At 71.5% G+C, this 55,133-nt stretch carries 52 protein-coding genes, 3 tRNA genes and 1 riboswitch (1 of these 56 cut by a window edge); of the genes, 30 read left to right on the top strand and 25 right to left on the bottom strand.

Annotated features, from left to right (window positions below):
* Positions 1-1,213, top strand: the 3' portion of a protein-coding gene (locus ABZ478_RS00775) for a bifunctional diguanylate cyclase/phosphodiesterase (protein WP_359544353.1). The gene continues 602 nt to the left of window position 1, outside the view; 1,213 of the gene's 1,815 nt are visible here — the last part of the coding sequence; its start codon lies off the left edge, out of view; it ends in the stop codon at positions 1,211-1,213.
* Here ABZ478_RS00775 and ABZ478_RS00770 read toward each other — a convergent pair.
* The 3 genes from ABZ478_RS00770 to ABZ478_RS00760 form a co-directional block, all read right to left on the bottom strand.
* Positions 1,192-2,280 (bottom strand): LLM class flavin-dependent oxidoreductase, encoded by a 1,089-nt coding sequence (locus ABZ478_RS00770; protein WP_359544352.1) that lies wholly within the window; start codon positions 2,278-2,280, stop codon positions 1,192-1,194. The genes ABZ478_RS00775 and ABZ478_RS00770 overlap by 22 nt on opposite strands.
* A gap of 118 nt (positions 2,281-2,398) precedes the next feature.
* Positions 2,399-3,130 carry a decarboxylase gene (locus tag ABZ478_RS00765; protein WP_359544350.1) on the bottom strand — a complete coding sequence of 244 codons (732 nt, stop codon included), beginning with the start codon at positions 3,128-3,130 and terminating at the stop codon, positions 2,399-2,401.
* Positions 3,127-3,921, bottom strand: coding sequence for a decarboxylase (locus tag ABZ478_RS00760; RefSeq protein ID WP_359544349.1), 795 nt, complete (start codon positions 3,919-3,921; stop codon positions 3,127-3,129). Before ABZ478_RS00760 ends, ABZ478_RS00765 begins: the two co-directional genes overlap by 4 nt.
* Before the next feature lie 123 nt (positions 3,922-4,044).
* On the opposite strand from ABZ478_RS00760, the gene ABZ478_RS00755 reads away from it, so the two are divergent.
* Positions 4,045-4,998: a D-2-hydroxyacid dehydrogenase gene (locus ABZ478_RS00755; RefSeq protein WP_359544348.1), complete on the top strand. Its 954-nt coding sequence runs from the start codon at positions 4,045-4,047 to the stop codon at positions 4,996-4,998.
* 16 nt (positions 4,999-5,014) lie between these two features.
* A complete protein-coding gene (locus ABZ478_RS00750; RefSeq protein WP_359544347.1) occupies positions 5,015-6,397 on the top strand; it encodes an amidase in 1,383 nt (460 codons plus the stop codon).
* Here the strand turns inward: ABZ478_RS00750 and ABZ478_RS00745 are convergent.
* Complete coding sequence (locus ABZ478_RS00745) at positions 6,384-6,878, bottom strand: DUF3830 family protein (RefSeq protein ID WP_359544346.1); 495 nt, start codon at positions 6,876-6,878, stop codon at positions 6,384-6,386. The genes ABZ478_RS00750 and ABZ478_RS00745 overlap by 14 nt on opposite strands.
* Positions 6,879-6,924: 46 nt before the next feature.
* On the opposite strand from ABZ478_RS00745, the gene ehuB reads away from it, so the two are divergent.
* From ehuB to ABZ478_RS00715, 6 genes are all read left to right on the top strand, one after another.
* The gene (gene ehuB / locus ABZ478_RS00740; RefSeq protein ID WP_359544345.1) at positions 6,925-7,851 is read left to right on the top strand and encodes an ectoine/hydroxyectoine ABC transporter substrate-binding protein EhuB; all 927 of its coding nucleotides are present in this window, start codon (positions 6,925-6,927) and stop codon (positions 7,849-7,851) included.
* Positions 7,848-8,567, top strand: coding sequence for an ectoine/hydroxyectoine ABC transporter permease subunit EhuC (gene ehuC, locus ABZ478_RS00735; protein WP_358930552.1), 720 nt, complete (start codon positions 7,848-7,850; stop codon positions 8,565-8,567). Before ehuB ends, ehuC begins: the two co-directional genes overlap by 4 nt.
* Entirely contained in the window at positions 8,564-9,214 is a 651-nt protein-coding gene (gene ehuD, locus ABZ478_RS00730) for an ectoine/hydroxyectoine ABC transporter permease subunit EhuD (RefSeq protein ID WP_359544344.1), read from the top strand. The genes ehuC and ehuD overlap by 4 nt, the downstream gene beginning before the upstream one ends.
* 10 nt (positions 9,215-9,224) lie before the next feature.
* A complete protein-coding gene (gene ehuA, locus ABZ478_RS00725; RefSeq protein WP_359544343.1) occupies positions 9,225-10,001 on the top strand; it encodes an ectoine/hydroxyectoine ABC transporter ATP-binding protein EhuA in 777 nt (258 codons plus the stop codon).
* 206 nt (positions 10,002-10,207) lie between these two features.
* The gene (locus tag ABZ478_RS00720) at positions 10,208-10,966 is read left to right on the top strand and encodes an IclR family transcriptional regulator C-terminal domain-containing protein (protein ID WP_359544342.1); all 759 of its coding nucleotides are present in this window, start codon (positions 10,208-10,210) and stop codon (positions 10,964-10,966) included.
* An 87-nt stretch (positions 10,967-11,053) separates the two neighbouring features.
* Positions 11,054-11,127: transfer RNA gene (locus ABZ478_RS00715), tRNA-Lys, on the top strand.
* 82 nt (positions 11,128-11,209) lie between these two features.
* Here the strand turns inward: ABZ478_RS00715 and ABZ478_RS00710 are convergent.
* The 4 genes from ABZ478_RS00710 to ABZ478_RS00695 all read right to left on the bottom strand — a co-directional run bounded on the left by ABZ478_RS00710 (position 11,210) and on the right by ABZ478_RS00695 (position 14,846).
* Positions 11,210-11,674 carry a DUF3592 domain-containing protein gene (locus ABZ478_RS00710; protein WP_358930589.1) on the bottom strand — a complete coding sequence of 155 codons (465 nt, stop codon included), beginning with the start codon at positions 11,672-11,674 and terminating at the stop codon, positions 11,210-11,212.
* A gap of 122 nt (positions 11,675-11,796) precedes the next feature.
* Positions 11,797-12,402 (bottom strand): lytic polysaccharide monooxygenase, encoded by a 606-nt coding sequence (locus ABZ478_RS00705; RefSeq protein ID WP_359544341.1) that lies wholly within the window; start codon positions 12,400-12,402, stop codon positions 11,797-11,799.
* A gap of 122 nt (positions 12,403-12,524) precedes the next feature.
* Positions 12,525-13,667: an SPFH domain-containing protein gene (locus ABZ478_RS00700; protein WP_359544340.1), complete on the bottom strand. Its 1,143-nt coding sequence runs from the start codon at positions 13,665-13,667 to the stop codon at positions 12,525-12,527.
* Positions 13,668-13,778: 111 nt separating this feature from the next.
* Entirely contained in the window at positions 13,779-14,846 is a 1,068-nt protein-coding gene (locus tag ABZ478_RS00695) for a peptidoglycan-binding protein (RefSeq protein WP_359544339.1), read from the bottom strand.
* Positions 14,847-15,030: 184 nt separating this feature from the next.
* Between ABZ478_RS00695 and ABZ478_RS00690 the strand changes: the two genes are divergently transcribed.
* The 4 genes from ABZ478_RS00690 to ABZ478_RS00675 all read left to right on the top strand — a co-directional run bounded on the left by ABZ478_RS00690 (position 15,031) and on the right by ABZ478_RS00675 (position 20,234).
* Positions 15,031-15,104: transfer RNA gene (locus tag ABZ478_RS00690), tRNA-Lys, on the top strand.
* A 174-nt stretch (positions 15,105-15,278) separates the two neighbouring features.
* Complete coding sequence (locus tag ABZ478_RS00685) at positions 15,279-16,001, top strand: FadR/GntR family transcriptional regulator (RefSeq protein WP_359544338.1); 723 nt, start codon at positions 15,279-15,281, stop codon at positions 15,999-16,001.
* Positions 16,002-16,314: 313 nt separating this feature from the next.
* Positions 16,315-18,300, top strand: coding sequence for a glycosyltransferase family 2 protein (locus tag ABZ478_RS00680; protein WP_359544337.1), 1,986 nt, complete (start codon positions 16,315-16,317; stop codon positions 18,298-18,300).
* Positions 18,297-20,234, top strand: a complete 1,938-nt coding sequence (locus tag ABZ478_RS00675; RefSeq protein WP_359544336.1) for a kelch motif-containing protein — start codon at positions 18,297-18,299, stop codon at positions 20,232-20,234. Before ABZ478_RS00680 ends, ABZ478_RS00675 begins: the two co-directional genes overlap by 4 nt.
* Positions 20,235-20,323: 89 nt before the next feature.
* On the opposite strand, the gene ABZ478_RS00670 is transcribed toward ABZ478_RS00675, so the two are convergent.
* The 6 genes from ABZ478_RS00670 to ABZ478_RS00645 all read right to left on the bottom strand — a co-directional run bounded on the left by ABZ478_RS00670 (position 20,324) and on the right by ABZ478_RS00645 (position 26,421).
* Positions 20,324-21,355 (bottom strand): glycoside hydrolase family 6 protein, encoded by a 1,032-nt coding sequence (locus ABZ478_RS00670; protein WP_359544335.1) that lies wholly within the window; start codon positions 21,353-21,355, stop codon positions 20,324-20,326.
* 125 nt (positions 21,356-21,480) lie between these two features.
* Positions 21,481-22,149 carry a class F sortase gene (locus ABZ478_RS00665; protein ID WP_359544334.1) on the bottom strand — a complete coding sequence of 223 codons (669 nt, stop codon included), beginning with the start codon at positions 22,147-22,149 and terminating at the stop codon, positions 21,481-21,483.
* Positions 22,150-22,164: 15 nt separating this feature from the next.
* Complete coding sequence (locus ABZ478_RS00660; protein WP_359544333.1) at positions 22,165-22,803, bottom strand: hypothetical protein; 639 nt, start codon at positions 22,801-22,803, stop codon at positions 22,165-22,167.
* Between the two features lie 99 nt (positions 22,804-22,902).
* Positions 22,903-23,682 (bottom strand): HAD-IIA family hydrolase, encoded by a 780-nt coding sequence (locus ABZ478_RS00655; RefSeq protein ID WP_359544332.1) that lies wholly within the window; start codon positions 23,680-23,682, stop codon positions 22,903-22,905.
* A 143-nt stretch (positions 23,683-23,825) separates the two neighbouring features.
* On the bottom strand, positions 23,826-24,788 hold the full coding sequence (locus ABZ478_RS00650) for a hypothetical protein (protein WP_359544331.1): 963 nt from the start codon (positions 24,786-24,788) through the stop codon (positions 23,826-23,828).
* A 442-nt stretch (positions 24,789-25,230) separates the two neighbouring features.
* The gene (locus ABZ478_RS00645; protein WP_359544330.1) at positions 25,231-26,421 is read right to left on the bottom strand and encodes an ROK family transcriptional regulator; all 1,191 of its coding nucleotides are present in this window, start codon (positions 26,419-26,421) and stop codon (positions 25,231-25,233) included.
* 56 nt (positions 26,422-26,477) lie between these two features.
* Here ABZ478_RS00645 and ABZ478_RS00640 point away from each other — a divergent pair, with 56 nt between their 5' ends.
* The 3 genes from ABZ478_RS00640 to ABZ478_RS00630 all read left to right on the top strand — a co-directional run bounded on the left by ABZ478_RS00640 (position 26,478) and on the right by ABZ478_RS00630 (position 29,028).
* Positions 26,478-27,551 (top strand): Gfo/Idh/MocA family oxidoreductase, encoded by a 1,074-nt coding sequence (locus ABZ478_RS00640; RefSeq protein ID WP_359544329.1) that lies wholly within the window; start codon positions 26,478-26,480, stop codon positions 27,549-27,551.
* Entirely contained in the window at positions 27,551-28,051 is a 501-nt protein-coding gene (locus tag ABZ478_RS00635) for a heme-degrading domain-containing protein (protein WP_359544328.1), read from the top strand. The genes ABZ478_RS00640 and ABZ478_RS00635 overlap by 1 nt, the downstream gene beginning before the upstream one ends.
* A gap of 92 nt (positions 28,052-28,143) precedes the next feature.
* Positions 28,144-29,028: an LLM class F420-dependent oxidoreductase gene (locus tag ABZ478_RS00630; RefSeq protein ID WP_359544327.1), complete on the top strand. Its 885-nt coding sequence runs from the start codon at positions 28,144-28,146 to the stop codon at positions 29,026-29,028.
* 132 nt (positions 29,029-29,160) lie between these two features.
* Here ABZ478_RS00630 and ABZ478_RS00625 read toward each other — a convergent pair whose 3' ends face one another.
* The 3 genes from ABZ478_RS00625 to ABZ478_RS00615 form a co-directional block, all read right to left on the bottom strand.
* Positions 29,161-30,018: a fumarylacetoacetate hydrolase family protein gene (locus tag ABZ478_RS00625; protein ID WP_359544326.1), complete on the bottom strand. Its 858-nt coding sequence runs from the start codon at positions 30,016-30,018 to the stop codon at positions 29,161-29,163.
* A 142-nt stretch (positions 30,019-30,160) separates the two neighbouring features.
* Positions 30,161-30,877 carry a YidC/Oxa1 family membrane protein insertase gene (locus ABZ478_RS00620; protein ID WP_359544325.1) on the bottom strand — a complete coding sequence of 239 codons (717 nt, stop codon included), beginning with the start codon at positions 30,875-30,877 and terminating at the stop codon, positions 30,161-30,163.
* 125 nt (positions 30,878-31,002) lie between these two features.
* Positions 31,003-31,341, bottom strand: a complete 339-nt coding sequence (locus tag ABZ478_RS00615; RefSeq protein ID WP_359544324.1) for a DUF6412 domain-containing protein — start codon at positions 31,339-31,341, stop codon at positions 31,003-31,005.
* A gap of 248 nt (positions 31,342-31,589) precedes the next feature.
* On the opposite strand from ABZ478_RS00615, the gene ABZ478_RS00610 reads away from it, so the two are divergent.
* The 5 genes from ABZ478_RS00610 to ABZ478_RS00590 all read left to right on the top strand — a co-directional run bounded on the left by ABZ478_RS00610 (position 31,590) and on the right by ABZ478_RS00590 (position 37,768).
* Positions 31,590-32,204: a DUF1326 domain-containing protein gene (locus ABZ478_RS00610; protein WP_359544323.1), complete on the top strand. Its 615-nt coding sequence runs from the start codon at positions 31,590-31,592 to the stop codon at positions 32,202-32,204.
* Positions 32,201-32,959, top strand: coding sequence for a DUF2182 domain-containing protein (locus ABZ478_RS00605; RefSeq protein ID WP_359544322.1), 759 nt, complete (start codon positions 32,201-32,203; stop codon positions 32,957-32,959). Before ABZ478_RS00610 ends, ABZ478_RS00605 begins: the two co-directional genes overlap by 4 nt.
* Positions 32,960-33,027: 68 nt before the next feature.
* Positions 33,028-34,059 carry an SEC-C domain-containing protein gene (locus tag ABZ478_RS00600; RefSeq protein WP_359544321.1) on the top strand — a complete coding sequence of 344 codons (1,032 nt, stop codon included), beginning with the start codon at positions 33,028-33,030 and terminating at the stop codon, positions 34,057-34,059.
* Between the two features lie 52 nt (positions 34,060-34,111).
* Complete coding sequence (locus ABZ478_RS00595; RefSeq protein WP_359544320.1) at positions 34,112-34,555, top strand: DUF3592 domain-containing protein; 444 nt, start codon at positions 34,112-34,114, stop codon at positions 34,553-34,555.
* Positions 34,556-34,621: 66 nt separating this feature from the next.
* On the top strand, positions 34,622-37,768 hold the full coding sequence (locus ABZ478_RS00590; protein WP_359544319.1) for a DUF3427 domain-containing protein: 3,147 nt from the start codon (positions 34,622-34,624) through the stop codon (positions 37,766-37,768).
* Between the two features lie 148 nt (positions 37,769-37,916).
* Here ABZ478_RS00590 and ABZ478_RS00585 read toward each other — a convergent pair whose 3' ends face one another.
* Positions 37,917-38,663, bottom strand: a complete 747-nt coding sequence (locus ABZ478_RS00585) for a class I SAM-dependent methyltransferase (RefSeq protein WP_359544317.1) — start codon at positions 38,661-38,663, stop codon at positions 37,917-37,919.
* Positions 38,664-38,885: 222 nt separating this feature from the next.
* Positions 38,886-40,259: a protein kinase gene (locus ABZ478_RS00580; protein ID WP_359544316.1), complete on the bottom strand. Its 1,374-nt coding sequence runs from the start codon at positions 40,257-40,259 to the stop codon at positions 38,886-38,888.
* Positions 40,260-40,615: 356 nt separating this feature from the next.
* On the opposite strand from ABZ478_RS00580, the gene ABZ478_RS00575 reads away from it, so the two are divergent.
* A complete protein-coding gene (locus tag ABZ478_RS00575; RefSeq protein ID WP_359544315.1) occupies positions 40,616-41,158 on the top strand; it encodes an MOSC domain-containing protein in 543 nt (180 codons plus the stop codon).
* 197 nt (positions 41,159-41,355) lie between these two features.
* On the opposite strand, the gene ABZ478_RS00570 is transcribed toward ABZ478_RS00575, so the two are convergent.
* Positions 41,356-41,856 carry a DUF2267 domain-containing protein gene (locus tag ABZ478_RS00570; protein WP_359544314.1) on the bottom strand — a complete coding sequence of 167 codons (501 nt, stop codon included), beginning with the start codon at positions 41,854-41,856 and terminating at the stop codon, positions 41,356-41,358.
* 373 nt (positions 41,857-42,229) lie between these two features.
* Between ABZ478_RS00570 and ABZ478_RS00565 the strand changes: the two genes are divergently transcribed.
* Positions 42,230-42,532 carry a hypothetical protein gene (locus tag ABZ478_RS00565; protein ID WP_358930487.1) on the top strand — a complete coding sequence of 101 codons (303 nt, stop codon included), beginning with the start codon at positions 42,230-42,232 and terminating at the stop codon, positions 42,530-42,532.
* 112 nt (positions 42,533-42,644) lie between these two features.
* Here ABZ478_RS00565 and ABZ478_RS00560 read toward each other — a convergent pair whose 3' ends face one another.
* Positions 42,645-43,700, bottom strand: a complete 1,056-nt coding sequence (locus ABZ478_RS00560) for a helix-turn-helix domain-containing protein (protein ID WP_359544313.1) — start codon at positions 43,698-43,700, stop codon at positions 42,645-42,647.
* 151 nt (positions 43,701-43,851) lie between these two features.
* On the opposite strand from ABZ478_RS00560, the gene ABZ478_RS00555 reads away from it, so the two are divergent.
* The gene (locus ABZ478_RS00555; protein WP_359544312.1) at positions 43,852-44,301 is read left to right on the top strand and encodes a hypothetical protein; all 450 of its coding nucleotides are present in this window, start codon (positions 43,852-43,854) and stop codon (positions 44,299-44,301) included.
* Positions 44,302-44,359: 58 nt separating this feature from the next.
* On the opposite strand, the gene ABZ478_RS00550 is transcribed toward ABZ478_RS00555, so the two are convergent.
* Positions 44,360-45,694 (bottom strand): SGNH/GDSL hydrolase family protein, encoded by a 1,335-nt coding sequence (locus ABZ478_RS00550; protein WP_359544311.1) that lies wholly within the window; start codon positions 45,692-45,694, stop codon positions 44,360-44,362.
* A gap of 207 nt (positions 45,695-45,901) precedes the next feature.
* On the opposite strand from ABZ478_RS00550, the gene ABZ478_RS00545 reads away from it, so the two are divergent.
* From ABZ478_RS00545 to rdgB, 3 genes are all read left to right on the top strand, one after another.
* Positions 45,902-47,230 (top strand): DUF445 domain-containing protein, encoded by a 1,329-nt coding sequence (locus ABZ478_RS00545; protein ID WP_359544310.1) that lies wholly within the window; start codon positions 45,902-45,904, stop codon positions 47,228-47,230.
* Positions 47,231-47,362: 132 nt separating this feature from the next.
* The gene (locus tag ABZ478_RS00540; RefSeq protein ID WP_359544309.1) at positions 47,363-48,901 is read left to right on the top strand and encodes an MFS transporter; all 1,539 of its coding nucleotides are present in this window, start codon (positions 47,363-47,365) and stop codon (positions 48,899-48,901) included.
* A 137-nt stretch (positions 48,902-49,038) separates the two neighbouring features.
* Complete coding sequence (rdgB, locus tag ABZ478_RS00535; protein WP_359544308.1) at positions 49,039-49,641, top strand: RdgB/HAM1 family non-canonical purine NTP pyrophosphatase; 603 nt, start codon at positions 49,039-49,041, stop codon at positions 49,639-49,641.
* A 43-nt stretch (positions 49,642-49,684) separates the two neighbouring features.
* On the opposite strand, the gene ABZ478_RS00530 is transcribed toward rdgB, so the two are convergent.
* A tRNA-Leu gene (locus tag ABZ478_RS00530) sits at positions 49,685-49,768 on the bottom strand.
* Positions 49,769-49,854: 86 nt separating this feature from the next.
* Positions 49,855-50,322: a thioredoxin-dependent thiol peroxidase gene (bcp, locus tag ABZ478_RS00525; protein WP_359544307.1), complete on the bottom strand. Its 468-nt coding sequence runs from the start codon at positions 50,320-50,322 to the stop codon at positions 49,855-49,857.
* Between the two features lie 92 nt (positions 50,323-50,414).
* Between bcp and ABZ478_RS00520 the strand changes: the two genes are divergently transcribed.
* The 3 genes from ABZ478_RS00520 (at position 50,415) to ABZ478_RS00510 (ending at position 51,657) form a co-directional block, all read left to right on the top strand.
* A complete protein-coding gene (locus tag ABZ478_RS00520; protein WP_359544306.1) occupies positions 50,415-50,744 on the top strand; it encodes a DUF3618 domain-containing protein in 330 nt (109 codons plus the stop codon).
* 112 nt (positions 50,745-50,856) lie between these two features.
* A complete protein-coding gene (locus tag ABZ478_RS00515; protein ID WP_020940315.1) occupies positions 50,857-51,159 on the top strand; it encodes a co-chaperone GroES in 303 nt (100 codons plus the stop codon).
* A gap of 73 nt (positions 51,160-51,232) precedes the next feature.
* A riboswitch (guanidine-III (ykkC-III) riboswitch) is annotated at positions 51,233-51,303 on the top strand.
* A 33-nt stretch (positions 51,304-51,336) separates the two neighbouring features.
* Positions 51,337-51,657, top strand: coding sequence for an SMR family transporter (locus tag ABZ478_RS00510; protein ID WP_359544305.1), 321 nt, complete (start codon positions 51,337-51,339; stop codon positions 51,655-51,657).
* A gap of 9 nt (positions 51,658-51,666) precedes the next feature.
* On the opposite strand, the gene ABZ478_RS00505 is transcribed toward ABZ478_RS00510, so the two are convergent.
* Positions 51,667-54,309, bottom strand: coding sequence for a transglycosylase domain-containing protein (locus ABZ478_RS00505; protein WP_359544976.1), 2,643 nt, complete (start codon positions 54,307-54,309; stop codon positions 51,667-51,669).
* Positions 54,310-55,133 lie beyond the last annotated feature (824 nt).

The raw sequence follows: 55,133 nt of genomic DNA, 5'->3' as shown, positions 1-55,133 counted from the left end.
CCACCGGGTCGGCGACCGGCTGCTCGCGGCGGTCGCCGAACGCCTGACCCGGGTCGCCGACGAGGCCGGCTACGCCCGCGCCGGCACCCCGCTGGTGGCGCGGCTCGGCGGGGACGAATTCGCCCTGCTGGTCGAGGACTCCACCGGCACCGAGCAGGTCGCCGATCTCGCCGAGTCCGCGCTGAAGGCCCTGGAGGAGCCGTTCGACCTGGCCGGGCAGCGGCTGTCGCTGACCGCCTCCATCGGCGTCGTCGAGCGCACCGCGGCCGGCACCACCGCGACCGGTCTGATGCAGGCGGCCGACACGACGCTGTACTGGGCGAAGGCGGACGGCAAGGGCCGCTGGACCCTGTTCGACCCCGAGCGCAACGCACACCGCATGACCCGCCAGGCCCTCTCCTCCACCCTGCGCCCGGCCATCGAGCGCGGTGAATTCGCCCTGGAGTACCAGCCGTTGGTGGGCATGGAGGACGGACGGCTCAGCGGCGTCGAGGCGTTGGTCCGCTGGCACCACCCCCAGTTCGGCACGCTGACGCCGAATCGGTTCATCGCACTGGCCGAAGAGGACGGTTCGATCGTGCAGCTCGGCCGCTGGGCGCTGGCCACCGCCTGCCGGCAGGCCCGCCGCTGGCAGCTCGACCACCCCGACGAGCCGCCGATCTTCGTCAGCGTGAACGTGGCCGTGCGCCAGGTGTGGGACTCCGACCTGGTGGCGGACGTGGCACAGACCCTCGCCGAGACCGGACTCGACCCGCAGCTGCTCCAGCTCGAGCTGACCGAGTCGGCCGTGATGGGCTCGGCCGGCCGGCCGCTGCAGGCCCTGCAGGCGCTCAGCGACATGGGCGTGCGCATCGCCATCGACGACTTCGGCACCGGCTACTCGAACCTGGCGTATCTGAGCCGGCTGCCGGTGAAGGTGCTGAAGCTGGACGGTTCCTTCGTGCGCGGCTTCCAGTACGAGGAGGCGGCCAAGGGGGCGTCGCAGGTGCCGCCCAACCCGGCCGACGAGGTGATCGTGGAGGCGATGATCCAGCTCGCCCACCGGCTCGGCCTGACCGTCACCGCCGAGTGCGTGGAGACCTCGGCGCAGGCCACCCGGCTGCGCCGGATCGGCTGCGACACCGGGCAGGGCTGGCTGTACTCCCGTCCGGTGCCGCCGGACCGCATCTCCGAGCTGCTGGGGACGCAGGACTACGCGGTGGGCAAACCGTAGGCGTCGGCGATCAGTTCGTAGGAGCGCAGCCGCAGTTCGCCGCGGTGGGCGTGGCTGGTGAGCATCAGCTCGTCGGCGCCGGTGCGCTTGCGCAGGTCGTCGAGGCCGGTGCGGACCTCGTCGGCCGTGCCGTGCACGATGTTGCCGCCCCAGGAAGCCACGAAGTCCTCCTCCATCGGGCTGAACTCGTACTTCTCGGCCTCGTCGGGGTCGGGGAAGAGACCGGGCCGGCCGGTGCGCAGCCGGATCATGTTCAGCGCGGTCGCCCGCACCTGGCGGCGGGCCTCCCGCTCGTCGTCGGCGGCCAGCGCGGAGACGCCGATGAGGGCGTACGGCCGGTCGAGGAGCTCCGAGGGCCGGAAGCTCTGCCGGTAGAGGTCGAGCGCCGGGATGGTGTTCTGCGCGGAGAAGTGGTGCGCGAAGGCGAAGGGCAGTCCGAGCATCCCGGCGAGGCGGGCGCTGAAGCCGGAGGAGCCGAGCAGCCAGACGGGCGGGCGGTGCGCGGACTGCACGCCGCCGGGGGTGCTGCCCTGGACGGGGCCGGGGATCGCGTGGATGCGCCGGTAGGGGTGCCCGTCGGGGAAGTCGTCGTCCAGGAAGCGGATGAGCTCGGCGAGCTGCTGCGGGAAGTCGTCGGCGCCCTCGTTCAGGCCGTCGGCGCGGCGCAGCGCGGCGGCGGTGGCGCCGTCCGTGCCGGGGGCGCGGCCGAGGCCCAGGTCGATCCGCCCGGGGGCCATCGCCTCCAGCGTGCCGAACTGCTCGGCGATCACCAGGGGCGCGTGGTTGGGCAGCATGACGCCGCCCGAGCCGAGCCGGATGCGGTCGGTGTGGGCGGCGAGGTGGGCGAGGATCACCGCGGGCGAGGAGGAGGCGACGCCGGGCATGGAGTGGTGCTCCGCCACCCAGTACCGGTGGAAGCCGCGGGACTCCGCGAACCGGGACAGCTCCACGCTGGTGCGCAGCGCCTCGGTGGCGGTGCTGCCGGCGCCCACGTTCACCAGGTCCAGTACGGAGAGGGGGACGGGGGCGGTGCCGTGCGTCGTGCCCCGGATCTCGTCTGCCGACACGGTGTGTGCCTCCTGTTTGTGGCCGTGCGCTGTCCAGCGTGGACCAACAGGAGACTGTCCCCGTTTATTCCGGATCCCGTTCCCCGCCCCCGTCCCTCCCCGCCCTCCCGGTCCCCGGTCAGGCCTGGACGATCGGCTCGCGAGTGAACAGGGAGCCCAGCTCGGGGGCGTTCACCCGCCGGTCGGCGAGCCGCAGCGCCTCCCACACGGTCACCTGGTTGGCGGTGAGCACCGGCTTGGACAGGGCCTTCTCCAGCAGGCCGAGGTGGGCGATTGTGCGCAGTGCGGTGTCCGGCAGCAGCACGGCCTGGGCGTCGGCGACGTCCGCGGCCCGGGCCAGCGTCAGCACCTCCTCCTCGCCCCAGGCGCCGACCTCGGCGGCCGTGACGATCCCGGACGACCGGGACGCGACCACCTCCAGTCCGCCGGCCCCCAGGAAGTCCGTGAACAGCGCGGCCACCTCCTGCGGGTAGGTGGCGCCCACGGCCACCCTCCGCACGCCGATCTCGCGGGCCGCGTGCACGAAGGCGAAGGATGTCGAGGAGGCGGGCATTCCGGCCATCATGGCCAGCGACCGCACCTGGTCCTGGGCGCCGTCCCAGCCGTGCACGAAGCTGCCGCTGGTGCACGCCCACACCACCGTCTCGGCGCCGGTCAGCCGCAGCCGCTCCATGCCGTCGGCGAGCCGCTCGGGCGAACCCATCTCGCGCAGCGCGTCGACGCGGTGGGCGTCCTCCCCGATGTCCGTGTGCACCAGGTCCACCCGGATGTCGCTGCCCAGGAGCTGCTCGATGCGCGGGTAGTCGTCCTCCCCGGAGTGGCCCGGGTAGAGGAATCCGAGTGCTGTCATGTCAGCCCTTCTCCGTGTTCCTGTGTCTCTTCCGGCAGTGCGGGCCAGTCACGCGCCGCCTCGTCGAGCAGCGCCTGATAGGGCCCCACGGCTCGGGTACCCAGTCGGCGCAGTGCCGCCCACATCGTGACCTGGTTGGCCGAGAGCACTGGGATGCGCAGTTCGGCCTCGAGCTGGGGGATGACGTCGTACGTGGGGAGGTTGGTGCAGGAGATGAACAGCGCGTCGGCCGAGCCGGTGCGGACCGCGCGCCGGGCCATCGCGACCACGTCCCGGTACGGCACCCGCCAGATGTGCCGGGTCAGCCCCATGAAGGCGCAGCCCGTGACCCGCACGCCGGCCTCGGCGACGAACGTCTCCAGGGCCCGGGTGACGGACACCGTGTACGGGGTGACCAGCGCGACCCGCCGCACCCCCAGCTCGCCGAACGCCTCCAGGAGCGCCCCGGAGGTCGTCACCGAGAGCAGCTCGCCGGACCGGCTCATAGCCGCGCACATCGCCCGCTCCCCCGCCCTGCCGCCGACGAAGCTGCCCGAGGTGCAGGCGTAGGCCACGACCTCGGGGGCGACGGCGCTCAGCGCGCGGACCGCCTCGCCGAGGGTCTGGTGCTCGCTGACCAGCCGGGCGAGGTCCAGGCTCACCTCGACCGGCACGAACGGGGTCCGGGTCAGGTGCAGCGACACCTCGTCCGGCACCCAGCGCCACAGCTCACGGTCCAGCGCGAAGTCGAAGGGGGCCACGACCCCGACCCCGCGCTGTGGGCGGGGACCGCCGAGAAAGGACACGTCCATGGCACACCTGCCTCACGCTGGGAGACGAGGGCAACCGTCGGTGCGTACGCCCGTGTTGACGAAGGTAGATTCGGGTGCGAGCGTGGTCAATCCGTGCATGTCAGACGCTCGGAGCCGCCCCGTATGACGTCGACTCTCCCCACCCTCCTCGTGCTGGACGCCGAACCGCCGCCCCGGCTCGGCCGGCTGACCGGCCGCGCCCGGATCGAGCACACGGACGCCGCCGGCCTGGCCGGCCGGCTGCCGGGCGCGGACGTGCTGCTGGTGTGGGACTTCACCTCGCACGCGGTGCGCGAGGCCTGGCCGGGCGAGGGGCCGCGGCCGGCTTGGGTGCACACGGCGAGCGCCGGGGTGGACCATCTGATGTGCCCGGAGCTGGCCGCGTCCGGCACCGTGGTGACCAACGCGCGCGGGATCTTCGACCAGCCCATCGCCGAGTACGTGGCCGCGCTGGTGCTGGCGGTCGCCAAGGACCTGCCGCGCACCCTGGAGCTGCAGCGGGAGCGGACCTGGCGGCACCGGGAGACCCGCCGGGTGGCGGGTACGCGCGCGTGCGTGGTCGGTTCGGGGCCGATCGGCCGGGCGATCGCGCGCACCCTGAAGGCTCTGGACGTGACCACGGCCCTGGTCGGCCGGGTGCCGCGCACCGGCGTCCACGGTCCCGGCGACCTCGACCGGCTGATCGCCCGCGCCGACTGGGTGATCGCCGCCGCACCGCTGACCGAGCAGACGTACGGCATGTTCGACGCGCGCCGGTTCGGCGTGATGCAGCCCTCGGCGGTCTTCGTGAACGTCGGCCGCGGACAGCTCGTCGACGAGGACGCCCTCGCGGAGGCGCTGCGCAGGCGCTGGATCGCGGGCGCCGCGCTGGACGTGTTCACCGCCGAGCCGCTGCCCGGGGACAGCCCGCTGTGGGGGCTTCCGGGGCTGGTCGTCTCCCCGCACATGAGCGGCGACACGGTCGGCTGGCGGGACGAACTGGGCTCTCAGTTCGTGGAGTTGTACGAGCGGTGGGCGGCGGGCAGGTCACTGCCGAACGTGGTCGACAAGAAGCGCGGATACGTGCCCGGTCACTGACCCACCAGGAGGGTCCATGCAGCTCACCGACCTGACCGCCGTACAGCTCCTCGACGGATACCGCAAGGGCGAGTTCGGGCCCGTGGAGGCGACCGGGCAGGCGCTGGAGCGGGCGCGGCGGATCCAGCCGGAGGTGAACGCGTTCGTCCGGCTCCTTGAGGAGGAGGCGTACGCGCGGGCCCGGGAGTCGGAGGAGCGCTGGCGGCGCGGTGAGCCGGCCGGGCTGCTGGACGGGGTGCCGGTGACGGTGAAGGACATCCTGCTGCTGCGCGGCCATCCGACCCTGCGTGGCTCGAAGGCCGTGTCCGAGCGGGGGCGCTGGGACGAGGACGCGCCCTCGGTCGCCCGGCTGCGCGAGCACGGGGCGGTGTTCATCGGCAAGACGACGACCCCGGAGTTCGGCTGGAAGGGCGTCACGGACTCCCCGCTGTCCGGCGTGACCCGTAATCCGCACGCCCCCTCGCGCACCGCGGGTGGTTCCAGCGGCGGCAGCGCGGCGGCCGTCGCGCTGGGCGCGGGCCCGCTGTCGCTGGGCACCGACGGCGGCGGGAGCATCCGCATCCCGGCCGCGTTCTGCGGGATCTTCGGACTGAAGCCGACGTACGGCAGGGTGCCGCTGTACCCGGCGAGCGCGTTCGGCACGCTCGCGCACGTCGGCCCGATGACCCGGGACGCGGCGGACGCGGCGCTGATGCTGGACGTCATCGGTGTGCCCGACCCGCGCGACTGGTCGGCGCTGCCCGCGCCGGCGCGTTCGTTCCGGGCGGCGCTGGACGGCGGGGTGCACGGGCTGCGGATGGCGTACTCGCCCACCCTCGGCGGGCAGGTGGCCGTCCGGCCGGCGGTCGCCGCGGCGGTACGGCGGGCGGTGGCCGGGCTCGCGGACCTCGGCGCGTACGTCGAGGAGGCCGACCCGGACTTCAGCGACCCGGTGGAGGCCTTCCACACCCTGTGGTTCGCCGGCGCGGCCCGGGTCACCGGGCACCTGGCGCCGCACCTGCGGAAGCTGCTCGATCCCGGCCTGCGGGAGATCTGCGTCCCGGGCGCGCGGGCGAGCGCGCAGGACTACCTGGCGGCGGTGGACGTCCGGATGGACCTGGGCCGCCGGATGGGTCTGTTCCACGAGCGGTACGACCTGCTGCTCACCCCGGCCATGCCGCTGACGGCGTTCGAGGCGGGCCGGGAGGTGCCGCCGGGCTCGGGGCTGCGGCGCTGGACCGGCTGGACGCCGTTCACCTACCCGTTCAACCTCACCCAGCAGCCCGCCGCCACCGTGCCGGTCGGCACGGACGACGACGGGCTGCCGGTGGGCCTGCAGATCGTGGCCGCGCGGCACCGCGACGATCTGGTGCTGCGCACGGCCCACGCGCTGTACGGGGCGGGGCTCACGCTCGGCTGAAGCTGAGCGTCTCCCCCGCCGCCCCGGTCCGCCACAGGTCGTTGCAGGCCTCGGCCATCCGGTCGAGGCCGTCCACCACCTGGCCCCAGACGATCCCGGGCACCCAGCCCACGTCGCCGTTGAGCAACAGGTTGTTGCGTTCGTAGAACAGGGCCAGGTCGACCAGGGTGGTGCCGGGGCGGACCTCGCGGTCGTAGCCGTAGGCCTGGGTGCCCAGTTCGGCACCGGCGAAGGAGAAGTAGCACAGGTCACCGGGAATCGGGGTGACCGTGGGGTTCTCCAGTGGGGGTTCGGTGGAGGCGAAGGGCGGGAAAAGGGCGTAGATCTCGTTGCGCGCGTACTTGGCGTGGTAGACGTCACCCGCCAACGGCAGTGCCTCCCACACCACCGTGCAGGTCAGGGGCGCGCGGTCGTCCAGCAGGCGTGCGGTGCAGTGCACGTCCCGTCGTTCCAGTGAGACTCTGACGAATCGTTCGGCCATGAACCAAGGGTGCATAGGACGGATGCGTCTGGGTAGCTGCGCCGCCATGGCTCCACCACTTGGGAAAGACGCGCACATATTCCGGTCAAAGCACAGACACAGCAGGCGCTCGCTGCTCGCGGGCGCCGCGGCGATCGGCGCGGTGGGCGCGCTGGGCGCCACGGGCTGCACGCGAGTGGCCTCGGCGTCGGACGAGAAGGGCGGCGAACTGCTCGACCGGCTGCGGGCGCAGGGTGTCGTACGGCTCGGGATCGCCGGTGAGATCCCCTTCGGGTACATCGACCGGGACGGTCATCTCACCGGTGAGGCGCCCGAGCTGGCGAAGGCGGTCTTCAAGCGGCTCGGTGTGGACCGGGTGCAGCCGGTGCCGACGGAGTTCGGCTCGCTGATCCCCGGTCTCAACTCCCAGCAGTTCGACGTCGTCGCCGCCGGCATGTACGTCAATCCCGAGCGCTGCGAGCAGGTGATCTTCGCCGACCCCGACTACCAGATGCTGGATGCGTTCATCGTCCGTAAGGGGAACCCGAAGGGGTTGCACTCCTATCGGGACGTGGTGGAGAAGAAGGCCAGGTTCGCCACCGGCACCGGGTACGCCGAGATCGCGTACGCGGTGGAGGCGGGCTACAAGGAGAGCGACATCCTGATCGTCCCGGACCAGGTGGCCGGGCTGAACGCCGTGGAGGCCGGGCGGGTCGACGTCTTCGCCGGTACGGCGCTCACCGCCCGTGAGGTCGTGAAGAAGTCGAGCAAGGCGGAGGCGACCAAGCCGTTCGCCCCGCTGGTCAAGGGCAAGCCGCATGTCGACGGGGGCGCGTTCGCGTTCCGGCCGACCGAGACGAGGCTGCGCGACGCCTTCAACGTCGAGCTGCGCAAGCTGAAGCGGAGCGGGGAGCTGTTCCGCATCCTGCGGCCCTTCGGCTTCACCAAGGCCGAGATGACGGACCTCACCGCGAAGGAGCTGTGCGGCGGATGACCTCGGGGCTCTGGGATCTGGTACTGAAAGGCATATGGACCACCGTCCAGCTGCTGGTGTTCAGCGCGCTGCTGGCCACGGCGGTGTCCTTCGTCGTCGGCGTCGCGCGCACCCACCGGCTGTGGATCGTGCGCTTCCTCGCCGGCTTCTACACCGAGGTGTTCCGCGGTACGTCGGCCCTCGTGATGATCTTCTGGGTGTTCTTCGTGCTGCCCGTCGCCTTCGGCTGGCAGCTCGTACCCATGTGGGCGGGCACGCTGGCGCTCGGGCTGACGTACGGCGCGTACGGCTCGGAGATCGTGCGCGGCGCGCTGAACGCGGTCGACCCGGCGCAGAAGGAGGGCGGCATCGCGCTCAGCTTCACGCCCTGGCAGCGGCTGCGCCTGATCACCCTGCCCCAGGCGGTGCCGGAGATGATCCCGTCGTTCTGCAACCTGCTGATCGAGCTGCTCAAGGGCACCGCGCTGGTGTCGGTCATGGGCATGGGCGATCTGACGTTCAGCGCCAACCTGGTGCGGCTCGCGTTGCAGCAGAGCGCGGAGATCTACACGTACGTGCTGCTGATCTACTTCGCGATCGCCTTCGTACTCACCCGGCTGATGCGCGGACTGGAGAAGCGGCTGAAGGCCGGGGTCGGCAAGGACCCGGGGACGGAGTCGTCGGCGCGTGAGCTGAAGCGGGCGCAGACGACCGGTGTCGGCGGGGGTGTCGCATGAAGTGGGACTGGAATGCCGTCGGCGACTTCATGCCGGACTTCTGGCGCGGGCTGCTGGTCACCCTGCAGGCCCTGGCTCTCGGCTCGCTGCTGTCCTTCACCCTGGGCCTGGTGTGGACGCTGCTGATGCGCTCGCCGTCCCGGTGGGTGCGCTGGCCGGTCGGGGTGGTCACGGAGTTCGTGCGCAACACTCCGCTGCTGGTCCAGCTGTTCTTCCTGTTCTACGTGCTGCCCGAGTGGGGCCTGACCTTCTCGGCGCTGGCCACCGGCGTCTTCGCGATCGGCCTGCACTACTCGACGTACACGATGCAGGTCTACCGGGCCGGTATCGAGGCGGTGCCCGTCGGCCAGTGGGAGGCGGCGACGGCGCTGAACCTGCCGCGGCGGCGCACCTGGACCGCGGTGATCCTGCCGCAGGCGATCCGCCGGGTGGTCCCCGCCCTCGGCAACTACGTGATCTCCATGCTGAAGGACACGCCGATGCTCATGGTGATCACCGTGCTGGAGATGCTCGGCCGGGCCCGGCTCTTCTCCCAGCAGCACTTCCAGTTCACCGAGCCGCTCACCGTGATCGGTGTGGCCTTCATCCTCGTTTCCTACCTGGCCTCCCTTCTCCTGCGAGCCCTGGAGCGACGTCTTGTCCGCTGACACTCCCCTGATGAAAGAACCCGACGCGAACGCCGGCCCTCTCACGGCCGGAGGTGAGCTGATCCGGCTGGAGGAGGTCACCAAGCGGTTCGGGACGAACACCGTGCTCGACCGGCTGAACTTCTCCGTCGACCCCGGCAAGCACGTGACGCTGATCGGCCCCTCCGGGTCCGGCAAGACCACGATCCTGCGGCTGCTGATGACCCTCACCAAGCCGGACGAGGGCACCATCACCGTGGACGGGGAGCGCCTGTTCCCGGCCCCGGAGAAGCAGGTCCGGGAGGCCCGCAAGAAGATCGGGATGGTGTTCCAGCAGTTCAACCTGTTCCCGAACATGACCGTGCTGCGCAACCTCACGGAGGCGCCGGTGCAGGTGCTCGGCATGTCCAAGGACGAGGCGGAGGCACGCGCCCGGGAACTGCTGGAGCTGGTGGGGCTCGCCGACAAGTGCGACGCGCGGCCGACCATGCTCTCCGGCGGACAGCAGCAGCGGGTGGCGATCGCCCGGGCGCTGGCGATGCGGCCGCGGGTGCTGCTGCTGGACGAGGTGACCTCCGCCCTCGACCCGGAGCTGGTCGCGGGCGTGCTCGACCTGCTCAGGGACATCGCCCGCAGCACCGACATCACCATGCTCTGTGTGACCCACGAGATGAACTTCGCCCGGGACATCTCCGACCAGGTGCTCATGTTCGACTCCGGCCGGGTCATCGAGGCGGGGCCGCCGGAGCAGATCTTCGGCGATCCGGAGCAGGAGCGTACGCGGGAATTCCTCAGCGCGGTGCTGTGACCACCCACCGTGAAAGCGGCAACAGCCGAGGTCCCGGCACTGGGCGATGACCCTGGCATATGCCAGAGGGCCTGAGTCCCAGTTGGGAGGGGCGTGCGGGCGGCACAATCTCGCCAACACCCTCTCCCCGCCGGGCCTTTGCCCGTTATCGTGGTATCGATCCGACCGACCGGAATCACGGCCACAGAGCTAGCCAGGGGGACACCGTGGCGCTGATGAACGAGCCGACCGCTCCGTACCACTCCGCCCACAACGCGCTGCGCGTACTGGAGACCGTGGCCCGTCACCCCGCCGGCGTCAACGAGGCCGAGCTGTCCCACCACACCGCCCTGGCCCCGGAGCGGCTGACCGCCCTGCTGCGCATGCTGCGCCGCGAGGGCTACGTCGAGCAGGTCACGGACGGGGCGTACGTCACCGGCGAGACCCTGCGCCGCCTCACCTCGGCGCACGAGCGCGAGGGCGCCCTGCGCGACAAGCTCCAGCGCACCCTGGACCGGCTGCGGGACTCGGTCGGCGCGGCCGTCTACATCAGCCGGTACGTGGACGGCGAGGTCACGGTCACCCAGTACGCCGCCGGCCCCGGCACCCCCGCGGTCAACGAGTGGGTGGACTTCCGCTTCTCCGCGCACGCCACCGCCGTCGGCAAGAGCCTGCTGACCCAGCTGGACCACAACGCCCGCCGCGACCATCTGTCCCGGCACAAGATGGCCCGGCTCACCTCGCGCACCATCACCAGCGACAAGCTGCTGCTCTCCCGTCTGGAGTCGCAGCCGCCGACGGTGCCGGTCCTGGACCTCCAGGAGTACGCGATCGGCACGGTCTGCGCCGCGGTCCCGATCACCGCGGGTTCGACGGTCGGCTGTCTGGCGCTCTCGCTCCCGGTGGAGCACGCGCACCGCCTGAAGCAGGCCGCGGACGCCCTCAACCGGAACGCGGCGCCGGTGCTGCTGTCCCTCGCGATCTAGGGCCTGTCCGGGTGGTCACGAGCACCCTCGGGGACCAGGTAGTATTTTCTTCGTCGCCGGCCGCGGGAAGCGGAAGGCGAGAGTCATGCGCCGCTAGCTCAGTTGGTTAGAGCAGCTGACTCTTAATCAGCGGGTCCGGGGTTCGAGTCCCTGGCGGCGCACAGATGAAGGGCCCCTCGCCTCGGCGGGGGGCCCTTCGGCGTGCCCCGGTCCGGCGTGCGGTCCACCGCCGGACCGCACGGATCACGGCATCAGGCCGCCCGCCTCGGTGAACATCATGTGGGCCACGACGACGAAGACCGAGCAGAAGGCGATGCACACCCCGAGGAAGGTCAGCCCGAAGCCGGTGCCGACGGCGAGCCGGGCGCGGGCGGGCGGGAGCGCGGTGGCCCGGTGGGGCTGCTCCGCGAGGTACCGCACGGTGACGAAGTCGCCCTCGAGGACGGTCGCGGGCCCGTCCTCCTCCTCGAAGCGCTGGGTGCGGCCGTCGCGGGTGGTGAACTCGTAGACGTGGTGGACGGTCGTCCGCACGGACGTGTCCCCGCCGCCCCCGCTGGTCGTCGTGTACATCCGCAGACAGCGCGCCTCAGCGGTCAGTCCGTGCTTCCACGTCCTGCTGATCCGCCGGGCCCGGCGGATCAGCAGGTACGCGGCGAACCCGAAGCCCGCGATCATGAGGCAGGGCACGACGTAGAAGAGCAGTTCCATCATGAGGTTCCCCCGAGGTCGGTACGCCGCTGTCGGTCGAACGGCGTGGCGGGAACCTACCCGGCGGTAGGACCGACCGGCCTCAAGGGAACCTCAGTTTCCGTGCTGTACCGGAACGGTGCTCAGAAGGTGACGTCGGAGCAGGCGTAGAACGCGTTGCCCGTGTCGGCGATGGTCCACACCGCGAGGATGACGTGGTGACCGCTCAGGCCGGACGGCAGGGTGCCGCTGTGGCTGAGGGTGGCCGGCGGGCGCTGCCCGTTGTACGGCACCGTCAGGAACGGGGTGAGGTTGAGGTCCGAGCGGGACAGGGCGTGGTTCTGGTTCCAGCCCGGCTTGGTGACGTAGTACTTGAAGTCCGTCGTCGCGTGCATGGCGGTGAACTGCCAGCGGAACGTGTACGACTGACCGCCGGTCACCCGGGTAGTGGGCCAGGCCGCGCCGGACGGTGTCTTCGGTGCGCTGAGCTGGGCGAACTGCCCGAGGCCGCCGTTGCAGAGCTGGCCGTCGGCGGGTCCGCCGGCCGGGAAGCCCTTGGGGCCCTCGACGCTCTGCGGCTCCCACTGGATCGAGCCGCAGTTCGTCACGGTGCCGTTCTGGCAGAGCTTCTGTCTGCTGATGGGGAGGTCGGTGTAGCCGTGCCCGCTGGCGCCGCCGGCGGAGAGCGCGAAGGCTCCGGCGGTCGCCAAGCCCAGCACGACTGCGGTCAACTTGGTCTTGGTGCGCATGCTGCCGCTCCTGGAGAACGTGGGGGATGTTCACTGAGCTGAGCTGAGCCGTGCAGTAGGTCTAGACCAAGTCACAGATTATTGCCGTACCTTGAACATGTCCAGACCAATCCCCAGGCCCGTCACACGCGCTCCCCGCGCCCCGAGCAGAACGCCACCGTCAGGTCCCGGACGAGCACCTTGCGCTCGTAGTCGTCGAGTTCGACCAGGCCGCGCATGGTCAGCCGGGTCACCGTGTCCTCCACCGAGTCCACGACCGAGTTGAGCATCCCGGCCCGCTCCCGGGCGTCCAGCGCCGCGATCCGGCGCCGGTCCATCGCGGCGGCCACCTCCGGGGCGTACTCCACCCGGACCGGCTGCGCCGAGAACACCTCAAGGCCGATCGGCGCCGCGTCCGCCACCACCAGCCGGGTCAGCGCCTCCCCGGCCGCCGCCACGCCGCCGCCCGCCCCGGCGGGCATGTCCACCGGCACCCGGGCCAGCGCCGCCTCCACGCACTCCCGCAGATAGGTCTCGTGGTCGTCGATGCCGAGCACGGCCCGCGCGGTGTCCCGCACCCGCCACACCACGAGCACCACCACCCGCAACGCCACCCCGTTGGCGTCCGCCGCCGGCATCACCTCGCTGCGCCAGTGCCGCAGCCGCACATCCACCCGGCGGCGGCGCAGCAGCGGGTTCACCCAGAGCAGGCCGGTGCGCCGGACCGTCCCCCGGTAGCGGCCGAACAGCCCGAGCAGCCGTGCCTGTCCGGTGCGGCCCCGGGCCAGCCCGCCCAAGCCGAGCGCACCGAGCGCCCCGGACCCGGCGAACGCCGCCCACTGCGCCGGACCGAGCCCGGCGCCGGTGTACGGCGGCAGGCGCAGCGCCCCCGCGGCGAGCGGCGGCAGGACGCCCGCCCACCACGAGGTGACCAGTCCGCCCACGAGCCCGCCCGCGCCGGCCAGCACCCCGGCCAGGCCGGGCAGCACCCGCGCCGGACGCTCCGCCAGTTCCGGATCCAGGCGCGGCGCCGTCCGGCTGCGGGCCTGGACGGGGCGCCGGAACCGCGGCTGCTCGCCGGTGCCCTGCCGGCGGCCCACCACCGCGGGCCGCACCGGCACCGACACCGCCTCCGGTTCGTCGCGGAACAGCAGATGGACGGGGATCTCGGTGGTCGCCTCGTTCTGGATCAGCCGGGCCGGGCGGGTGGCCGTGCCACCTGCCGGGCGCCCCGCGCTCTCCGGCTGCTCCTCGGACTCCGACGTGTGTGACGTGGTCGTACTCATGCGTGCTCCAGCCTCCGCGCCAGATGCGTCATGACAGTGAGTAAGGGTGGGACGGGCACGGTCGGGACGGACCGCGGGAACGGGACGGCAGGGACAGCGGGAGTACGGAACCTAGGAGAACAGGCGGCGCCAGGTCTCCGGGCCCGGGTAGCCGTCCGCGGCCCCGCCGCGCCAGCCCTGGCCGCGCTGGAAGGCCTCCACGGCCCGCCGGTCCGCGTCGCCCCAGCGCGGACCCGGACCGGTGGGGTAGAAGCGGCCGAACCCCTTCTTCACCAGCCGCTCCCCCAGTTCGGTCACGTACGGGTTGACCTCGCCCGGGCGGAACCGGGCCCGGCCGGGGTAGCCGGGCACCCCGTGCGAGGCGGGCCGGGACGGGCCCGCCCGGCCGGTGACCGGCCGCGGCGCCTTGTCGTCGCTCGCCGCCTGCGCACCCGCGGTGTCGGCGACGACGCCCTTGTAGCGGTAGGGGACGTACTTGGAGGCGTTGCTCCAGTAGGGGTACGGCGTGGCCTGGCTGCGGGCGTGCGGGGGTGTCTGCTCGTAGACCGTGTAGTAGGTGTGCGTGTGGTCCGTCCAGCCGCCGAAGAGCACGACGTGGGAGCCGCGCTCGGGGTCGTCCGGGTTGTGGAAGAGCAGCATGTCGCCGGGCAGCAGCTCCTCCTTGGTGATCTTGACGCCGTACTGGTCGAGGCTGCCGGTCCACTCGTTGGAGCCCAGCCCCCACGCCATGGACACATATCCCGAGCAGTCCTGCCGGTAACCGTCGGTCCAGTAGTCCTCCATGCTGTACGGCACCTTCGCGGCCACCCAGACCTTCGCCCGGTTGATGATCTGGGTCCGGGTGGCGGGGGGCGGCGTGGCCGGAGGCGTGGTGGCCGGATCGGGCAGGGGCCCGGCCGGCCCGTGCAGCGGTGACTTGGCACCCTGCGGGGTGGCGGGCTCACCGTCCCCGGGGTCACCGGGGCGGGGCGGGGACTGGGGCGCGGTGAGAGCGGCTGCCGGGGTGAGCGCGCCGAGGGCGGCGGACGCTGCGGCGGCCACGATCACCACCCCCCGGGCCGCCAGGTGGCCGCCGAAACGCCCGGACAGCGGGCGGGAGCCGGCCCGCCGCACATGGACGCAGGCCGGGCAGTCGCAGTCGCGCCCGGGGTCGACCTCTTCGAACGCCGGAGCCGTCATGCGATCTGCCTCACATTCGGGGTGGAAATGTCCGCCACTGTGCACGTTGATCAGTTTCACAACTGTCGTCACACTGCGCATGTTGACGGTCCGAATGATGTACATCCCGTATGACCGGCTCCCCCGTGCGCAGCACATGGCCGGGAGCACCCGCGCCGGTCGGGTAGAGTTCTGTCGTCAGCAGGCGCCGCTAGCTCAGTTGGTTAGAGCAGCTGACTCTTAATCAGCGGGTCCGGGGTTCGAGTCCCTGGCGGCGCACTATGACGATGGCGAGGAGTGTTCGCGTGAAGCGCGAACCACCTCGCCATCTCTGTTTCCGCGCGACTTCGCCACGCGCCGCGGGGGCTCCGCCACCCGCCCCCCTGACCGCGGTGACCGGCGTCCTGGGCCGGAACCCGGCCGTCCCCCCGATTGGCCGGATACCCTCTCGTCATGGCAGCCCGGGACCTGCAGGAGCGGATCAAGAAGCTCATCGTCGACCGACGGCTGCCCCCGGGCGCCCCGCTGCCGACCGAGCCCGAGCTGATGGAGTTCCTCGGGGCGAGCCGGAACTCGGTGCGCGAGTCACTGAAGGCGCTGCAGGCGATGGGCATCGTGGAGATCAGGCACGGCTTCGGCACCTACGTGGGCCCCATGTCGCTCGCCCCCATGATCGAGGGGCTCGCCTTCCGCACGGTGGCCGGGCACTACCGGGGCGAGGACTCCCTGCTGCAGCTGCTGGAGCTGCGCGAGGCCGTCGAGACCGGACTGGTGTCGCGGCTGGCCGGGCGCCTGCCGGAGTCCGACCTCGTTGAACTGGACGCCCTCGTCACCCGTATGGAACAGGAGGCCGCCGAAGGGGCGGGCCTCGCCGAGACCGACCGCGCCTTTCACGCCACCCTCTACCGGGGGCTGGACAACGTACTGCTGAGCGAGCTGCTGGAGGCGTTCTGGGAGGCCTTCCACCGCGTCCGACGGGATCTGCTGGAGGTGCCGCAGGACCCGCGGGTCACCTGCCGGCAGCACCGGGAGATCCTGGAGGCGGTCAGGTCCGGCGATTCCGTGCGGGCGGAGGAGGCCATAAGAGACCACTTCGGCCATATCCGCGCCCGGCTCTCCCCCATCGGCGCACCCGAGCCCCCCGAACACCACCCGCGCCACAATCAACGGGTTTGACCGGTAAACTCCACGTTTCCCGTCTTGCGATCACGCTGGACGCCGTAGAACCCTGGTTGTCACCAGGTCGCGTCTTCGCGGCAGTTGGGGGGAAGCAACCGGTTGCCTGCCGGCGGGGAGGGGGCCCCGCTCAGTGAGCCGATGCCGAGGGGGGCATCATGCAACCGGAAGGTCGTGATCCCGTGTCTATAAGGTGTGCAGGACATGGTGACTGCGACCCACCACTATGTCCGCCTGTGACGGCCGAGGGGACCCCGACCGGGCGGTAAGAACCGACGAAACACGCGGTGACTCGCGTGCAGGGGGATGACTCATGACGTCCACGCCGACGGGCGCCGGGCAGAGCCACGAACAACACAACGACCCGTCACAGACCACACAGCTTCGTGCGGTGACGCATCGGACCGGCCAGTTCCGCCGAATAAAGAAGAGCCTGCCCAGATACGACTACGAGCACTACAGCCGCCTCTCGGGTCCCCTCACCCAGCCCGACCCGGCGAAGCCCTACCAGGTGCAGTACCGTTCGCTGCTCTCCCAGGAGCCGCACCGCGTACGGGCCGCGCTCATGCTCGGCGCGGCCCCGGTGCTCTCGCTGGTGCTGCTGTTCTGGCTGCTCCAGCCGGAGCACTGGACCGAACGCGACTATCCCGCCTACGACTTCCTGCCCGCGCTGGACATCGTGATGCTGGTCGCGATCGGCCTGATCGAGTTCTTCCGCTGTATGAACGTGCTGTCCAACGCGCACGCCACCCTGGTCGCCCGCGACCCGGTCCCGGTGGTGCCGGAGACCGGCACGCGCGTCGCGTTCCTCACCTCCTTCGTGCCCGGCAAGGAGCCGCTGGAGATGGTGACCAAGACGCTCGAGGCGGCCGTGAAGCTCCGTCACCGGGGCCTGATGCACGTCTGGCTGCTGGACGAGGGCGACGACCCGGCCGTCAAGGAGGTCTGCGCCAGGCTCGGCGTCCGCCACTTCTCCCGCAAGGGCGTCGCCCGGTGGAACCAGGCCAAGGGCCCGCACCGCGCCAAGACCAAGCACGGCAACTACAACGCCTGGCTGGAGGCACACGGCGGCGACTACGACTTCTTCGCCTCCGTCGACACCGACCACGTGCCGCTGCCCAACTACCTGGAGCGGATGCTCGGCTACTTCCGCGACCCGGACGTCGGCTTCGTCATCGGCCCGCAGGTCTACGGCAACTACGACACGTTCGTCACCAAGGCGGCCGAGTCGCAGCAGTTCCTCTTCCACGCGCTCATCCAGCGGGCCGGCAACCGCTACGGCGCCCCGATGTTCGTGGGCACCTCGAACGCCGTGCGCATCAAGGCGATCAAGCAGATCGGCGGCCTGTACGACTCGATCACCGAGGACATGGCCACCGGATTCGAGATGCACCGCGCCACGAACCCGGCCACGGGCCGCAAGTGGAAGTCCGTGTACACCCCGGACGTGCTCGCGGTCGGTGAGGGGCCCAACGCCTGGACGGACTTCTTCACCCAGCAGATGCGCTGGTCGCGGGGTACGTACGAGACGATCCTCAAGCAGTACTGGAAGGGCTTCTTCACCCTGCCGCCCGGCAAGCTCTTCAACTACACGATGATGATCATCTTCTACCCGATGTCCGCCCTCAACTGGATCCTGGCGGCGCTGAGTTGCGCCCTGTTCCTGGGAATGGGCGCCTCGGGTGTGAACATCGACCCGACCGTGTGGCTGATGCTCTACGGCAACGCCTCCGCGCTCCAGATCGGCCTGTACATCTGGAACCGCCGGCACAACGTCTCCCCGCACGAGCCGGAGGGCTCCGGCGGTGTGGCCGGCATGGTGATGTCGGCGCTGTCCGCGCCGCTGTACGCCAAGGCGCTGATCGACTCGGTGCTGCGCCGCAAGAGCAAGTTCGTGGTCACGCCCAAGGGCGACTCGGCGAGCCCGGACACCTGGTTCGGCACCTTCCGGTACCACTGGTACTTCATCGCGATCTTCGGCGGCTCGATCGTCGCCGGACTCGCCCTCGGGCACTCCCACCCGGCGATGATCACCTGGGCCTCGTTCGCCCTGCTCATCACCGCGACACCGGTCTTCGTCTGGCGCCATGAGCTGCGGCAGCAGAAGAACGGGCCCCGGCACGCCGCCGGTGCGCCGGCGCCCGTCCCGGCGGCCGAGCCGCAGGACGCGGTGCCTCCGCGGTACGCGGCCCAGGTGCCGCCGGTCCCGCAGCAGCGGACCGGCCACGCCGGCCCGGCCGCGGGCAACGACCAGACCATGCAGATCGCCCTTGGTGGACTTGGGGGACGTAAGGAATGAAGGACCAGGCCGGCCGCCGCCGTGCTCGTCGACTCGCGATAGGCACGGCGGTGGTAGTCGCGCTGGCCGGGATGAACGGGCCGTGGCTCTACCGCTTCGGAACCGAGCAGTACCACCAGTACAAGATCAACAAGCCGGAGTACAAGGCCTCCAACGGCAAGTGGGACATCGTCGAGTTCCCACCGGAGTACCGGCAGGACACCATCCACGCGGCACTGCTGCACACCGGCAAGGTGCTGCTGGTCGCGGGTTCGGGCAACAACCAGGACAACTTCGACAAGAAGCAGTTCGACACCCGGATCTGGGACCCGGTCAAGGGCACGATCAAGAAGATCCCCACGCCCACCGACCTGTTCTGCACCGGGCACACCCAGCTCGCCAACGGCAACCTGCTGATCGCGGGCGGCACCAGGCGGTACGAGAAGCTCAAGGGCGACGTCACCAAGGCCGGCGGCCTGATGATCGTCCACAACGAGAACCCGGACAAGCCGATCACGCTGCCCGCGGGCACCCGGTTCAGCGGCAGGACCAACGGCAAGACCTTCGTCTCCAAGGACCCGGTGCTGGTACCCCGCGCGAAGAAGGTGTTCGATCCGCAGACCGGTGTCTTCCTGCGCAACGACCCGGGCCTGGGCCGCATCTACGTCGAGGCGCAGCGCAGCGGCACCAAGTACGAGACCGGCACCCAGGACAACTACCGGATCCAGGGCCTGAGCGGAGCCGACGCGCGCAACACGTACGGCATCGCGCAGAAGCTCGCCCTCGACAAGAAGGACTTCCAGGGCATCCGCGACGCCTACGAGTTCGACCCGGTCGCCGAGCGGTACATCAAGGTCGACCCGATGAACGAGGCCCGCTGGTACCCGACGCTCACCACCCTGTCCGACGGCAAGGTCCTCAGTGTCTCGGGGCTGGACGACATCGGCCAGCTGGTGCCGGGCAAGAACGAGGTCTTCGACCCGAAGACCAAGAAGTGGTCGTACACCTCGAAGCTCCGGCAGTTCCCGACGTACCCGGCGCTGTTCCTGATGCAGAACGGGAAGGTCTTCTACTCGGGCTCCAACGCGGGCTACGGACCGGACGACGTGGGCCGCAAGCCCGGTGTCTGGGACGTGGGCACCAACAAGTTCACCAAGCTGCCTGGGCTCGGCGACGCCGACCTGATGGAGACGTCCGGGACGGTGCTGCTGCCTCCGGCCCAGGACGAGAAGTTCATGGTGGTCGGCGGTGGCGGGGTCGGCGAGTCGAAGCTGTCCAGCAGGAAGACCCGGCTGATCGACCTCAAGGCGAAGAATCCGAAGTTTGTGGACGGGCCGGAGCTGGCGAAGGGCACCCGGTATCCGCAGACCTCGATCCTGCCCGACGACACCGTGCTGGTGTCCGGCGGTTCGGAGGACTACCGGGGGCGCGGCGACTCCGACATTCTGCAGGCCCGGATGTACCACCCGGACAGCAACAGCTTCACCGAGGTCGCCGATCCGCTGGTGGGCCGCAACTACCACTCCGGGTCGATCCTGCTGCCGGACGGACGGGTGATGTTCTTCGGGTCCGACTCGCTGTACGCGGACGCGGCCGACACCAAGCCCGGCAAGTTCGAGCAGCGGATCGAGATCTACACCCCGCCGTACCTGTACCGGGGTTCGCGGCCGTCGCTCAGCGGGGGGCCGCGGACCATCGCGCGGGGCGCCTCGGGGACGTTCACCTCGGCGCACGCCGCCGGCATCAAGAAGGTGCGGCTGATCCGGCCGAGCGCCTCGACGCATGTGACGGACGTGGACCAGCGGTCCATCGCGCTGGACTTCACCACGTCCGGCGACAAGATCACCGTGACGGTGCCGAAGAACCGGAACCTGGTGCAGTCCGGCTGGTACATGCTGTTCGTGGACGACGACCAGGGGACGCCCAGCAAGGCCCAGTGGGTCAAGGTTCCCTGACCGGGGTTCCGCGGGCCCGGAAGGTACGCAGCCGCGTTCCTCGGCTTCGAAGGGGAGCCCTCCGCACGGGAGGGCGCCCCTTCCGCTCGCTACCGCTTGCCCGCCCCGGCCAGCCCGAGGGCGTAACCGGCCCACCACTGGCCCGCCTTCGGGCCGCCCTTGCAGGTGCCGTCCGACTCCCCCGGGCGCTTGACCCACAGATAGGCGTCGACCAGCGGGTCGTCCGTCCTGGTCGTCGGGGTCCGGCCCAGCCCCCGGCCGGGCGGGTTGCACCACCGCTGGGCCGGATCGCCGCCCGTGTAGGGGCCGTTGCCGTTGCGGCTGGTGTCGACGACGAAGTGCTTGCCGCCCACCTTCGCCGAGAGCTGCTTGCCGTAGGCGATGGAGTCCTCGGTGGAGTAGAAGTTGGAGACGTTGACGGCGAACCCGTCGGCCTGGTCGACGCCGGCCCGGCGCAGGGGCTCGAAGATCTGGTCGGGGTGGCCCCAGCCGGCGTTGCCCGCGTCCAGGTAGACCTTGGTGTTCTTCAGCGACTTCAGCTTGGCGACGGCGCCCTTGAGCAGGTCGTAGCGCTCCTCGTGGACCTCGTCCGGGGTGCAGCCGTCGACGAGGTGCAGGACGGCGTCGGGTTCGAGGACGACGGTGGCGGTGCGGTCGCCGATGCCCCGGGCCACGCCGTCGATCCAGGCGCGGTAGCCGTCGCCGTCGGTGGCGCCGCCCTGGGAGTACTGGCCGCAGTCGCGGTGCGGGATGTTGTAGAGGACGAGCAGGGCCGTGCGGTCGGCCTTCTCGGCGGCCTCGGTGAAGCCGCGGGCCTCCTGCTCGGGGTTCTCGGGGCCGATCCACTCCCCGGTCGGCTGCTCGGCGATCCGCCGGATCCGCTCGGCCTCGGTCTTCTTGCCGGCCTTCTCGTAGGCGGCGAGCTGGCGGGCCGCGTTGCCGTCCGGGTTCACCCAGTACGGGTCGGCGGACTTGGGCCGCTGGCCGATGTCCGACTTCGCGTCGTCCGCGCCGTCCCCGCCGGACGAGCAGCCGGCGAGCAGCAGTGCCGCCCCCAGCACCGCCGCGGACGCCCGTACCCGAGCTCGTGCCGCGATGCGGGCCCCCCTGCTGTCGTGCATGCGATTCCCCCCTGGGCGCATCGTTCCGAGTGCCAATCGTGGCACACCGCCGCGACGGGTCACGAGGTCGCTCGGGGGCTGTGGGGCGGGGGTTCAGGGGCGCACTCGGGTGGGGGATCCGGCGGTCAAGGGCCGGTGCCGGTCAGGTACGCGGACACGATCACGTTGGCCGTGTAGCTGCGGCTCGCCCGGTCGAAGGCGCCGCCGCAGGTGATCAGCCGGAGTTCGGCGCGGCCCTGTTTCCGGGGCCCGTAGGCCGTCCTGGCGTCGAAGTCGTCGCGGGGCAGGACACGGACGTCGTCGATGGTGAAGCGGGCGACCCGGCCGTCCGCGCGGACCACCCGGACCGTCTCACCCGGCTTGAGCGTGCCGATCTTGTAGAAGACGGCGGGCCGGGTCTCCGTGTCGACGTGTCCGACCAGCAGCGCGGTCCCCACCGCGCCGGGCTTGGTCCCCGAGCCGTACCAGCCGACCACTCCCGGCTGGTCGAACGGCGGCGGCTCGATGGCGCCCCGCGCGTCCAGCCCCCGGGGCACGACCGGTGCGGTGACGGCCAGTTGGGGGATGTCGAGGCGCTGCGGGACCGCGGCCGTGAGCGGCTCGGCCGCGGGCGGCAACCGGACCGCCTCGGCGCGGCCGATCCCGGCCACATCACTGGTGGCGGGCCCCTCCGGGCTCCGCGGTACGCCGGTGACGCCCCGCCCCCACAGCCACAGCCCGAACAGCAGCAGCGTCCAGGCCAGGACGGTGACCAGGCGTCCGGTGGCGGAGCTGTGCCCGTACTCGTCCGACATGGCCGCTGCCCGCGCTCAGTCCGTGCCCGGGCTCCGGCGGGCCCTGCGCAGCCCGACCGCGGCCGCGGCGACCCCGGCGAGGGCCAGGCCGGTCACCGCCTGCCCGGCACCCGGGCCGGACCCGTCGGTGGCCACCGTGGCGAAGTGCGCGGTGCCGCCACCGCCCGCGGCGACCGGCGCGACGGGCGAGGCGGCCGTGGTGAGCGCCCCGGACGGGCCGGTGGGCTGCCCGGTGTCGCCGGTGGCGTCCCCCTGCTGCTGCGCCAGGCCCGTGCCCGTGCGCCCGATGGTGATCCTGCTGTTGAGCGCCACGTCGGCGCAGGTGACCCGCACGTCGTAGACACCCGGCGCGACCGAGGCGCGTACGCGGGTGTCGCCGCTCAGGATGCCCATGTTGGACGTCAGCCGGGCGTCGGCGACGAAGGCCTTCGAGGCGGCGACGGCACGCGCCGCACTGCAGCCGCGCACTCGCAGCGACACATCGGTGCCGGGGGCCGGGGAGACCGGGGTCACGGAGACTTCCTGGCCGCCGTCGGCCGTCAGGGAGTTCCCCTGGCCGCCGACGGCGGCGCAGGCGGCCGTGGTGAAGGCGGTGATGGCGAGCAGTCCGGCACAGAGAGTCCCGGTACCGAGAGTGAGGCGTTGTGAGCCCATCGTGAACCTCCAGATACTGGGAGGCTCCCCCGTACCGGGTGCCTCCGCATCCTCGGGAGGCACCCGATTACTCCAGACGGGTGGCGTCGGACGGAGCCCTCAGACGAGGTCGACCACGTCCGCGATGGAGTCGACGACCTCCGAGGGACGGAAGGGATAGCGGTCGACGTCATCGGGCTGCGTGACACCGGTCAGCACCAGGAAGGTGCGCATCCCGGCCTCCAGGCCCGCCAGGACGTCGGTGTCCATGCGGTCACCGATCATCGCGGAGGTCTCCGAGTGCGCGCCGATCGCGTTGAGCCCGGCGCGCATCATCAGCGGATTGGGCTTGCCGACGAAGTACGGCTTCTTGCCGGTGGCGGCGGTGATCAGGGCGGCGACCGAGCCGGTGGCCGGCAGGTCGCCGTCGGTCGAGGGGCCGACGTTGTCGGGGTTGGTGGCGATGAACCGGGCACCGTCGTTGATCAGCCGCACGGCCTTGGTCAGGGCCTCGAAGGAGTACGTGCGGGTCTCGCCGAGTATCACGAAGTCGGGCTCGTGGTCGGTGAGGATGTAGCCGATGTCGTGCAGCGCGGTGGTCAGGCCGGCCTCGCCGATGACGTAGGCGCTGCCGCCGGGCCGCTGGTCGTCCAGGAACTGGGCGGTGGCCAGGGCGGAGGTCCAGATGTTCTCCACCGGCACGTCCAGGCCCATCCGCCGGAGCCGGGCGTGCAGGTCGCGCGCGGTGTAGATGGAGTTGTTGGTGAGCACCAGGAAGGGCCGCTCGGAATCGCGCAGCTTCTTCAGGAAGGCGTCGGCACCGGGGATCGGAACCCCCTCGTGGATCAGGACGCCGTCCATGTCGGTGAGCCACGACTCGATGGGCTTGCGGTCTGCCATGCGTTTGCGTCTCCTGACGTGCGTACGGTCAAGAACGGGGGCGCCGGAACCACGGCGTACCGACGCCACCAGCCTAATCAGATGGCCGGGATCTTGACCCGGGCAGGTCGCAGGTCAGTTGAGCGGGGGAGGCGGAACCGCCCTCAGCGGCGCCGGCGGGCCAGCAGGAAGGCTCCGCCGCCGACGACGAGGAGCACGGTGACGGCCGCGAGCAGCCCATGGGCGAGCCCGGTCCCGGTCCGCGCGAGCTCCCGGGCCCGCTCGCCGGCCGCTTGCGCGGCCTCGGTGAAGGGCAGCGCGCTGGTACCCGGATCGGCACCGCCGGGCGTCGGCCGGGGCTCGGTGCCGGTGCCGGTGCCGGTGCCGGTGCCGGTCGAGCTGACGGGGGTCGCCGCCGCCCCGGGACTGGCACTGCCGTCGGGACTCGCCGTACCGCCCGGACTCGCGCTGCTGTCCGGACCGGTGGTCGCGTCACCGTCTCCCGGCGTCCGCGTCCCGTCCCCTTCCTGTCCCGGGTCCCGCTCCTCGTCCTGCTGCCGCCCGTTCCCCCCGCCGTCGACGGTGAAGCGGTAGTCGTTGGACTCGCCGACCCAGTCGCCGTCCGCGCCCCGGCGCTGGACGACGGCGGCGTTCGCGGTGATCCGGTCGGGCGCGGTGTCGGAGGTGAGGGAGAGCCTGAGCTTGACGGTGACGGTCTTGCCGGGCGGCACGGTGAACCCGTCGAATCCCTCCGCGTCCAGCACGCCGACCAGCTCCTGGGCGTCGGTGCTCTCGAAGCCGACGGGCAGGGTGCGGGTGCCGTCGTAGAACTCCAGCTGGGGCTGGGACGGCTTCAGGGCGCGCTTGTCGTCGACGAGCACGACGACCGGGTGGAGGTCGGTGCAGGTCCGGCCGGTCGAGTTGGTGAGGTCGAGGTACCAGGTGCCGAATCCACCGCCCGCCTCGTAGGCGCCGGGCCCGCCGTGGATGCGGGTGGCCAGCGGAAAGGCACGGTCGCCGGACACCGCGCACGTGGCGTCCGCCTGGGCAGCGGCCGACGGCACGGGCACGAACACGGCGCCTGCGGCAAGACCCAGGGACAGGGACAGGCACGCACACAGTCGCATAAACACATGACTATCCCGGAAGGCCCCGCCAACCCCGTCCCGCCACTCCGCAACCCCGCCCGAATGCCCTTCAGCTTCACCCGGCTGCGGGCACCGGGCCCGCCCCGGCTGCGGGCACCAGGCCCACGTGGTCCGGGCACCGGCCCCGCCGTAGCTGCGGGCATGCGTGCCGCTTGGCTGCGGGCACGCGCGCCTCCCCCAGTGCCTCAAGGGCCTGGGGGGACCCCCAGGGCGGCACGGGTGGGCGATGGGGGTCCCCCCGCTCGAGCGAAGCCGAGAGTGGGGGAGGCACCCCGCGAGCCCCGCAAGCGCGGGCAAGCGAAACGCGTCCCGGCCGGCACCAACACCGGGCACCTACAAGCGCGGGCAACCGAGACCCCCCGGGCCGGCACCAACACCGCCCACTCCGAAGCACCGCCGACTGCAACGCCCCCGCACCCCCCTACCCCACCACCCGCCCGAACACCGGCGCCAACAACAACTGCGCAGCCCCCTCAGCCACAACCCGCTCCCCACCGACAACCCGCACCGGCACACACCCCCCGGCCACCCCCTCCCGCCGAGCCCGAGCAGCCAGCACCTCCGCGACCCCCTCCACGAACACCTCAGGCGCCGCCGTCACGGTCCGGCCCCCGAGCAGCACCAGGTCGATGTCGAGCAGCCCGGCCAGGTTCCCCGCCCCCACCCCCAGCACCCGCGCCGCCTCCCGCACCTCACCGCGCGCCACGGCCCCCAGGCACAGCACCTCCACACACCCTCGGTTCCCGCACTCGCACGCGGGCCCGTCGAGCTGAACGACCTGGTGTCCGAACTCCCCCGCCCCGGTCCGCACGCCCCGGTGCACGTTCCCGCCGATCACCAGCCCCGCCCCCAGCCCCGTACCGAGATGCAGATACGCGAACGAGCCGCCGCCTTCGCCCCCCTCGCCCGCACCACCGCACACACCCACCGACAAGCCCAGAGCCGCCGCGTTCGTGTCCTTGTCCACCACCACCGGCACCCCCAGCCGCTCCACCAGCGCGTCCCGCAGCGGAAACCCGTCCCACTCCGGGAACCCGGTGACCCGGTGCAACACCCCCCGCGCATGGTCGAGCGGCCCCGGCAGGGCCACGCCGACCCCGAGCAGCGAGCCGACACCGGCGAGCCCCCCGGGGAGGCCCCCGGAAGCTCCGTGACCTCCCAGCGCCTGCGCCACCAGCCCCGACACCTCCCCCGAGACCACCCCCAGCACGGCCCGCGCCCCGCCCCCGAGGTCCAGCGCGGCGCGCCGCTCGCCCACCACGGCCCCGTCGAGATCCACCAGCACCGCCCGCAGCTCGTCCCGGTCCAGGTGCACGCCCACCGCGTGCCCCGCCTCCGGCACCAGCCGCAGCACGGTGCGCGGCTTGCCCCCGGTGGACGCCCGGCGCCCAGCCTCCGCCGCGAATCCCGCTTCCCGCAACCGTGCGGTGATCTTGCTGACGGCCTGCGGGGTCAGCCCGGTCCGCTCGGCCAGCTCCAGCCTGCTTATCCCCGCCGTCCCGGCACCGCGCAGCAGATCCAGCACCAACGCGGTGTTGTGGGACCGCACCGCGAACAGGTTCGCTCCGACCGGTCCGCTCTTCGTCCTGCTCACGCTGTTCACGCCGCCCATCCCCCCATTGTCCTCGCCGCTTGCACTTTGGCAACAGCGTTGCGAAAGTAGAAGGCATGACTGGTACCCCCCTCCGCGTCGGCCTGATCGGCTACGGCCTCGCAGGCTCCGTCTTCCACGCCCCGCTGATCGCGGCCACCGAGGGCCTCACCCTGGACACGGTGGTCACCTCGAACCCGGAGCGACAGGAGCAGGCCCGCGCCGAGTTCCCGGACGTCCGTGTCGCAGGCACCCCCGAGGAGCTGTTCGGCCGCGCCGGTGAGCTGGACCTGATCGTCATCGCCTCCCCGAACAAGACGCACGTCCCGCTGGCCACCGCCGCCCTGGAGGCGGGCCTGCCGGTGGTCGTGGACAAGCCGGTCGCGGGCACGGCGGCCGAGGCGCGGGAGCTGGCCGCTCTCGCCGAGGAGCGCGGTCTGCTGCTGTCGGTCTTCCAGAACCGCCGCTGGGACAACGACTTCCTGACCCTGCGGGCCCTGCTGGAGAAGGGGGAGCTGGGTGACGTCTGGCGCTTCGAGTCCCGCTTCGAGCGCTGGCGCCCGCGCCCGAAGGGCGGCTGGCGCGAGTCCGGCGACCCGGCGGAGATCGGCGGTCTGCTCTACGACCTCGGCAGCCATGTCGTCGACCAGGCCCTGGTCCTCTTCGGCCCGGTCACCGAGGTGTACGCCGAGACGGACATCCGCCGCCCGGGCGCGGAGACCGACGACGACACCTTCATCGCGCTCACCCACGCGAACGGCGTCCGCTCCCACCTCTACGTCTCCGCGACCACGGCCCAACTCGGCCCGCGCTTCCGGGTCCTGGGCTCGCAGGCCGGCTTCGTCAAGTACGGACTGGACCCGCAGGAGGCGGCCCTGCGCGCGAACGAGCGCCCCCGCACCACCACCGACTGGGGCACGGAACCCGAGTCCCTGTGGGGCCGGCTAGGTGCCGGTGAGTCCCCGATGACCGGCGGTGGCCGCCCCGTACCGACCCTCTCCGGCGACTACCCCGCCTACTACGCGGCCGTGGCGGCGGCCCTGACCGGCGCGGGCCCCAACCCGGTGCCCGCCCTCGAAGCGGCCGCCGCCCTCGACGTACTGGAGGCGGCCCGCCGGTCCGCCCGCGACAAGGTGACGGTGACCCTCTGATGCACGAGCCCAAGATCACCCCGAAGTTCGCCCCCGAGATCACCCCGAGCGTGGAGGAGCTGGAGGCGCAGGAACGCCGCTTGGTCTTCCGGCAGTTCACCTACGACGACGCGTGGGCGCTCGGCTCGCTGCTGGTCGAGCTGGCCCGGGAGCGCCAGGCCCCGGTCGCCATCGACATCCACCGCGCCGGCCAGCAGCTCTTCCACGCGGCCCTGCCCGGCTCCACGCCCGACAACGACGCCTGGATCCTCCGCAAGCGCCGGGTGGTGGAGCGCTACGGCGCCTCCTCGTACCTGGTCGGCGCCCGCTTCCGGGCCAAGGGCACGACGTTCGAGGAGTCCTCCCGCCTGGACGCCGACGCCTACGCGGCGCACGGCGGTTCCTTCCCGGTCAACGTCGAGAACGTGGGCGTCATCGGCACGGTGACGGTCTCCGGCCTGCCTCAGCTCCAGGACCACCGGTTCGTCGTGGAGGCGCTGGAGCAGTTCCTCGGCCGATAGCCCGTCGGCGGGATTACCGCGCGGCTCCCTCCGGTTGGGACCGACGTGCACGATGATCACGGCACGCCACCCATCCGGAGGGAAGTGACCCGATGAGCGAGTCGACGAACGACGCGAGCACCGCCAAGGAGACCGTCGGCAGGTACGGCGTCTGGAGCGTGGGCCTGCGCTCGGAGGACCCGGCCCTGCGCAGCGAGATCGCCGAGGCCGCCGCGGAACTGGAGCAACTCGGGTACGGGGCGGCCTGGCTGGGCGGCAGCAGCGCGCCCCGGCACGCCCTCCCGCTCCTGGAGGCGACGTCCCGGCTGGCCGTCGGCACGAGCATCCAGAGCATCTGGCAGTACGAGGCCGAGGAGAGCGCGGCCGCCTTCGCCGAGGTGGAGTCGGCCCGTCCCGGCCGCTTCCTGCTCGGCCTCGGCGTGAGCCACGCCAAGCTCGCGGAGCAGTACCGGCGGCCGTACTCCGCGCTGGTTGCCTATCTGGACGCGCTGGACAAGGCCGGTGTCCCGGCCGGGCGGCGGGTCCTGGCGGCCCTCGGCCCGAAGACGCTGGAGCTGTCCCGCGACCGGGCGGCGGGCTCGGTCCCCTACCTCGTCACCCCCGAGCACACCGCCCGGGCCCGCGAGATCCTGGGAGAAGAGCCGTTGCTGGCACCGGAGTTCAAGGTGGTCCTGGAGACGGACCCGGCCAAGGCCCGCACCCTGGCCCGCGAGCATCTGGCGATGTACCTGGCGCTGCCCAACTACACCAACAACTTCCAGCGACTGGGCTTCACCGAGGCCGATCTGACCGCGGGCGGCAGCGACCGCCTGATCGACGCCCTCTACGCCTGGGGCCCCGAAGACCGCATCCGCAGCCGGATCACCGCCTTCCACGAGGCGGGCGCCGACCACGTGGCCCTCCAGATCGTCGACGGCGGCGACCGGGACGCCCTCCCCCGCGAGGCCTGGCGCCGCCTGTCCGACCTCCTGCGATAACCGCAGCACCCCCAAACGGACGCGGCTCAACCTCAGGCGCCCCGCAAGGGGCGCGGGGAACTGCGCGACCAGCCACGAACCCACCCGCAGCCGCAAAACCAACCGCAGTCCCCCCGCCCCCCAGCGGAGCGCCTACGCGTCCTTCAGTTCCTGCCGCTGCCGCCCCAACCCCTCGACTTCCAGCTCCACCACGTCCCCGGCCCGCAGGAACGGCTTCGGGTCGGGCTGCCCCAGGGCGACCCCGGCCGGGGTACCGGTGTTGATGACGTCACCGGGGTACAGCGTCATGAACTGGCTGACGTATCGCACCACTTCCCCCACCGGGAAGATCTGCTCGGCCGTGGTCCCGTCCTGCTTCAGCTCACCGTTGACCCACAGCCTCAGCCGGAGCGCCTGCGGATCCGGGACCTCGTCCGCCGTCACCAGCCAGGGGCCCAGCGGGTTGAACGTCTCGCAGTTCTTCCCCTTGTCCCAGGTGCCGCCCCGCTCGATCTGGAACTCCCGCTCGGACACGTCGTGCGCCACCGCGTATCCGGCGACATGCGCGAGCCCCTCCTCGGCCGACTCCAGATAGCGGGCCGTACGCCCGACGACGACGGCCAGCTCCACCTCCCAGTCGGTCTTGCCGGACCCGAGCGGCACCAGCACGGTGTCGTGCGGCCCGACGACCGTGTCCGGGGCCTTGAAGAAGATCACGGGCTCGGTGGGCGGCTCCGCGCCGGTCTCCCGGGCGTGGTCGTGGTAGTTGAGCCCGATGCACACGATCTTGCCGATCCGGCCGAGGGGAGGCCCGATCCGCAGCCCCGCCGCGTCCAGCACGGGCAGCTCACCGGCCTCGGCCGCCGCCCGGATACGGCCGAGCGCGCCGTCGTCGGCGAGCAGCGCGCCGTCGATGTCGTCCACGATCCCCGACAGGCCGCGCAGGGTTCCTCGGGCGTCGAGCAGCGCCGGGCGCTCCGCTCCGGCCGTACCGACTCGCAGCAGCTTCATGGTCACCATCTCCCTCGATCGCGGGCGCCCGGCGGATGGGTGCAGCCATCGCAGGACTGGTCGATCCTCCAAGTCCCCTGTCCAGTCCACAAGACCCTGTTCAGGTACTGGACCGTAGCCCCGGCCCGCGCCGCGCCGCCGCTCACCGGTACAGCGCGGCCCGTTCCAGCACGCTCCAGGTCGCGCTGGTGACGACGTACAGCGCGGCCGCGAGCGGTACGACCGCCACGGTGACGAGCGTGAAGAAGGACATGAACGGCATCACCTTGCCGACCGCCGCGAGTCCCGGCACCTGCCCGCCGTCGCCGGCGGCCACCGTGACCGGGTTCTTCGCCGCCATCTGCTTGGTGCGCCGGTAGTTGAAGACGGCGACGGCCGCGACGAGGACGAAGAGAGCGAGATAGACGAGTCCGGCCGGCCCGAACACGCCGCCGCCGGCGAGGGCGTCGGTCCAGCGGCCGCCGAGCGGCGCGGCGAGCAGCGAGTGCGTGAGCAGCCCGTTGCTCTCGCCGCCGATCGAGGTGTTCGAGAACAGGTGGTAGAGGAGGAAGAAGGCGGGCAGCTGGAGCAGGCTGGGCAGGCAGCCGGAGAGCGGCGAGACCTTCTCCTCGGCGTGCAGCTCCAGTACCGCCTTCTGCAGCCGCTGCGGGTCCTTGTCGTGCTTCTCGCGCAGCTCGGCGATCCGCGGCTGGAGTTCCGCGCGGGCGCGCTGGCCACGGGCGGTGGCCCGGGACAGGGGATGCACGAGCAGCCGTACCAGAGCGGTGAACAGGACGATCGCGGCGGCCGCGGCGGAGGCGTGGAAGAGCGGCTGGAGCAGGTCGGCGAGCTGCTCGACGAGGCGGGCGAAGACGGACATGGGTGGACCCTTCGGAGCGGGATGCGTCGGTGCCGGTGTGACCGGAGTGGGCAGGCGGCATGACGACCCGCGCGAGGGCACCGGTGGGGACCGGCGGTCTCGTCGGTGAAGGTGAAGAGGGTGCCCTACGCGCAGATCGTCGCGAGGGCGTGCCCGGGGGCCCGGGGCCGGCGGCGTCCCCGGGCGTCGGGGTCGCGCTGGGGCAGGAAGGCCGTACGGCGGGCCCGGTCGCGTATCGCGGTGCGGACCCGGTGGCGCGGGACGGAGGGCGCGCAGCGGCCGGCGAGCATCGCGCAGGCGGCGAGCGCGGACCCGGCGGCGGCCGTCGCGGCGAGGGCGACGGCGGCGGACAGGCTGCCGGTGTCGAGGAGCGCGGCCTGGAGCAGGAACAGATGTACCAGGACCAGCAGAAGGGCGACGGGAGCGGGCGGACGCGCGACGCGGCTGCGGCTGCGGCTGATCACGACACCCCCTGTCTCCCCTGCCGGGGCCGTTCCCCGGCCCCTCATCGTCACAACGCCCGCACCGCCCACAATGGTTCCGCACTCGCGGAACTTGGCGGAACGGGCCTCCGGGACGGCAGCGGACCTGCGGGGCGGGCGGCTTCGGGAATAGCCTGGGAGAAGAGCGGCACGGGGACCGAAAGGGCCCTCCCGACGCATTTCACCGGGGGACATGGAACCGGGGGGACGTGACGAGGGAGGCGGAAGCCATGCCCTGGAATCTGAACGGCACGTATCTGGAGAGCTGCAACTGCGACGTGGTGTGCCCCTGCACCACCTCGGGCCTCACCGCACCGGCCGACCACGAGCGCTGCCAGGTGACCTTCGCGTTCCACGTGGACAGCGGGAACGTGGACGGGGTGGACGTCGCCGGCCGCAACGCCGCCGTCTTCATCGACGCGCCCCGGGTCATGGCCGACGGCGGCTGGCAGGTGGCGCTGTATCTCGACGCCTCGGCCGACGACGGCCAGGCGGAGGCGCTGGGCAAGGTCTTCTCCGGTCAGGCCGGCGGGCCGATGGCGGCGCTCACCCCGCTCATCGGCGAGGTCCTCGGAGTGGAGCGCGTCCCCATCGACTACCGCGACGACGGCCGCCGCCACGCCGCGCGGGTGGGCGACGCCATCGACATCGAGATCGAGGACCAGGTCGCGCCGCAGTTCGGCGAGGACGGCCCCGTGATGGGCCTGACCGGCATGTTCCACCCGGTGAACAGCACGCTGACCATTGCCCGGTCCAGCCGCGCGACGGGCAACGACGTCTACGGCCGGTCCTGGGACTTCTCCGGCGGCAACGGCCACTCGGCGCCCTTCACGTGGTCCGCGTGACCGGTCGGCCCGTCGCCGTCCGCCGCGGCGCGGGGCCCGCGGGACTGCTGTTGGTCGCGGCGGCCGCCGCCTGGGTCTGGATGGTGACGCGCTGGGGCGGCACGCAGGCGATGCCCGGGACCATGGGTGTGGGCCTGCCCGGCTTTCTCGCCGTGTGGACGCTGATGATGGCGGCCATGATGCTGCCCGCCACGGCGCCCGTCGCCGGGCTGTACGCGCGCACCATCACCGTTCACCGGGCGCCGCGCATGGTCGTCTTCACCGTCGCCTACCTGCTTGTCTGGGCCGCGGCCGGGCTGCCGGCCTACGGTCTGGCCGCCGCCCTGGGCCGGGTGACGAGCCTGCCCGCCATGGCGGGGACCGTCGTGGCCGCGGCGGTCTTCGCGGTGAACGGCGTCTACCAGCTCACGCCTCTCAAGGACCGCTGCCTGGCGAGGTGCCGCTCGCCGATCGGGATGATGCTGCGCTACGCCTCGTACCCGCCACCTTCGCGCGACCTGCGGGCCGGACTCCACCACGGGGCCTTCTGCCTGGGGTGCTGCTGGTCGCTGATGGTGGTACTGGCGGCCTTCGGTGTGATGAACCTGTGGGCCATGGTGGTCCTGGCCGCCGTGATCTCCATCGAGAAACTGGCCCCGGCCGGCCACCTGATGGCCCGCGCCGTGGGCGTCGCCTCGCTCGCGCTGGCCGTCGCCGTCTTCTGGGTTCCGGCGCTGGCCCAGACCCTCACAGGTGGCGGCATGACCGGAATGTGAGGAGGGCCGCGCCCGCCGGGAAACCGCGTACTCCACCTGTGTCACCGGTCGGCAGTACGGTGTCACCCATGCGCCCCGACACGCCTGCCGAGAACGTCGACCACACCGCCGAAGCGGCACGCCTGGAGCGGACCGCCGGCCTGTACCCCGAGGACACCGAGGCCCTGCTCCTGCGCGCCGCGGCCCATCTGGAACTGTCCGGCGACCGCCCCGCCGCGACGACGCTCTACGACCGTCTGCTGTCCTCCTCCGACGGCCTGGAGAATCCCCACCTCGTCCGCGCCCTGAAGGCCTCGAACCTGTGGGAGTACGACCACGAGGCGGAGGCCAGGGCGATCATCGACGGCATCCGCGCGTCGGCGCCCCGCGACCCCGCCCCCTGGGTGATCGTCGCCGAGTCCCTGGAGTCGCACGACGAGCTGGAGGCGGCGGAACAGACCTTCACACAGGCGGCGACCCTCCTCCTGCCGGACGGCACGGAACCCCCGTACGGCACGCACCCCCTCCTCTACGGCCGCCACCGCGTCCGCCGCATGCTGGGCCTGCCCCACGACGACTGGGACACCCTCGCGGACAGCCTCCACGCCTCCCCGGTCTCCCTGGACGAACTCCACGACCCGAAGCGGGTCTGGTCCCTGGGCTCGGACAACCCGGCGGAGCTTGCCGCCGAGATCTCCCGCCTCAACGCCGAACTGGGCGCCTACCGGGAGGCCCTCTCCCGCCCGTTCCCGGTGGCCGTCCTGCACTGGCCGGCCCCCGAACTGACGGAACTGCTGGCGGCCTACGCCGGCCTGGCGGCGGAGTACCCCTCCCACGACGCCCACCTGGCGACCATAGAGGCCTCCCTGCGCGAACTGGCGTCCTCGGGCACGCCCAACCTGGGCATCGTCACCGGCACGGTCCCGTCCTACGAGGCCTTCGCCGCCTCCGAGGGCTCGAGCCCGTCCGACGCGACCCTCCTCCCCCAGTACGCCACGACCCTCGCCGCGCGCGGCCGCGCCGTGGCCTGGCCGCCGCAGCGCACAGCACGCTGCTGGTGCGGCTCGGGGCGGGCGTACGGGGACTGCCACGGAACGCCGGCCCCCGTGGCAGCCGTCTAAAGGGCTGGACTCACTGGACTCAACAGAACGAGGCGGAGGGGGGCGGCCGGCCATGCCCCAACCCTGGCCCACCATCTCCCTCCTCTTCGCCGCCCTCTGGACGTTCATCGGCGCCCACGGCACACACGCCGCCCTGCGCGCCCACCGGTCCCTGGGCCGGCTCGGCGTGCGGGGCGTCCAGACACGGGGCGAGGTGGCCAACTCCCCGCGCCGCGTCGGCACGTCCTACCACCCGCCCCAGATCCGCTACCAGGCCCCGCCCCCGGGCAACCCCACAGCCCCACCCACCCAGACCTACCGCCAGGTCCCCCTGAACCCCGAATCCCCCAACGCCCTGTACCGCGGCACCCCGGTCATCCTCCGCTACGACCCGGAGGACCCGCGGCGCGCAGTGGTGGTCCGCACGGCCAAGGCGTACTCGCCTACTGCGAACTTGGTGTGGTGTGCGCTTTCCGTGATGTTTGGGGTTGGTTTGGGAGTTCTCTCCCTGCTGTAGCCGAGGACTTCTGTCAGTGCCCCCTGTTAAAACAGATGCACATTGAAAGTGGTCGAGGGGGTCAAGGTGGCGGAGCCGGGGGGACAGACGCAGCCGGTCGCTGGCGTGTACGAGCAGCTGATCACCGAGGAGGTGAGCGAGGCGCTGGGACAGCTCGAGACCATGGGGTGGAAGGCCGTCGACGCGGAAGTCAGCGCGGAGTCGACACCCCATGTGCTTGCCCGGCACATCGGTGAGGTGGTCGCTCGCAGGCTCAATCAGCTCCCGCCCGCCCAGCAGGTTCGGTTCGCCAACCAGATCCTGACGTCCCTGAGTACTGCTACTCCTGAGCACGACGCATCCGAACCGGTCAGCACGGTCGCAGAAGGCCCAAGGCAGTTGCTCGCCCTAGCGAAGCAGGAGGCGCCGGGCGCGTACGCGATCCGGCCGCTCACCCCGCTCTCCGAGACATCACTGCTCACGAACTCGCCGGACGATCTCAGTCTGGGTTCGGAGCTGCGGGCCGAGCTCGCCACGGCCGACCGCATCGATCTGCTCTGCGCCTTTGTGAAGTGGTACGGCATCCGGGTTCTAGAGGACGCCCTGCGTGCCGCCAAGGAGCGCGGCGTACCGATCAGGGTCATCACGACCACGTACATGGGCGCCACCGACCGCCACGCGCTCGACCGGCTGGTGCGCGACTTCGGTGCCACCGTCAAGGTGAACTACGAGATCCGGTCCACCCGCCTGCACGCCAAGGCGTGGCTGTTCCGGCGCAGGACGGGCTTCGACACGGCGTACGTCGGCAGCTCGAACCTCTCCAGAGCCGCACTGCTCGACGGCCTGGAGTGGAACGTCCGTCTGTCCTCGATCGCGACACCCGCGGTGCTGGACAAGTTCGAGGCGACCTTCGACGCGTACTGGAACGACACGGCCTTCGAGACGTACCACCCCGATCTGCACGGTGAGCGCCTCGACGGAGCACTGGCTCAGGCAGGCGGCAGCACGTCCGCCACCGACCTGAAGATCAACCTCTCCGGCCTGCAGGTGCGGCCCTTCCCGCATCAGCGGGACATGCTCGAGCGGCTCACCGTCGAACGGGAGATCCGAGGGCGGCACCGGAACCTGCTGGTCGCTGCGACCGGCACGGGCAAGACCGTGATGGCAGCCCTGGACTACCGGAGCCTTTGCGGACAGTTGAGAAGCGATCGGCCGAGGCTGCTGTTCGTGGCCCACCGTAAGGAGATTCTTCGGCAGTCGCTGCGCACCTATCGAGAGGTCCTGGACGACGCCTCGTTCGGCGAACTGCTGCACGCCGGCACTGAACCACGCACCTGGGAGCACGTGTTCGCTAGTGTCCAGTCACTCAACGTCTCAAGGCTTGAGCAACTGGCAGCCGAGCACTTCGACATCATCGTCATCGACGAGTTCCACCACGCCACCGCCACCACGTACCGACGGGTCATCGACCACTTCACTCCTCGGGAGCTGCTGGGCCTCACCGCAACGCCCGAGCGGATGGACGGGCGAAACGTGCAGGACGAATTCTTCGACGGCCGGATCGCCGCCGAAATGCGGCTGTGGGAGGCCCTGGAGAACGACCTGCTCTGCCCCTTCCACTACTTCGGCATTCCGGACGGTACGGATCTGACGAACCTTGGCTGGCAGAAGGGCGCGTACGCCGACCAGGAACTAGGCAACCTCTACACGGGCAACCACGCCCGTGCCCGGATCGTGGTGAAGCAGATCCGGGACAAGGTCTCCAACCCCGGCGCCATGAGGGCACTGGGTTTCTGCGTCACCAAGGCGCACGCTCACTTCATGGCGGACTTCTTCCGCCAGGCCGGTTTCCAGGCCATAGCGCTCGACAGCGACTCCCCTGGCGAAGTGCGCGCCCGAGCCCTCTCCGAGCTGCGGGAGGGAAAGCTGCAGGTGATCTTCTCGGTAGACCTGTTCAACGAAGGGCTGGACATCCCTGACGTGGACACTCTGCTCCTCCTCCGCCCCACGAACAGCGCCACAGTCTTCCTCCAGCAGTTGGGGCGAGGACTGCGGCGCACCGAGACGAAGCCCGTGCTCACCGTCCTCGACTTCATCGGGCAGCACCGCGCTGAGTTCCGCTTCGAGGAGCAGTTCCGGTCTCTGACCAACCTCTCACGGAACCGGCTCGTCGATCACATCGAGCACGACTTCCCGCAGTTGCCGTCCGGCTGCCAGATCATCCTGGAGGGCAAGTCCAAGGACCTCGTCCTGGACAACATCCGCACGCAACTGCGCGCCACCGTGAAGACGCTGGTGAAGGAGGTCAAGGCGTACAGCACCCCTCGTCTCGCCGACTACCTCCGGGAGAGCCGCCGGGACATCAAGGAGCTCTACAAGAGTGACAACTCATGGACTTCCGTCCTTCGGCAAGCCGGGCTGATCACTGAGGACTCATCACCAGGAGAGGCGGCACTGCTCAAGCGGGTCCACGCGTTCCTCCACATCGACGACCCGGAGCGGGCCTCGGCCTATCTCAGGCTCCTCGAAGACGGCTTCCCGGCCTACGAGGAGCTGACTCCGACCGATCAGTCGTACGCCCGCATGCTGTTCTTCAACCTGTGGGACAACGCAGGCGGATTCACCAGTTTCCAGGAAGGCCTTGAGTCGCTGCGCGCTCAGCGGGCGTTCCGCGACGAGCTGCGGCAGGTGCTGTCGCATGTCGTGGAGCAGGCGGACCACGTTCCCATTCCGCTGTCCGGCCGTCTCAGCCGTGTTCCGCTGAGGATCCACAGCGCGTACAACCGCTCCGAAATCCTTGCCGCCCTCGGAGTGGCCCGCTTCGGCGGGCAGATGCCGCGATCCTTCGCCAAGGGCGTGGAGTGGGTAGAGGAACTGCAGGCGGACGCCTTGCTCATCACGCTGGACAAGAACGAGAAGGACTTCTCACCCACCGTCCGCTACAAGGACTATGCGCTGAGCCCGACGCTCTTCCACTGGGAGTCCCAGAACGCGACGGCGGAGGACTCCCGTGCCGGCCTGCGGTACCGGCAGCACAAGCAGCGCGGAAGCCACGTCCTGCTGTTCATGCGCCGCTACAAGAACACCGACATAGGCAAGCCCCAGCCGTGGATGCTCCTCGGCCCGGCCACCTACGAGAGTCATACCGGCAGCAAGCCGATGGCGATCACCTGGCGCCTGGAGCACGACCTTCCGGCGGACGTCTGGACCTATTCGGCAGTCGCCACCGGATAGGCCCCAGCGCGGCCAACTCGCAGGAGCAGCGGCGGATGACCCGGCTGCACCGCCAACCGGCCGGGTTCGGCCTGCCCGCGTCTCGAATCACCCGGGCAGCCGGGCCCGGCAGCATCCTGCCGGCCCCGGCCCGGCCCCGGTGTGACCGTCAGCGCTCCATGAGGGCGAAGACACCCCAGCCGAGATACTCACGCTCGTACCTGGCATAGCGGGCCGGATCGCGGGAGAGGTCCGCTCGCAGCTCGGGGGCCAGCTCGTCGTCGGGGTTGCGGTCGAGCCAGCGTCGGATGTTGAGCCATTGCGCGGCCCGGTACCGGTCCCAGCTGTTCTGGTCGGCGAGCACCATTTCGACGAGGTCGTAGCCCAGTTCGCCGAACCGCTCGATGAGTTCCGGCAGCAGTCGGAAGTCCTCCTTGGTGCCGGCGTGGCACGCTTCGACGGTCTGCCGGTCCGGGGGTTCCTGGCGCCAGTACGGCTCGCCGATCAGCAGCAGGCCGCCGGGGCGGAGGCTGCGGCGCAGCAGGTCGATCGTGCCGGCCACTCCGTCGCCGATCCAGGTCGCGCCGATGCACGCGGCGAGGTCGACGGGCTCGTCCGCGACATGGCCGGACGCGTCGCCGTGGACGAAGGCCACCTGATCGGTGACGCCGAGCCCGGCGGCCCGGGCACGGGCCCTGGCCGTGAACTCGGTGCTGATGTCGACGCCGGTCCCGACGATGCGGTGGGCGTGCGCCCAGGTGCACAGCATCTCGCCCGAGCCGCTGGCGAGGTCGAGCACCCGTGTGCCGGGGGTCAGGTGCAGCGCCTGCCCCAGGGCAGCCAGCTGCTCGCCGGTGAACGGGTTGTGGATGCGGTGGCTGCTCTCGCGGATGGTGAATTCACGTGGAAGATCCACAGTTGGGGTTCCCTGTGTCCGATGAGGTCATGGCATGTGCGGGGGACGGCCTGTTGACGCTGGCCGCCGTTGCCTGGACCGTCATCAAACGCACCTCATCAGGACGTACGGATCTTCGGAACGTCGGTGAGGCTAGGACGCGCGAGGGGGTCGTGTCCACCGGGTTTCGCGCACGCCGCGGTCACCGCCCCGCGAGGCGGGGCCCGCCCGCGGAAGGGTGCCTCACTCCTCGTCGTCCGGCGTCATGTGCCGCGAGGGCTTGTTGCTCTGGCCGGGGGCGTTCGGGGTGGCGTGGGGCGGGTGCTCCGTGTCGCGGGGGCGGTGGGCGGAGGTGCTGTGGGAATTCGCGCCGTTGTTGCCGGACGGGGTGTGCCGTGCCGGGGTCGCTCGGTCGGGCGAGGGCAGGCTCCTGGAGACGGGCTGGGCGTGGACGCCGGTGGGGGTGGCGGCCGGAGCGGAGGGGCCGGAGGTCCTCGCCTCGGGCTGGGTGGCGGCACGCGGGGCGGTGCTGGGCTTGGCGCCGGGTGTCCCCCTGGTGGACGGCGGATGCTCGGGGGTCGTGGCCGCGGAGGCCGAGTCGGCACGGTCGTCGCCGGTTCCGCTGGTGCCCGGAGCCAGGGCGAGCGTCGCGCCCAGGGCCACGGAGAGGGCGGCCAGAGCGGTGCCCACTGCCAGGCGGCGGCTGTGCTGGGGGCGTTCGGCATGGGCGGGCCCCTGGGCGGCCGCCGGTCCGCCGGCGTGGGCCGGCCGGCTCGCTGCCGCCGTCCTCAGGCCCTCCGTACGGGCGGGGCGGGTCGCCGCCGATTCCCGCGTCCTCGCGAGGACGGCCGCGGAGGGTGCCGTGAGAGGGAGGGACGGCGGGACGCCGGGCGTGTTCAGGGCCGCCAGGGTCTGCGCGCAGTGTTCGGCGTCGGGGCGGGCCCCGGAGTCCTTGGCGGTCATGGCGCGGAGCAGGGTCGCCAGGTCCGGGGAGATCCAGGTCGGGATCTCGGGTGCGCGCAGGAGACGGGCGACGGCGGCCTCCAGGGGGGTGCCGTGGTACTCCAGTTCCCCTTTCAGGCACTCCAGCAGGACCAGGCCGAGCGCGTAGACGTCGGCGGGCGGTCCGACGTACCCGCCCTCGACCTGCTCGGGCGCCAGATACGCGGCGGTGCCGGTCAGCACGTCGGGCGCCGTCTGGCGGGTGGCGTCCGCCAGACGCGCTATGCCGAAGTCGGCCAGGTGCGGGTCACCGGCCGCGTCGAGCAGGACGTTCGACGGTTTGACGTCGCGGTGCACGATGTCGGCCCGGTGAACGTGCGCGAGCGCCCGCGCGAGGGCGGCGCCCAGGGCCGCCACGCGCCGCTCGGGCAGGGGGCCGCCTTGCAGGAGGCTGTGCAGCGTGGGGCCTTCGACCAGTTGCATGACCAGGTACGTGCGGTCGTCCTCGCGGCCGGAGTCGTAGACCGTGACCAGTCCGGGGTGCTGAAGGCCGGCGAGGAGGACGGCCTCGGCGGTGAGACGGTCCTCGGTCTGCGGGCCCGGACCCGGCCGGAACACCTTGACCGCGACGGGCCGTCCGAGACGGATGTCGACGGCCTCGTAGACGTCGGCCATGCCTCCCGATCCGATTCTCGCGCCCAACCGGTAGCGTCCGGTGAGGACGTGAGCGGACCGCGGTTCCGCTGCGACCGGCGCGGGGGCCGGCGGGGCTGCTGATCGGCTGGCCTTCATCTGGGTCTCCGTTGCTGTCACCTCATGCCGGACTCGGCCGTGGGCCGTGCTCCGGTGCGGGTACCCGAGCCCGTGTCAGGTATCCGGACGAACTCGGTGACCGCGGGGTGCGCCGTCGCGGTGGCTCGGGACACGTCGCCCGGCCGACGGTACGAAGCGCGCCCCAGGGAGGGGCGGTCAGGGCTGCCGCTAGGCTCTCGGCGGATCACGCGACGAAGAGCCGATACGGGGGGCCTGCGATGAGCGCGACCGTCACTGCCGTCAGCAGCAACGGCGAGTACTCCTTCACCAAGCCCAACCGGGAGCGGATCACCCTGCTCGCCGGCCTAGGGGTCGAGGGGGACGTGCATGCCGGGGTGACCGTGAAGCACCGGTCGCGCGTCGCTCAGGACCCGACCCGGCCGAACCTCCGGCAGGTGCACCTCATCCATGAGGAGCTGTTCGAGGAGGTCGGGGAGGCCGGGTTCCGGGTGGCGGCCGGTGAACTGGGCGAGAACATCACCACCCGGGGGATCGATCTGCTGGGGCTGCCCACCGGAGCGGTGCTGCGGATCGGGGACGAGGCCGTCGTGGAGGTGACCGGGCTGCGCAATCCGTGCCTCCAGATCGACAACTTCCGGCGGGGGCTGCTGAAGCGGGTCGTGGGGCGCGATGCGGACGGGCACGTCCGGTACCGGGCCGGGGTCATGGGTGTGGTGCGGGCGGGTGGCGTCGTACGCGCCGGTGACGCGATCCGCGTGGAGCTGCCCGACGGGCCTCACCGCCCGCTCGAACGAGTCTGACGCTTACGGCCGTACCGCCGTACCGCCGTAACGGCGTACCGCCATCCGGCCGTTCGCCTTCTGATTTCCGGGCCGTCCGGTTTCCGGGCCGTCCGGCCGGTTGCCGGGCGCCGCCGGCCGCGGTCACCGAATGGACGGCGGCGGGATTCGTGCGGCGCCCGGAGAGCCGGGGCGGAGGCCGGGGCGTGGGCGGAGGTCTATGCCGTCGCCGCCAGGTCCGCGCGGCCGAACAGCAGGGCGTAGCCCGGGGGGAGCTGGGCCAGGACACGGGTCGTCAGGGACTCGCCGACGGTGTCCGCCACCACGCCCAGCACCGAGCTGACGTCCCAGCGGGCGGTGGCCGGAGTGGCGTCCTCGAGGTGGCTCGCCACGGACTCGACGAACTCACGCGCGGACAGCGGGGTGTTCGCGGGGATCTGCGAGGCGACCAGGGTGCCCGCCTGCCTGGGCAGGGCCTGGGCCAGGGAGACGCGTTCCTCGCCGGTCACATGGCCGCCCAGCGCGGTGAGAACGGTACGGGTGACGCGTTCGGCCTCGGCCGCCGTCGAGTACCGACCGGCCTCGCGCACCGCCTCGGTGAGCGCCTCCCAGCGCGCGCTGTCCGCGCCGGTCTCGGGTGCGAGCGGGCGCGGCGAGGGGGCCGCCGTGGTGGCGGGGGCGGGGATGGTCGTTCTCGGCTGCGTGGTCGTCACGGTCATCGTGGTGGATCCTCCTCCGGGACACTTCAGGACACCGAGAGCCCAGTACCCCGTAATGCGGCCCGCATGAGCGGCAGTTCGGCCAAAGTGCGGCATGTGGTGGCATGTGACTCATGCGACTCATGACGCCCATGTGGTACGTGCGGCCACTGGTGCGTGCCTGGGGCCGGTGCGGCCGCGCGGATCCCAGCCGCCGGTCCGGAAGAGCGCGCCGCGACTCGACTTTTTCGGCCATCAAGGGCACGGGCGTGGAGGGACACCCGCCCGAGAGGGCCCGGCCGGGCGCGCGTTAGCCTCGCACCAGGCAATACAGACAGACGAAGCAGACCGCGACGTATCGACGTATCGACACAGATATAGATGGAGGCAGCTCATGGCCAGGGTTCCCAGTGCGGTGGTCGCCGCGACCGGGCTCGTCGGCGGGTACGGCGTCGCCCGCTGGACCAGGAAGCGGCAGCTCGGCGGGGTCGTCCTGGCCGCCGCGGGGGCCGCGGCCGCGCAGCAGTGGCGCAGGCAGGCGGGCGGGAAGGCCGCCGGTGCGCTGACCGCCGGGTACGTCGCCGCGTTCGCCGGGTCGCATCCGCTGGCCAAGAAGGTCGGCGCGTGGCCGTCCGTTCTCGGCGTCGCGGGCGCCGTCGCCCTGGCCTCCTGGGCGGTCGCCGACCGGCGCGGCTGAGCCGACAGCCGGGACGACGCCGGACCGCCGGTCCCCCGAGCAACCGAGCAGCCGAGCAGCCGAGCAGGGCAGGGCGTCCGTCCCGGGCCGACCGGAGCAGCGCCCTGCGGCGTCAACGCGCCCCCACCCGCGCCACCCCCGGCGTCACTCCCGCACCCGGCCCCGGCCCCGACCCCGCCTCCGCCGACCGGAACGACCGCCGGTACGCCTGCGGGCTGGTCCCCACCACCCGGCGGAAGCGTTCCCGGAAGGCCGTCGGGGAGCCGAAACCCGCCTGCACGGCGATCCGCTCCACCGGGTACGGGGTCGTCTCCAGCAGGTACTGGGCCCGCCGTACCCGCGCCCGGTGCAGCCACTGAAGCGGTGTCGTACCGGTCTGCTCGCGGAAACGGCGGTTGAGGGTGCGGCTGCTCATGCGGGCCCGCGCCGCGATCTCGTCCAGTGCGAGATCGCGGTCGCAGTTGTCCTCCAGCCAGGTCAGCAGCGGCTCCAGGGTCGCGCCGGCCGGTGCCGGGGGCAGGTCGTGCACGATGAACTGGGCCTGCCCGCCCTCCCGCTCCAGCGGCATCACCGACATCCGGGCCGCGTGCGCGGCGACCGCCGAACCGTGGTCCCGGCGGATCATGTGCAGGCACATGTCCAGGGCCGCCGCCGCGCCCGCCGACGTCAGGAACTGGCCGTTGTCGACGTAGAGGACGTTCGGGTCCACGATGATCCCCGGGTACCGCTCCGCCAGCTCCCGCGCCGCCCGCCAGTGGGTCGTCGCGCGCAGGCCGTCCAGCAGGCCGGTGGCCGCGAGGACGAACGCGCCCACGCAGATCGACGCCACGCGCGTGCCGTTCGCCGCCGCCGCGCGCACCGCCTCCGTGACACCCGGCGGAAGCGGCAGCGCCGGGTCGGCGACACCCGGCAGGACGATCGTGTCCGCGTCCGCCAGCACCTCCAGGCCGTACGGCGCCCGCACCGCGAAGACACCCCCGCCCGCACTCACCTCCCCCGCACCCGGCCCCGCCCCCGATCCGGCTCCCGCTCCCGCCCCCGGAGAGCAGACCCGCACCCGGTAGGCAGGCCGGCCGTCGGGCAGCCGCGCCCAGCCGAAGGTGTCGATCGGGACGGAGAGGTCGAACGGGATCACCTGGTCCAGCGCCAGGACGGCCACGGTGTGCATGGCGGGAAACTAGCCGTACGACGGATTGCCGCCAAGTCGCGGAGCCGGAGCCCGCTCCCCTGTACCCGTGGAATGCACGGCGGCGAGAATCCGTCGGGTACTGGCAATCCGGCCACTGCTCCGTGATCGGCCGGCCGCCTAGCCTCCTGCCGTGACCAAGTTCCTCCTCGCCGTCCACGTCATCGCCGCGATCGTCGCCATCGGGCCCGTCACCGTCGCCGCGAGCATGTTCCCGCCCGCCGCGCGCCGCGCCCTGACCGCACCGGACGACGACCGCCCCACGGAGACACTGCGGCTGCTGCACCGGATCTGCCGGGTGTACGCCGTCGTCGGCGTCGTCGTCCCGGTCTTCGGGTTCGCCACCGCGAGCGAGATGCACGTGCTCGGCAGCGCCTGGCTGATCGTGTCCATCGCCCTCACGGCGCTGGCCGCCCTCGTGCTGGGCGCGCTGGTGCTGCCCGCCCAGACCGCGCTCGTGGAGGGCGTCGGCAGCCGCCGGAACACCGCGCGGCTGGCCATGTACACCGGCCTGTTCAACCTGCTGTGGGCGGCCGTCACGGTGCTGATGATCGTGCGGCCCGGCTCCACGACGGGTGCGTGAGGCCGGGCCCCACGCGGTCGCCCGCGGCGGGGCCGCGCCCCGCCGTCACGGCCCTCCGTTACAGCTCCGCCTGCCCCGCGCCCTTCAGCGCGCCCAGGTCGAAGACGTCACCCATCTTGGCGAAGCCCAGGTCACTCGGGTGCAGATGATCCCCGGAGTCGTACTCGGGGCGCAGCCGGCGCGCGTCGTACGGGTCCCGCAGAGCCTGGTCGAAGTCGACGACCGAGTCGTAGACCCGGCCGGACCGGATCTCCGCGTTGACCTGCTGACGCACCGCCTCACGGGCCGGCGTCCAGCCGCGGTGGCCGCGGAACGGCATGAGGGTCGCACCGACCACCTTCAGACCGCGGGCATGCGCCTGGCGGACCAGGGTGCGCAGACCCTCGGAGATCCTGCCCGGGTCTGCGAGAGCCGGATTCCGGATGATGTCGTTGATGCCGAGGTCGATCACGACGACCTTCACACTGGTCCGGGACAGCGCGTCCCGGCCGAAGCGGCCGAGACCGCTCTGGTTCTCCGCCGGACGGCCCAGCCCGTCCGCGAGAACCTGATTGCCGCTGATGCCCTCGTTGACGACGCCGTAGCGCGGCAGGGCGTCACCACCGGCCACCGCCGTGTGCAGCCGGCCCGCGAGGACATCGGTCCAGCGGCGGTTGGCGCCGACCGTGGACGTTATGCCGTCGGTGATGGAGTCACCGAAGACGACCACCGTGCCCGTCGCCTCGTTGCTCAGCACGTCAAGGGCCGTCAGATACCGCCAGTACGGCGTCTGTTCGGTGTACGCGGCGCCCGTCGCGTCCTCCGTACGGTCGCCCTGGGCGACGTACGACATCTGCTGCGCGTGCGGGTGATAGGTCACCGGGCCCGACGGCGTCGGCGAATACGTGGTGACCAGCACATCCGAGTCGTGCGGGACGACCACGCGCACGGCGTCGCTGAGCACCTGCCCGCCCGCCGGGACGACCACGCTCGTGGCACCGTTGAACGTCAGCCGGCGCATCGTCTCCGCGTCGGCCACGGCGGTGTCGTGACCCAGCGCCACCGCCAGGGAGGCGTGCGTGATGGTCAGCGGGGACTGTCCGTAGAGGTTGGACAGCGTGATGCGGGCACTCGTCCCCGCGGTGCTCGCGTGCACGACGTTGCGCACCGAACGGCCGGCGAGACCGGTGGTCTCGGTGCCCGGCTCGCCGCCCACGGGCGCCGTGGACCAGGCACCCACCCAGGTGCCGGTCGACGCGGGAGCGACGGAGGAACCATGGCGCGGGCGAGTGCCGGCGAAAGTGCTGCTGGGGGTGCCGTCGTCCGTGGCCACCGTGACGTAGACGGCGGCACACACGGCCACGATCAGCGCGAGCAGCGCGCTGAGTACGGCATAACCATGACGCTTGGTCATGCTTGCGTTGTTCTCCTCGGGAGATGGGAGCCCCAGGCTCCGATCTTGATGAACCCATGATGCGTCATGGGCTCGGGAGACCTGACAGGACCCTGCCCGAAACCCCCTACAGACAGACGCCGGGAACTCCTGTTTCGTTCCGGGAGTCGGTCAGGAAGGGACAATTGTGCGCGGGATCACCGCACAGGCGGAGTACGGGTGGAGCTGATGGAACACACCGAGACACGAACACCAGACCCGACGACGGCACAGCAGACCACGTCGCACCGCACCATGAACGCCTTCACCCCCGCCGACGAGGAACGGCAGCGGGGCGTACGGCGCATGAAACTCACCGCGACCGGACTACTCCTGTTCGTCGCCCTCGTCTACGTACTCGCCCGGCTCGCCACACACCAGGGCGCCGGCCCCTGGGCCGGCTACGTGGCCGCCGCCGCCGAGGCCGGCATGGTCGGCGCACTCGCCGACTGGTTCGCCGTCACCGCCCTCTTCCGGCACCCCCTCGGACTGCCCATCCCCCACACCGCCATCATCCCCACCAAGAAGGACCAGCTCGGCGTCTCCCTCGGCGAGTTCGTCGGCGAGAACTTCCTCTCCCAGGACGTCGTACGACAGCGACTGCGCGCCGTCGGCATCGGCAGCCGGCTCGGCACCTGGCTCGCCCGACCCGAACACGCCGACCGGGTCACCGCCGAACTCGCCACCGCGCTGCGCGGCGCCCTCACCGTCATGCGCGACCGCGACGTCCAGGCCGTCGTCACCGAGGCCGTCACCCGGCGCGCCGACATCCAGGAGATCGCACCCGGCCTCGGCAAGATGCTCGAACGGATCGTCGCCGACGGCGGCCACAGACGCGTCGTCGACCTCGTCGTCGCCCGCGCCCACGACTGGCTCGAACTGCACCGCGCCGACGTCATGAGCGCCGTCGAGGGCGGAGCCCCCGGCTGGACCCCCCGCTTCGTCGACAAAAAGGTCGGCGACCGCGTCTACAAGGAACTGCTGCGCTTCGTCACCGAGATGCGCGACATGCCCTCCCACCCCGCCCGCGGCGCCCTCGACCGCTTCCTCACCGACTTCGCCTCCGACCTGCAGTCCGACACCGACACCCGCACACGCGTCGAACGGCTCAAGGCCGACATCCTCGGCCGCGGCGAAGTGCAGGACCTCATCGCCTCCGCATGGACCGCCGTACGCTCCATGGTCGTCGCGGCGGCCGGCGACGAACGCAGCGAACTGCGCATGCGGGTACGGGCCGCCCTGCTCTCCCTCGGCACCCGCATGGCGAACGAACCGAAGGTGCAGCAGAAGGTCGACGGCTGGGTCGAAGGCGCCGCCGTGCACGTCGTCACCACCTACCGCAAGGAGATCACCTCCCTGATCACCGACACCGTCGCCGGCTGGGACGCCGAACACACCACCCGCAAGATCGAGGCCCACATCGGCCGCGACCTCCAGTTCATCCGCATCAACGGCACCGTCGTCGGCTCACTGGCAGGCCTGCTCATCTACGTCGTCACCCGCGCCGTGAGCGCCTGACACCGACCCGCCCCGGACCTGCTCCTCCCCCTGCCCCTGCCCCTGCCACCGAACCCCTCCCACACCCGCCCCGGGCCTACTCCGGCGCCGCCAGGGCACCCGTACCCCGTCCTTCGGCGTTGAGGGGAGCCCATGAGCACAACCGCACAACCGGCACCGCAGAGCGGCCGGACCATCACCACGAACATCCCCGCCCGGCTCGACCGCCTGCCCTGGTCCCGGTGGCACTGGTCGATCGTCATCGGCCTGGGCACCGTATGGATCCTCGACGGCCTCGAAGTCACCGTCGTCGGCAACATCGCCGGCCGCCTCTCCGAACCCGGCAGCGGGCTGAGCATCAGCTCCGGACAGATCACCGGCATCGCCGCCGCGCTCTACGTCGCCGGCGCCTGCGTCGGCGCCCTCTTCTGGGGCCGGCTCACCGACCGCTTCGGCCGCAAGAACCTCTTCATGATCACCCTCGCGGTGTACCTCGCGGCGACCGCCCTCACCGCGGTCTCCACCGAGGCCTGGTGGTTCTTCCTGTTCCGGTTCCTGACCGGCTTCGGCATCGGCGGCGAATACGCGGCCATCAACAGCGCCATCGACGAACTCATCCCCGCCAACTACCGCGGCCGCGTCGACCTCATCATCAACGGCAGCTTCTGGCTCGGCGCCGTCGGCGGCTCCCTGCTCTCCATCCTCGCCCTCAACACCGACCTCCTCCCCGCCAACATCGGCTGGCGCCTCACCTTCGCACTCGGCGCCGTCCTCGCCCTCGTCATCCTCCTCGTCCGCCGGCACGTCCCCGAGAGCCCACGATGGCTGCTCATCCACGGCCGCGACCGGGAAGCGGAGGACATCGTCACCGGCATCGAACGCCAGGTACAGGCCGAAAAGGGCGAACCCCTCACCGAACCCGAGGGCGAACTCGAGATCCACCAGCGCAAGAGCGTCACCTTCATGGAGATCGCACGCACCGTCTTCGGCCGGTACCGCAAGCGCGCCGTCCTCGGCTTCTCCCTCTTCATCGGCCAGGCGTTCCTCTACAACGCCATCACCTTCGGCTTCGGCGCCATCCTGACCAAGTTCTTCGACGTACCCGCCGACCACACCGGCTACTACTTCGCCGTCATCGCCGTCGGCAACTTCTGCGGCCCGCTGCTGCTCGGCCACCTCTTCGACACCGTCGGCCGCCGCGTGATGATCTCCTCGACCTACCTGCTGTCCGGCCTGCTGCTGTTCGGCACCGCCTGGCTCTTCGACCGCGGCTCCCTCAGCGCCGGCACCCTCACCGCCTGCTGGTGCGCCGTGCTCTTCTTCGCCTCCGCCGGCGCCTCCAGCGCCTATCTGACCGTCTCCGAGATCTTCCCGATGGAGACCCGGGCCATGTCCATCGCCTTCTTCTACGCCCTCGGCACGGCCGCCGGCGGCATCAGCGGCCCGCTGCTCTTCGCCGACCTCACCAACACCGGCAAGGTCGGCGACACCGTCCTGGCCTTCCAGATCGGCGCCGGGCTGATGTGCGCGGCCGGTCTCGTCGCCGCGTTCCTCGCCGTGAACGCCGAACGCCGGTCCCTCGAGGACATCGCCCGCCCGCTGACCGCGGCCGCGAGCAAGGCCAAGGCGGCGACCCGCCCGGCCCGCGGAACCCAGGGCCCCTCGGCCCCTCCGGCGGCCAGCAGGCCCTGACGACCGTCCCCGCCGGCCGGCAGGCCCTGACGATCGTCCCCTGCGGGCCCGCGCCCGCGACGGACAAGGCCCCCGGGGCCCGGCACTCATCCAGCCGGGTCCCCGGGGGCTTCGTCCGCCAAGGGATACTGGCCCCCATGACCCGCCTGATCCTCGCCACCCGCAACGCCGGAAAGATCACCGAACTGAGGGCCATCCTCGCCGAAGCAGGCCTCCCCCACGAACTGATCGGCGCCGACGCCTACCCCGACATCCCCGACGTCCGGGAGACCGGCGTCACCTTCGCGGAGAACGCACTCCTCAAGGCCCACGCCCTGGCCCGGGCCACCGGCCTCCCCGCCGTCGCGGACGACTCCGGCCTCTGCGTCGACGTCCTGAACGGCGCCCCCGGCATCTTCTCCGCCCGCTGGGCGGGCGCCCACGGCGACGACAAGGCCAACCTGGACCTCCTGCTGGCCCAGCTCTCCGACATCGCGGAGGAACACCGGGGCGCGCACTTCGCCTGCGCGGCGGCGCTGGCCCTGCCGGACGGCACGGAACGAGTGGTCGAGGGGCAACTCAGGGGCATCCTGCGGCACAGCCCGGCCGGCACGAACGGCTTCGGCTACGACCCGATCCTCCAGCCGGACGGCGAGAGCCGCACCTGCGCGGAGCTCAGCCCCGACGAGAAGAACGCGATCAGCCACCGGGGCAAGGCGTTCCGGGCGCTGGTGCCGGTGGTGCGGGAGCTGCTGGGCTGACAAACGAAACGCCCCCCACCTTCGATTCGAAGGTGGGGGGCGGTGCGGCCGGTGGGATTCGAACCCACACGGGCGTGAACCCACTGGGACCTAAACCCAGCATGACTGCCAGTTCCATCACGGCCGCCTGAAGCGCGGCCTACTTTACTGTGCCGCTCCGTTCGTCGTCCGCCCCCAGTACGAGGGGCCGTGACCCGGCGGTATTAGGGGGCCTCAGATCCCCAGGTCCTTGATGATCTTGGCGACGTGGCCCGTGGCGCGGACGTTGTAGAGGGCGCGGTCGACCTTGCCCTCCTCGTCGACGATGATCGTGGAGCGGATGACGCCCATGTAGGTCTTGCCGTAGTTCTTCTTCTCGCCGTAGGCGCCGTAGGCCTCGGTGGTCTTCTTGTCGGGGTCGGCGAGGAGGGTGATCTTCAGGGACTCCTTCTCGCGGAACTTGGCGAGTTTCTCCGGCTCGTCCGGGGAGATGCCGATGACGTCGTAGCCGGCGTCGGCCAGGAGGGAGAGGTTGTCCGTGAAGTCGCAGGCCTGCTTGGTGCAGCCTGGGGTCAGCGCCGCGGGGTAGAAGTAGACGATGACCTTGCGGCCCTTGCGGTCCGACAGGGACACCTGGTTGCCGTCGGCGTCGGGGAGGGTGAAGGCGGGGGCCACGTCGCCGGGCTGGAGTCGCTCGCTCATCGGTCCAGCGTAACGGGGGGCGTTGCGGCGCGGCCCGACTGGGAACTGACAGACTGTCCAGGACAGCATCAGGAGACTTCGGAGGCCGTACGGTGGCGGACACGTCGGACACCAGAACCCCGGCAGAGATCGAGGCGGACATCAGGCGCCGCCGCGAAGCTCTGGCCGAGACGCTCGATGAGATCGGGGTGCGGGTGCACCCGAAGACGATCGTCGGGGATGCCAAGGCCAAGGTCGTCGCCAATCTCGATCACACGGTTGGGCGGGCGTATGTCCAGGTCAACCGGGTGGTGAGTGACGTCAGGGCGCAGTTCGTCGATGAGGAGGGCGCGCCGCGTCTGGAGCGGGTGGTGCCGGTGGCGCTGGTCGCGGTGGGGTTGGTGGGGCTGCTGGCGCTGAGTGTGCGGCGGCGCGGCCGCTGAGCGGCGGGGCGACCCGGGCTCGTACGGGCGTGTCGGAGGCGGGTAGGTTCGAAGTGTGAGCGCCAACAGAAACGTGCAGAGCACGCCCCATCACGACAAGCTGCCCATTCGGATGCTGCATGACCGGGTGCTGGTCAGGCAGGAGACGGGTGAGGGTGAGCGGCGGTCGGGCGGCGGCATCCTGATTCCCGCGACGGCGGCGGTCGGGCGGCGGCTGGCCTGGGCCGCGGTGGTCGCGGTGGGTCAGAACGTGCGGACCGTGGAGCCGGGTGACCGGGTTCTGTTCGACCCGGAGGACCGGGCCGAGGTCGAGGTGCGGGGTGTGGCGTACGTGCTGATGCGGGAGCGGGATCTGCATGCGGTGGCCGCGGACCGGTTCGAGGGCGCGGAGGACTCCACGGGCCTGTATCTCTGAGGCAGGGGTTTGCGGTAGCGCTGGGTTCGGTGATGGCGGAGGGGCTGGTGACTGTGGTCACCGGCCCCTCTGTCGTTGCTTTGCTATGTTCGGAGGTGCCCGACGAGACGCGCCGTACCGGGATGCAGGCAAAGACGACGCACCAGGAATGGGTTCGTCTGCCGGAGGTGTGTCGTCGTGGCGTGGGTTCTGCTGGTTGTCGCCGGTCTGCTCGAGGTGGCCTGGTCGGTGGGGATGAAGTACACCGAGGGGTTCACCCGGCTCGTGCCGAGTGTGTTCACGGGTGCCGGGATCGTGGCCAGCATGGTGCTGTTGTCGTACGCGGCGAAGTCGTTGCCGATCGGTACGGCGTACGGGGTGTGGGTGGGTATCGGGGCGGCCGGTGCGGCGGTGCTCGGCATGGTGGTGCTGGGTGAGCCGGTCACCGCCGCCCGTGTTTTCTTCGTGTGTCTGCTGCTGGTCGCCGTGGTGGGGCTCAAGGCGACCGGCGGTCACTGACGGGCGGTTCTAGGGTTGGCCTCCGGTGGCGCCGGTGTCGGTGCCTCCGCCTGTGTCGAGGCCTCCGGTGTTTCCGCCGGGTGTGCCGCCGCCGGTGTCCGTGCCTCCGCCGGTGGTGGGGTCGCCGTTGGTGCCGCCGCCCGTGGTGGTTCCGCCGCCGTCGGTGGTTCCTCCGTCGGTGGTGGTGCCGCCGCTGTCGGTGGTGGTGCCGCCGTCGGTGGTTCCTCCGTCGGTGGTGGGGGTGCTGCCGGTGGTGCCGCCGTCGGTGGGCGTGCCGGTGGTGCCGGTGGTGCCGCCGTCGGTGGGCGTGCCGGTGGTGCCGCCGTTGTCCTGGGAGCCGGTGCTCGGGTCGCCGGAGGGGTCGATGGGGGCCTGGGTCTGGTCGGCGCCCTGCTGGAGCTGGAGGTCGAAGTCGCTGACCGGTTTCCCCTTCAGGGCGTCGCGGGTGTACTGGGCCCAGATGGCGGTGGGGGGGCCGCCGCCGTTCATGCGGGGCTGGCCCAGGGCGTAGTAGAGCGACTTGTGGGCGGCGGTGACGGGGTCCTGGCCCATGACGGAGACGACGGTGGCTAGGTCGGGGGTGTAGCCGGCGAACCAGGCGGCGGTGTCCTCCTCGGCGGTGCCGGTCTTGCCGGCGGCGGGGCGGCCGGCGGCCTGGGCGGCGACGGCGGTGCCGTTGTCGACGACGCTCTGGAGGATCGAGGTGGTCGTGTCGGCGGCCTCGCGGGTGACGGCCCGCCTGGTCTGCCGTTCGGGCAGTTCGATCTGCTGGGTGCCGTCCTTGGTGACCTTTTCGACCATGGTGTATGTGGCGCGCTGGCCGTGGTTGGCGAGCGTGGCGTAGGCCTCCGCCATGTCGAGGACGCTGGCGGTGGCGGTGCCGAGGGCGATGGACGGGTAGGGCTGGAGGTCCTTGGTGTTCTCGGGGATGCCGAGGTCGACGGCGGTCTGCTTGACCTTGGCGGGGCCGACGTCGACGGCCATCTGGGCGTAGACGGCGTTGACGGAGAGGTCGGTGGCCTTGCGGACGGGGATGTCGCCGTAGGACTTCTCGTCCTCGTTGGCGGGGTTGTAGCCGCCGCCGGTCCAGCCCTGTACGGGGCGCCTGCTGGTGCCGTCGTAGATGGTGTTCGGAGTGATGGGGCGGCTGTCCTGGGTGGTGGAGCTGTTCTGGACGGCCGAGGTGAACACGAAGGGCTTGAAGGTGGAGCCGACCTGGAAGTCGCCTCGGGTGGCGCCGTTGGTGTACTGCTTCACGTAGTCGATGCCGCCGTACATGGCGACGATCTTGCCGGTCTTGGGGTCGACTGAGGCGCCGCCGGCGCGGACGTAGTTGTCGGCCTTGCGGTTCTTCTTGTCGAGTTTGGAGATGAGCTGGTCGTCGACGGCCTTGACGAAGGCGTTCTGCCGGTTCTTCTGGATGGTGGTGGTGATGCGGTAGCCGCCGGCCTCGAGTTGGTCGGAGGTGACGATGTCGTTGCTGATCAGGTACTGCCTGACGGCGTCGACGAGGTAGCCGCGTTGGCCGGACAGGCCGTTGGGGAGGGTCTGTTGCCTGGGTGTGGGGAACTTCAGGCCCGTGCGCTCGCTCTTGCCGAGCCAGCCTTCCTTGACCATGCCGTCCAGGACGTAGTTCCAGCGGGCGACGGCGGCGGGCTTGTTCTCGGGGTGTGCGACGACGTCGTATTCGCTGGGGGCGTTGACGAGTGCGGCGAGGTAGGCGGCGCGGGCCGGGTCGAGGTCCTGGGCGTCCTTGCCGTAGTAGGCCTGGGCGGCGGCCTGGATGCCGTAGGCGCTGCGGCCGAAGTAGCTGGTGTTGAGGTAGCCCTCGAGGATGTCGTCCTTGGACTTCTCGCGGTCCAGCTTCATCGAGATGAAGAACTCTTTGGCCTTGCGGGTGACGGTCTGTTCCTGGCCCAGGTAGTAGTTCTTGACGTACTGCTGGGTGATGGTCGAACCGGACTGCCTGCCCTTGCCCAGGGCGGTGTTCCAGCCGGCGCGGAGCATGGCCTTGGGGTCGATCGCGGACTCGGAGTAGAAGTCGCGGTCTTCGGCGGCCAGTACGGCGTGCTGGGCGGCTTTGGAGACGTGGGCGAGGCTGACGTTCTCGCGGTTGACCTTGCTGTCGCGGGTGTCGCGGGCGAGCTGGGAGCCGTCGGCGTAGAGGTAGACGTTGCTCTGCTTGGTCGCGAGGGCGTTGGCGGAGGGGATCTGTACGAGCGAGTAGCCGAGGAAGAACAGGCCGATGATCAGCATGACGCCGATCACGAAGGTGCCGAGCAGCATGCGCCAGGTGGGGAGGAGGCGGCGCCATCCGGTTCGCTTGGGCCGCTTGGGCTTCTTGCCCTTGCCGCCTCCGGTTCCGCCGCCGGCCGCGTTGGCGGTGGCGGTGGTGGCCGTGTCTTCGGCCGCGGCAGTCCCGGCCTTGGCCGCGCCGCCGCTGGCCGTCGTGGTCTGGGTGCCCTGGGCGGCGCCGCTTCCCGCGGCGGCCTGAGCTGCCGCGGCGGCACCGGCGGCACCGGCGGCCGTGGCTGCCCGGGGGCCCTTCCTGGCGCCGCCGGGCGTGGCGGCCTGGCCGCTCTTCGCCGTGGTGGTGCTGTTGCCCGGGCGGGTCTGCTCGGGTGTGGTGGGGGCCTTGACCTTGCGGAGGATTTGGGTCGTCTCGGGTGCCTGGGCGTCTCCGGTTCCCTGGGGGCCGCCGGACGCCTTCCCGCCGCCGCGCTTACGGGCCGCTTCGGCTCCCTCGGCGGCGGCGGAGGCGCGGGACGAGTTGACGCGCCCGAGTACCTGGGTGCTCTCGGCCGCGTCGGATTCTTGGGGCTTCTCCGGGCCCTGCGGCTTGGCCGACGTCTGCGGCTGCGCGGCCTGGCCGGGTACTCCGGGGCGCCGGGTGGTGGGCCGCTCGGCCGCCGGGTTCCGGGTGCCGTCGGACTTGGCGGAATTCTGCGGCTCCCCCGCCTGGCCGGGTACCCCGGGGCGCCGGGGCGCGCTGGAACGCTCGGCCGCCTGCTGCTCGGAGCCCCCGGACTTCCCGGCCCCCTGTGACTGCCCGGACTGCTGAGGCACCTCGGGGCGCTGAGACCCCTGGGACCGCCCGGCCCCGGGTTTGCGGGAGCCCTCGCCCTCGCCGGGCGCCTGCGGAGGGACGCCGGGGCGCCGGGTTCCGGCCGACCGGTCGGCCGTCGGCGCGTCGGAGCCCGGAGACTTCGGGGGCGTCTGCGGCGACTGGCCCGGCCGGCCGGACTTTCCGGTGCCCTGCGGCTTGCCCGACTGCGGCGGCACCGCGGGACGCGCGGCCCCGGCGGAACGCTCGGCCGCCTGCCCCTCGGAACCCTCGGACCTGCCGGAGCCCTGCGGCTTGCCCGACTGCGGCGGCACCCCGGGACGCGCGGCCCCGGCGGAACGCTCGGCCGCCTGCCCCTCGGAACCCTCGGACCTGCCGGAGCCCTGCGGCTTGCCCGACTGCGGCGGCACCC

The organism is Streptomyces sp. NPDC005706 (assembly GCF_040631045.1).
GTDB lineage: Bacteria > Actinomycetota > Actinomycetes > Streptomycetales > Streptomycetaceae > Streptomyces.
Note: the sequence above shows the minus strand (reverse complement) of the source record. Positions and strands in the feature narration are given on the sequence as shown.

Excerpts from the sequence above, each read along its gene's own strand:
- ABZ478_RS00765 (WP_359544350.1), bottom strand. The coding sequence starts at position 3,130 with ATGACAGCACTCGGATTCCTCTACCCGGGCCACTCCGGGGAGGACGAC.
- ABZ478_RS00760 (WP_359544349.1), bottom strand. The coding sequence starts at position 3,921 with ATGGACGTGTCCTTTCTCGGCGGTCCCCGCCCACAGCGCGGGGTCGGG.
- ABZ478_RS00755 (WP_359544348.1), top strand. The coding sequence starts at position 4,045 with ATGACGTCGACTCTCCCCACCCTCCTCGTGCTGGACGCCGAACCGCCG.
- ABZ478_RS00750 (WP_359544347.1), top strand. The coding sequence starts at position 5,015 with ATGCAGCTCACCGACCTGACCGCCGTACAGCTCCTCGACGGATACCGC.
- ABZ478_RS00745 (WP_359544346.1), bottom strand. The coding sequence starts at position 6,878 with ATGGCCGAACGATTCGTCAGAGTCTCACTGGAACGACGGGACGTGCAC.
- ehuB (WP_359544345.1), top strand. The coding sequence starts at position 6,925 with ATGGCTCCACCACTTGGGAAAGACGCGCACATATTCCGGTCAAAGCAC.
- ehuC (WP_358930552.1), top strand. The coding sequence starts at position 7,848 with ATGACCTCGGGGCTCTGGGATCTGGTACTGAAAGGCATATGGACCACC.
- ehuD (WP_359544344.1), top strand. The coding sequence starts at position 8,564 with ATGAAGTGGGACTGGAATGCCGTCGGCGACTTCATGCCGGACTTCTGG.
- ehuA (WP_359544343.1), top strand. The coding sequence starts at position 9,225 with ATGAAAGAACCCGACGCGAACGCCGGCCCTCTCACGGCCGGAGGTGAG.
- ABZ478_RS00710 (WP_358930589.1), bottom strand. The coding sequence starts at position 11,674 with ATGGAACTGCTCTTCTACGTCGTGCCCTGCCTCATGATCGCGGGCTTC.
- ABZ478_RS00705 (WP_359544341.1), bottom strand. The coding sequence starts at position 12,402 with ATGCGCACCAAGACCAAGTTGACCGCAGTCGTGCTGGGCTTGGCGACC.
- ABZ478_RS00700 (WP_359544340.1), bottom strand. The coding sequence starts at position 13,667 with ATGAGTACGACCACGTCACACACGTCGGAGTCCGAGGAGCAGCCGGAG.
- ABZ478_RS00695 (WP_359544339.1), bottom strand. The coding sequence starts at position 14,846 with ATGACGGCTCCGGCGTTCGAAGAGGTCGACCCCGGGCGCGACTGCGAC.
- ABZ478_RS00685 (WP_359544338.1), top strand. The coding sequence starts at position 15,279 with ATGGCAGCCCGGGACCTGCAGGAGCGGATCAAGAAGCTCATCGTCGAC.
- ABZ478_RS00680 (WP_359544337.1), top strand. The coding sequence starts at position 16,315 with ATGACGTCCACGCCGACGGGCGCCGGGCAGAGCCACGAACAACACAAC.
- ABZ478_RS00675 (WP_359544336.1), top strand. The coding sequence starts at position 18,297 with ATGAAGGACCAGGCCGGCCGCCGCCGTGCTCGTCGACTCGCGATAGGC.
- ABZ478_RS00670 (WP_359544335.1), bottom strand. The coding sequence starts at position 21,355 with ATGCACGACAGCAGGGGGGCCCGCATCGCGGCACGAGCTCGGGTACGG.
- ABZ478_RS00665 (WP_359544334.1), bottom strand. The coding sequence starts at position 22,149 with ATGTCGGACGAGTACGGGCACAGCTCCGCCACCGGACGCCTGGTCACC.
- ABZ478_RS00660 (WP_359544333.1), bottom strand. The coding sequence starts at position 22,803 with ATGGGCTCACAACGCCTCACTCTCGGTACCGGGACTCTCTGTGCCGGA.
- ABZ478_RS00655 (WP_359544332.1), bottom strand. The coding sequence starts at position 23,682 with ATGGCAGACCGCAAGCCCATCGAGTCGTGGCTCACCGACATGGACGGC.
- ABZ478_RS00650 (WP_359544331.1), bottom strand. The coding sequence starts at position 24,788 with ATGCGACTGTGTGCGTGCCTGTCCCTGTCCCTGGGTCTTGCCGCAGGC.
- ABZ478_RS00645 (WP_359544330.1), bottom strand. The coding sequence starts at position 26,421 with ATGGGCGGCGTGAACAGCGTGAGCAGGACGAAGAGCGGACCGGTCGGA.
- ABZ478_RS00640 (WP_359544329.1), top strand. The coding sequence starts at position 26,478 with ATGACTGGTACCCCCCTCCGCGTCGGCCTGATCGGCTACGGCCTCGCA.
- ABZ478_RS00635 (WP_359544328.1), top strand. The coding sequence starts at position 27,551 with ATGCACGAGCCCAAGATCACCCCGAAGTTCGCCCCCGAGATCACCCCG.
- ABZ478_RS00630 (WP_359544327.1), top strand. The coding sequence starts at position 28,144 with ATGAGCGAGTCGACGAACGACGCGAGCACCGCCAAGGAGACCGTCGGC.
- ABZ478_RS00625 (WP_359544326.1), bottom strand. The coding sequence starts at position 30,018 with ATGAAGCTGCTGCGAGTCGGTACGGCCGGAGCGGAGCGCCCGGCGCTG.
- ABZ478_RS00620 (WP_359544325.1), bottom strand. The coding sequence starts at position 30,877 with ATGTCCGTCTTCGCCCGCCTCGTCGAGCAGCTCGCCGACCTGCTCCAG.
- ABZ478_RS00610 (WP_359544323.1), top strand. The coding sequence starts at position 31,590 with ATGCCCTGGAATCTGAACGGCACGTATCTGGAGAGCTGCAACTGCGAC.
- ABZ478_RS00600 (WP_359544321.1), top strand. The coding sequence starts at position 33,028 with ATGCGCCCCGACACGCCTGCCGAGAACGTCGACCACACCGCCGAAGCG.
- ABZ478_RS00595 (WP_359544320.1), top strand. The coding sequence starts at position 34,112 with ATGCCCCAACCCTGGCCCACCATCTCCCTCCTCTTCGCCGCCCTCTGG.
- ABZ478_RS00580 (WP_359544316.1), bottom strand. The coding sequence starts at position 40,259 with ATGGCCGACGTCTACGAGGCCGTCGACATCCGTCTCGGACGGCCCGTC.
- ABZ478_RS00575 (WP_359544315.1), top strand. The coding sequence starts at position 40,616 with ATGAGCGCGACCGTCACTGCCGTCAGCAGCAACGGCGAGTACTCCTTC.
- ABZ478_RS00570 (WP_359544314.1), bottom strand. The coding sequence starts at position 41,856 with ATGACCGTGACGACCACGCAGCCGAGAACGACCATCCCCGCCCCCGCC.
- ABZ478_RS00565 (WP_358930487.1), top strand. The coding sequence starts at position 42,230 with ATGGCCAGGGTTCCCAGTGCGGTGGTCGCCGCGACCGGGCTCGTCGGC.
- ABZ478_RS00560 (WP_359544313.1), bottom strand. The coding sequence starts at position 43,700 with ATGCACACCGTGGCCGTCCTGGCGCTGGACCAGGTGATCCCGTTCGAC.
- ABZ478_RS00550 (WP_359544311.1), bottom strand. The coding sequence starts at position 45,694 with ATGACCAAGCGTCATGGTTATGCCGTACTCAGCGCGCTGCTCGCGCTG.
- ABZ478_RS00545 (WP_359544310.1), top strand. The coding sequence starts at position 45,902 with ATGGAACACACCGAGACACGAACACCAGACCCGACGACGGCACAGCAG.
- ABZ478_RS00540 (WP_359544309.1), top strand. The coding sequence starts at position 47,363 with ATGAGCACAACCGCACAACCGGCACCGCAGAGCGGCCGGACCATCACC.
- rdgB (WP_359544308.1), top strand. The coding sequence starts at position 49,039 with ATGACCCGCCTGATCCTCGCCACCCGCAACGCCGGAAAGATCACCGAA.
- bcp (WP_359544307.1), bottom strand. The coding sequence starts at position 50,322 with ATGAGCGAGCGACTCCAGCCCGGCGACGTGGCCCCCGCCTTCACCCTC.
- ABZ478_RS00515 (WP_020940315.1), top strand. The coding sequence starts at position 50,857 with ATGCTGCATGACCGGGTGCTGGTCAGGCAGGAGACGGGTGAGGGTGAG.